This window comes from Novosphingobium sp. FG90 (assembly GCF_057808725.1).
In genome coordinates this window covers 1-49,437 of record NZ_JBMDIO010000037.1, presented here as the reverse complement: position 1 = coordinate 49,437, position 49,437 = coordinate 1, and the positions used below count along the sequence as shown (strand labels likewise).

The 49,437-nt window shown below is 61.3% G+C and carries 47 protein-coding genes and 3 pseudogenes; 27 read left to right on the top strand and 23 right to left on the bottom strand.

The annotated features are described in order from the left end of the window. Positions 1-51: 51 nt before the first annotated feature. Positions 52-300, bottom strand: a pseudogene (locus ACODRZ_RS22555) (transposase); the annotation flags it as partial. Between the two features lie 160 nt (positions 301-460). Between ACODRZ_RS22555 and ACODRZ_RS22550 the strand changes: the two are divergent. Next, positions 461-2,086 carry a sensor domain-containing phosphodiesterase gene (locus ACODRZ_RS22550; RefSeq protein ID WP_084717589.1) on the top strand — a complete coding sequence of 542 codons (1,626 nt, stop codon included), beginning with the start codon at positions 461-463 and terminating at the stop codon, positions 2,084-2,086. 57 nt (positions 2,087-2,143) lie between these two features. Here the strand turns inward: ACODRZ_RS22550 and ACODRZ_RS22545 are convergent, their stop codons facing one another. From ACODRZ_RS22545 to ACODRZ_RS22530, 4 genes and pseudogenes are all read right to left on the bottom strand, one after another. Beyond that, on the bottom strand, positions 2,144-2,818 hold the full coding sequence (locus ACODRZ_RS22545; RefSeq protein ID WP_230188914.1) for a TonB family protein: 675 nt from the start codon (positions 2,816-2,818) through the stop codon (positions 2,144-2,146). A gap of 561 nt (positions 2,819-3,379) precedes the next feature. After that, positions 3,380-3,622 (bottom strand): hypothetical protein, encoded by a 243-nt coding sequence (locus ACODRZ_RS22540; RefSeq protein WP_488986242.1) that lies wholly within the window; start codon positions 3,620-3,622, stop codon positions 3,380-3,382. Positions 3,623-3,651: 29 nt separating this feature from the next. Beyond that, entirely contained in the window at positions 3,652-4,518 is an 867-nt protein-coding gene (locus ACODRZ_RS22535) for a recombinase family protein (protein WP_006961816.1), read from the bottom strand. Positions 4,519-4,660: 142 nt separating this feature from the next. Continuing rightward, positions 4,661-5,194: pseudogene (locus ACODRZ_RS22530) on the bottom strand (Tn3 family transposase); the annotation flags it as partial. A gap of 4 nt (positions 5,195-5,198) precedes the next feature. Between ACODRZ_RS22530 and ACODRZ_RS22525 the strand changes: the two are divergent. Next, positions 5,199-5,513, top strand: a complete 315-nt coding sequence (locus ACODRZ_RS22525; protein WP_488986243.1) for a DsbA family protein — start codon at positions 5,199-5,201, stop codon at positions 5,511-5,513. A gap of 3 nt (positions 5,514-5,516) precedes the next feature. Here ACODRZ_RS22525 and ACODRZ_RS22520 read toward each other — a convergent pair whose 3' ends face one another. The 5 genes from ACODRZ_RS22520 to ACODRZ_RS22500 form a co-directional block, all read right to left on the bottom strand. Beyond that, positions 5,517-6,023, bottom strand: coding sequence for a hypothetical protein (locus ACODRZ_RS22520; RefSeq protein WP_488986241.1), 507 nt, complete (start codon positions 6,021-6,023; stop codon positions 5,517-5,519). A gap of 240 nt (positions 6,024-6,263) precedes the next feature. After that, positions 6,264-7,619 (bottom strand): IS1380-like element ISPme1 family transposase, encoded by a 1,356-nt coding sequence (locus ACODRZ_RS22515; RefSeq protein ID WP_012112698.1) that lies wholly within the window; start codon positions 7,617-7,619, stop codon positions 6,264-6,266. 68 nt (positions 7,620-7,687) lie between these two features. Further along, positions 7,688-10,084 (bottom strand): Tn3 family transposase, encoded by a 2,397-nt coding sequence (locus tag ACODRZ_RS22510; RefSeq protein WP_488986240.1) that lies wholly within the window; start codon positions 10,082-10,084, stop codon positions 7,688-7,690. Between the two features lie 50 nt (positions 10,085-10,134). Continuing rightward, the gene (gene glpK, locus ACODRZ_RS22505; RefSeq protein ID WP_488986239.1) at positions 10,135-11,493 is read right to left on the bottom strand and encodes a glycerol kinase GlpK; all 1,359 of its coding nucleotides are present in this window, start codon (positions 11,491-11,493) and stop codon (positions 10,135-10,137) included. Between the two features lie 31 nt (positions 11,494-11,524). Continuing rightward, on the bottom strand, positions 11,525-12,352 hold the full coding sequence (locus ACODRZ_RS22500) for an MIP/aquaporin family protein (RefSeq protein WP_004207048.1): 828 nt from the start codon (positions 12,350-12,352) through the stop codon (positions 11,525-11,527). 229 nt (positions 12,353-12,581) lie between these two features. On the opposite strand from ACODRZ_RS22500, the gene ACODRZ_RS22495 reads away from it, so the two are divergent. Beyond that, a complete protein-coding gene (locus tag ACODRZ_RS22495; protein ID WP_066764257.1) occupies positions 12,582-14,111 on the top strand; it encodes a glycerol-3-phosphate dehydrogenase in 1,530 nt (509 codons plus the stop codon). Next, positions 14,093-14,947, top strand: coding sequence for a DeoR/GlpR family DNA-binding transcription regulator (locus ACODRZ_RS22490; RefSeq protein ID WP_341896989.1), 855 nt, complete (start codon positions 14,093-14,095; stop codon positions 14,945-14,947). The genes ACODRZ_RS22495 and ACODRZ_RS22490 overlap by 19 nt, the downstream gene beginning before the upstream one ends. A gap of 750 nt (positions 14,948-15,697) precedes the next feature. On the opposite strand, the gene ACODRZ_RS22485 is transcribed toward ACODRZ_RS22490, so the two are convergent. Then, positions 15,698-16,546 (bottom strand): LysR family transcriptional regulator, encoded by an 849-nt coding sequence (locus ACODRZ_RS22485; RefSeq protein WP_245892597.1) that lies wholly within the window; start codon positions 16,544-16,546, stop codon positions 15,698-15,700. Between the two features lie 97 nt (positions 16,547-16,643). Between ACODRZ_RS22485 and ACODRZ_RS22480 the strand changes: the two genes are divergently transcribed. The 3 genes and pseudogenes from ACODRZ_RS22480 to ACODRZ_RS22470 form a co-directional block, all read left to right on the top strand. Continuing rightward, positions 16,644-17,501: an NAD(P)-dependent oxidoreductase gene (locus ACODRZ_RS22480; RefSeq protein ID WP_025290612.1), complete on the top strand. Its 858-nt coding sequence runs from the start codon at positions 16,644-16,646 to the stop codon at positions 17,499-17,501. Continuing rightward, the gene (locus tag ACODRZ_RS22475) at positions 17,498-18,217 is read left to right on the top strand and encodes a haloacid dehalogenase type II (protein WP_103096777.1); all 720 of its coding nucleotides are present in this window, start codon (positions 17,498-17,500) and stop codon (positions 18,215-18,217) included. Before ACODRZ_RS22480 ends, ACODRZ_RS22475 begins: the two co-directional genes overlap by 4 nt. A gap of 167 nt (positions 18,218-18,384) precedes the next feature. Beyond that, positions 18,385-18,768 (top strand): annotated as a pseudogene (locus ACODRZ_RS22470) (AAA family ATPase); the annotation flags it as partial. 23 nt (positions 18,769-18,791) lie between these two features. On the opposite strand, the gene ACODRZ_RS22465 reads toward ACODRZ_RS22470, so the two are convergent. Continuing rightward, positions 18,792-19,775 (bottom strand): LysR family transcriptional regulator, encoded by a 984-nt coding sequence (locus tag ACODRZ_RS22465; protein WP_125989423.1) that lies wholly within the window; start codon positions 19,773-19,775, stop codon positions 18,792-18,794. 37 nt (positions 19,776-19,812) lie between these two features. On the opposite strand from ACODRZ_RS22465, the gene ACODRZ_RS22460 reads away from it, so the two are divergent. Further along, complete coding sequence (locus ACODRZ_RS22460) at positions 19,813-20,826, top strand: NADP-dependent oxidoreductase (RefSeq protein WP_082733398.1); 1,014 nt, start codon at positions 19,813-19,815, stop codon at positions 20,824-20,826. A gap of 86 nt (positions 20,827-20,912) precedes the next feature. On the opposite strand, the gene ACODRZ_RS22455 is transcribed toward ACODRZ_RS22460, so the two are convergent. From ACODRZ_RS22455 to ACODRZ_RS22445, 3 genes are read right to left on the bottom strand one after another with little or no spacing between them, the layout of a single operon-like run. Next, positions 20,913-21,890 (bottom strand): zinc-binding dehydrogenase, encoded by a 978-nt coding sequence (locus ACODRZ_RS22455; protein ID WP_004207037.1) that lies wholly within the window; start codon positions 21,888-21,890, stop codon positions 20,913-20,915. Positions 21,891-21,899: 9 nt separating this feature from the next. Beyond that, entirely contained in the window at positions 21,900-22,310 is a 411-nt protein-coding gene (locus ACODRZ_RS22450; protein WP_025290610.1) for an organic hydroperoxide resistance protein, read from the bottom strand. Between the two features lie 13 nt (positions 22,311-22,323). Beyond that, complete coding sequence (locus tag ACODRZ_RS22445; protein ID WP_004207029.1) at positions 22,324-22,962, bottom strand: TetR/AcrR family transcriptional regulator; 639 nt, start codon at positions 22,960-22,962, stop codon at positions 22,324-22,326. Positions 22,963-23,048: 86 nt separating this feature from the next. On the opposite strand from ACODRZ_RS22445, the gene ACODRZ_RS22440 reads away from it, so the two are divergent. Next, positions 23,049-23,594 carry a hypothetical protein gene (locus ACODRZ_RS22440; RefSeq protein WP_245892595.1) on the top strand — a complete coding sequence of 182 codons (546 nt, stop codon included), beginning with the start codon at positions 23,049-23,051 and terminating at the stop codon, positions 23,592-23,594. 3 nt (positions 23,595-23,597) lie between these two features. After that, positions 23,598-23,909, top strand: coding sequence for a hypothetical protein (locus ACODRZ_RS22435; RefSeq protein WP_099232143.1), 312 nt, complete (start codon positions 23,598-23,600; stop codon positions 23,907-23,909). Positions 23,910-24,035: 126 nt separating this feature from the next. Here the strand turns inward: ACODRZ_RS22435 and ACODRZ_RS22430 are convergent, their stop codons facing one another. The 5 genes from ACODRZ_RS22430 to ACODRZ_RS22410 are packed head-to-tail and all read right to left on the bottom strand — an operon-like array spanning position 24,036 to position 30,329. Next, positions 24,036-26,525, bottom strand: a complete 2,490-nt coding sequence (locus ACODRZ_RS22430; RefSeq protein WP_039996361.1) for a heavy metal translocating P-type ATPase — start codon at positions 26,523-26,525, stop codon at positions 24,036-24,038. 41 nt (positions 26,526-26,566) lie between these two features. After that, positions 26,567-28,333, bottom strand: a complete 1,767-nt coding sequence (locus ACODRZ_RS22425) for an oleate hydratase (RefSeq protein WP_103096776.1) — start codon at positions 28,331-28,333, stop codon at positions 26,567-26,569. Positions 28,334-28,360: 27 nt separating this feature from the next. After that, on the bottom strand, positions 28,361-29,224 hold the full coding sequence (locus ACODRZ_RS22420; protein WP_004207023.1) for a 3-hydroxyacyl-CoA dehydrogenase: 864 nt from the start codon (positions 29,222-29,224) through the stop codon (positions 28,361-28,363). Continuing rightward, positions 29,221-29,718, bottom strand: coding sequence for an acyl-CoA thioesterase (locus ACODRZ_RS22415; protein WP_004207018.1), 498 nt, complete (start codon positions 29,716-29,718; stop codon positions 29,221-29,223). Before ACODRZ_RS22415 ends, ACODRZ_RS22420 begins: the two co-directional genes overlap by 4 nt. Further along, positions 29,715-30,329: a TetR/AcrR family transcriptional regulator gene (locus tag ACODRZ_RS22410; protein ID WP_103096775.1), complete on the bottom strand. Its 615-nt coding sequence runs from the start codon at positions 30,327-30,329 to the stop codon at positions 29,715-29,717. Before ACODRZ_RS22410 ends, ACODRZ_RS22415 begins: the two co-directional genes overlap by 4 nt. Before the next feature lie 121 nt (positions 30,330-30,450). On the opposite strand from ACODRZ_RS22410, the gene ACODRZ_RS22405 reads away from it, so the two are divergent. The 12 genes from ACODRZ_RS22405 (at position 30,451) to ACODRZ_RS22350 (ending at position 39,169) form a co-directional block, all read left to right on the top strand. Then, positions 30,451-31,539 (top strand): catalase family protein, encoded by a 1,089-nt coding sequence (locus tag ACODRZ_RS22405; RefSeq protein ID WP_237449774.1) that lies wholly within the window; start codon positions 30,451-30,453, stop codon positions 31,537-31,539. A 40-nt stretch (positions 31,540-31,579) separates the two neighbouring features. Beyond that, positions 31,580-32,191, top strand: a complete 612-nt coding sequence (locus ACODRZ_RS22400) for a hypothetical protein (protein ID WP_017503242.1) — start codon at positions 31,580-31,582, stop codon at positions 32,189-32,191. Positions 32,192-32,194: 3 nt separating this feature from the next. Continuing rightward, entirely contained in the window at positions 32,195-33,562 is a 1,368-nt protein-coding gene (locus tag ACODRZ_RS22395) for a Dyp-type peroxidase (RefSeq protein ID WP_160986992.1), read from the top strand. A gap of 124 nt (positions 33,563-33,686) precedes the next feature. Continuing rightward, positions 33,687-34,025 (top strand): hypothetical protein, encoded by a 339-nt coding sequence (locus ACODRZ_RS22390; protein ID WP_017503244.1) that lies wholly within the window; start codon positions 33,687-33,689, stop codon positions 34,023-34,025. A 22-nt stretch (positions 34,026-34,047) separates the two neighbouring features. Beyond that, positions 34,048-34,389: an MFS transporter gene (locus ACODRZ_RS22385; RefSeq protein ID WP_037490093.1), complete on the top strand. Its 342-nt coding sequence runs from the start codon at positions 34,048-34,050 to the stop codon at positions 34,387-34,389. A gap of 20 nt (positions 34,390-34,409) precedes the next feature. Then, positions 34,410-34,844 carry an MFS transporter gene (locus ACODRZ_RS22380; protein WP_025290603.1) on the top strand — a complete coding sequence of 145 codons (435 nt, stop codon included), beginning with the start codon at positions 34,410-34,412 and terminating at the stop codon, positions 34,842-34,844. Positions 34,845-34,955: 111 nt separating this feature from the next. Then, positions 34,956-35,333, top strand: coding sequence for an SMI1/KNR4 family protein (locus tag ACODRZ_RS22375; protein ID WP_146037283.1), 378 nt, complete (start codon positions 34,956-34,958; stop codon positions 35,331-35,333). 160 nt (positions 35,334-35,493) lie between these two features. After that, positions 35,494-37,086, top strand: a complete 1,593-nt coding sequence (locus ACODRZ_RS22370; RefSeq protein WP_025290602.1) for a GMC family oxidoreductase — start codon at positions 35,494-35,496, stop codon at positions 37,084-37,086. Between the two features lie 12 nt (positions 37,087-37,098). After that, complete coding sequence (locus tag ACODRZ_RS22365) at positions 37,099-37,500, top strand: DUF2147 domain-containing protein (protein WP_004207001.1); 402 nt, start codon at positions 37,099-37,101, stop codon at positions 37,498-37,500. A gap of 429 nt (positions 37,501-37,929) precedes the next feature. Further along, complete coding sequence (locus tag ACODRZ_RS22360; protein WP_025290601.1) at positions 37,930-38,517, top strand: recombinase family protein; 588 nt, start codon at positions 37,930-37,932, stop codon at positions 38,515-38,517. 36 nt (positions 38,518-38,553) lie between these two features. Beyond that, complete coding sequence (locus ACODRZ_RS22355; RefSeq protein WP_228221671.1) at positions 38,554-38,853, top strand: BrnT family toxin; 300 nt, start codon at positions 38,554-38,556, stop codon at positions 38,851-38,853. Further along, entirely contained in the window at positions 38,834-39,169 is a 336-nt protein-coding gene (locus tag ACODRZ_RS22350) for a BrnA antitoxin family protein (RefSeq protein WP_004206995.1), read from the top strand. Before ACODRZ_RS22355 ends, ACODRZ_RS22350 begins: the two co-directional genes overlap by 20 nt. Before the next feature lie 47 nt (positions 39,170-39,216). Here the strand turns inward: ACODRZ_RS22350 and ACODRZ_RS22345 are convergent, their stop codons facing one another. Then, positions 39,217-40,590, bottom strand: a complete 1,374-nt coding sequence (locus tag ACODRZ_RS22345) for an aldehyde dehydrogenase family protein (protein ID WP_277788685.1) — start codon at positions 40,588-40,590, stop codon at positions 39,217-39,219. Positions 40,591-40,800: 210 nt separating this feature from the next. Here ACODRZ_RS22345 and ACODRZ_RS22340 point away from each other — a divergent pair, with 210 nt between their 5' ends. Then, positions 40,801-43,152 (top strand): helix-turn-helix transcriptional regulator, encoded by a 2,352-nt coding sequence (locus ACODRZ_RS22340; RefSeq protein ID WP_103096773.1) that lies wholly within the window; start codon positions 40,801-40,803, stop codon positions 43,150-43,152. Between the two features lie 76 nt (positions 43,153-43,228). Here the strand turns inward: ACODRZ_RS22340 and ACODRZ_RS22335 are convergent, their stop codons facing one another. After that, positions 43,229-43,852, bottom strand: a complete 624-nt coding sequence (locus ACODRZ_RS22335; protein WP_025290597.1) for a TetR/AcrR family transcriptional regulator — start codon at positions 43,850-43,852, stop codon at positions 43,229-43,231. A gap of 88 nt (positions 43,853-43,940) precedes the next feature. Here ACODRZ_RS22335 and ACODRZ_RS22330 point away from each other — a divergent pair, with 88 nt between their 5' ends. Genes ACODRZ_RS22330 through ACODRZ_RS22315 form a run of 4 tightly spaced genes read left to right on the top strand, consistent with a single transcriptional unit; the run spans position 43,941 to position 48,632 of the window. After that, complete coding sequence (locus tag ACODRZ_RS22330; protein WP_025290596.1) at positions 43,941-45,311, top strand: TolC family protein; 1,371 nt, start codon at positions 43,941-43,943, stop codon at positions 45,309-45,311. Beyond that, positions 45,308-46,345 carry an HlyD family secretion protein gene (locus ACODRZ_RS22325; protein WP_004206989.1) on the top strand — a complete coding sequence of 346 codons (1,038 nt, stop codon included), beginning with the start codon at positions 45,308-45,310 and terminating at the stop codon, positions 46,343-46,345. Before ACODRZ_RS22330 ends, ACODRZ_RS22325 begins: the two co-directional genes overlap by 4 nt. Then, positions 46,342-47,505 carry an ABC transporter permease gene (locus tag ACODRZ_RS22320; RefSeq protein ID WP_004206986.1) on the top strand — a complete coding sequence of 388 codons (1,164 nt, stop codon included), beginning with the start codon at positions 46,342-46,344 and terminating at the stop codon, positions 47,503-47,505. The genes ACODRZ_RS22325 and ACODRZ_RS22320 overlap by 4 nt, the downstream gene beginning before the upstream one ends. Continuing rightward, entirely contained in the window at positions 47,502-48,632 is a 1,131-nt protein-coding gene (locus ACODRZ_RS22315; RefSeq protein WP_004206985.1) for an ABC transporter permease, read from the top strand. The genes ACODRZ_RS22320 and ACODRZ_RS22315 overlap by 4 nt, the downstream gene beginning before the upstream one ends. A 163-nt stretch (positions 48,633-48,795) precedes the next feature. Here ACODRZ_RS22315 and ACODRZ_RS22310 read toward each other — a convergent pair. Beyond that, positions 48,796-49,437, bottom strand: a 642-nt coding sequence (locus ACODRZ_RS22310) for an alpha/beta hydrolase family protein (protein ID WP_488986238.1), incomplete at its 5' end; no start/stop codon positions are given.

Genomic DNA, 49,437 nt, shown 5'->3' with positions numbered 1-49,437 from the left:
CACGATGGCCTGGTTTTACGCCGCCCCATGGCCGACTTTTGCTCCGCCGTTGACATAGAACCAGTGCCGCACGGTCGAAACAGGCGGAAAGCAAGGCGGCAGCATCCGCCAGGGCAAGCCCCCGCGCAGCAAGTATAGGATAGCCTCGACAATGCGCCGCAGCGACCATTTGCGAGGTCGCCCGACATGTGATGCTGGTGGCAGCAATGGTTCCAGAACCGCCCACTCGGCATCAGTCATATCACTTGGCAAAGTCAGCCCGCTTCGCGCATGAAGGGCGCGAGTGGTATCGGTCCACATCGTTGTATCCATGGTAGTTTTTGGCGAAACTCATGAATCAACGACAGGTCAGGCCGTCAAGCTAACCTGCTGATACCACTCAACTTAATTTCCGATCGGGCTCTTATAGTTTATTGATAGTTAAACTTTGGGGCGGAGAGTAAGCCGAGTCGCCCATGACATGGCGATTTATGGAAAACAGAAGGCCATAGCAACGAATCCTGCGAAAGCAAATCGCACTGTAAATTTCTCGGTAGAAGGAAGATCAACAAGAGGATTTAGCAATAATTATATTAAAGCCAGACTCAAATCGGCAATCTCAAACGGGAATATCTGGCCCGCTTTTCAGCCTATTGTATCAATTGACTCCGGACATCTCGCAGGTTTCGAGATTTTGGCTCGATGGACGGCATCCGGGGGAAGGAACATTCCGCCAGATCACTTCATCCCGCTGCTGGAAAAGCATAATCTGATTGATGATCTTACCAAGGCTTTGATACGATCCTCATGTGCGCAGGCCAGAGATTGGCCCGGCACATTCTTCATCGCTTTCAACATTTCCCCATGTCAACTCCTGCATGAGGAAATGCCTGACTGGCTCATGGCGGAAGAAGTTCGGGCAGGTTTTCCACTGAATCGTCTTCAGATTGAAGTCACCGAAGGATCGCTCCATTCTCAGGAGGAAACAGCATACGCTACGCTTCGGAAACTGGATTCCCTGGGCGTTAAAGTGTCGATCGATGATTTCGGGACCGGCTATTCCAGTCTCGCAAGACTGGAAGCCTTTCCGTTCAGAAAGCTCAAGATCGATGCTCGCTTTGTACGTGGCCTGGACCGGGATGCGGGGAAGCGGCGAATTGCAGCTGCCATCATTGGTCTCGGACAAAGCCTTGGAATTACCGTTGTCGCAGAAGGCGTAGAATCGGAGAAGGAAGCCTCGATTCTATCGGATCTTGGTTGTCCGCTGGGCCAAGGCTGGCTTTTTGGTGCGGGAGTGCCGGCCCACGAGGCTCGCGAGATGGTAGATGGACTGGGAACACCTCACACCGATACCCCACCTTTACTCGACGCCTCGCCGTTTCAGCAACTCCATCAGCTCCGATCCCTGTACCAACAGTCCCCCGCGGGGCTATGCTTCCTGGATGTGAACTTGCGCCACGTACGCGTGAACGATCTCTTCGCCAAGATGCTGGGAGCCAGTTCATTTCAAATTACGGGTAAGACAATTGATGAGGTATTATCCGACCCCACTCTCGACCAACTCCGAGAAATATTGAACGCAGCGCTGAAAAATGACCATACTCCCACTCAGGAAGTCGTTATAGCCGAACGAGACTATCAAGTATTTGTACAAAAGGTTGTCGATGTAGGCGGCGACGTCATCGGTCTTTCGTTAGTGACAGTCGATGTCACAGAACAGAAGCACATCATTCGCAAGCTTCACCTTAGCGATGCGCATTTCCGGCACCTTGCAGAAGTGAGTCCGACGATTGCCTGGGCAGCCAGGCCTGATGGAACCGTAGATTATATCAGCCCATTAGCGACGGACATCGAGGGCGAAGCAATGCAAAAGAGAATTGATCGCTGGTATAGCAAAATGCACACGGACGATCTCGCACGGGTTCGTGCGGAATGGCTTGCCTGGTTGCCGTCAGTGCGACCGTTTTCGACCACATTTCGAATGGCGCAAACGGGAGGAAATTATCTCCTCATGAGAAGTCGGGCACATCCTCAGCTCGATGAGAATGGAGCAGTTATCAGATGGAATGGGATGATATCACCCCTGATCGTCGATGAAGGGGCGTAATCGAAGAAACTTTTGGTCTGCCTGGTGTAACACGGTGCCCATCACGTTACCTCGCCTTCACCGGGTCAGGGAGAACTCCACCGGCACGACCAGTTCCAGCGTTTCGCCGGGTTTGTCGTCGGGCGGCTTGGGAAGTGGTGATGCCCGTTTTGCAAGCGCAACCGCTTCGCGATCGAGGTCAGGAAAGCTCGAAGACCGTTCGAGGCGGGATGATAGGACCTTGCCTTCGCGGTCCATCACGAAACGAATCCAGGGCGCTCCCTGTTGCCCCCGCGCCATCGCCGCACGCGGATATTGGCGATGCTTGTTGAGCGCCGCAAGGACGCGGCCTTCCCAGCTATCGGCTCCGTGGCTTGCCACCTGAGGCGCCAATGGCGCGGGCATGGTCTCGGGCGCGGCCGTCTCCGGTTCCGTTGGCGCCGGATGAGTGGGCGTGGGCGTCACTCGCGGTAAGGGCACCGACACCGGCGGGATCGGCACGATCGTGCGTTCAACCAGTTGCACCTTGGGCCGCTCCGTAGACTTTTCCGTCCTCTCGACCGGCCTGAGCGCATCCTTCTCTTCCGGCTGAATCTCTGGGGGTGATGCGGGAGCCCGGACGTCGAATACGTTAAGGGTAGTCGATGCAGGCGGTGCGCTATAGGTCCGCCAGGTAAACAACGCCGCACACAGGATCAGCAGCCCGATCACCGACACGCCCCCAATGCCGAACTGTCGCGTCCCCAGGCTCATGGGTTGATCGGCATACCGGCTCGAAGGCTGCCACGCTGATGCATATACGGGCGGCATAGCCGGCGCAGCGCTTGTCCCGGACAGGGCCGCGCCGCATTGCGCGGGTTGCGGTTGGGGTATCACAAGCGTCATACCTTTGTTCCGAGCGCCGTCAGCAGGATGACAATGCCGGCCACAACGGAAAGCGTCGCAGCCACCCCCACACACCAGCAACACCGCGGAAATGGAAGGTCGCCATGGCAATGAAGGCAAACATTGCGAAGCTCGCCAAAGTTGCGACTATAAGGGCCTCGGCCTGCCCCATTCCGATCCGGACCAACAGCAGCGAGAGGGCCACGGTTGCAAGCGATGTCACGCCGTAGGCCCCCAGCGTTCCCGCGATTGTGCGGAGAACCGCCGGCCAGCGTGCTCTTGCCCGTTCGCTTTGGCACATCATTGCCGGACTTTCCGCAAGAAGCGCTCACGGTTGAGCTGCGCAATCATGGCGACGAAGTACGACGACACGTCCGATATCAGATTAGTAATGCCGCCGTTATAGCATTTCTGGCTCAGATCGTCTTGCTAACGCAACGTACGGCGAACTGCATCTTGCCATCCGGCAACGAGCGTTTTGCGTTCAAAATTCGCCATTTTCGGTTCAAAAATCTGTCCCTGCGTCCAGGTTTCGGCCAGAGCGTTGAGATCCGCCCAGAGCCCTGTTGCAAGGCCCGCATGAAAAGCAGCGCCAAGCGCTGTCGTCTCAAGATGAACGGGCCGCTCAACCTTCGTCTGGCCCAGTCGGCCCGAAGCTGCGATTTTGGCCATGTTGAAGAACAAAGATTGAACATGGCGATCTACCAGGCTCGCTCTTGTCCTCCAATCTCGTAAACATCGGTCTCGATCGAGCACCTGTAGCTCTCTGCGATGTTGAACATCTCTGTCTGGAGAGATGCGATCTCATCATCGAGGCTGACGCCATCGGCACCCTGATCATAGGCGACGGTCAGCGTGTAATCGCAGTTCCCGGTCTTTTGCATCTGGTAATCCCGCTCCAGCATCGCCTCAATGCGCTCGCGAGCGGGCTTTCTGCCACGACCATGCTTGTTGAAGTTCTCGATGGTCAGATGCAGGGCGATGGTGACAGAAGGCGGCTTTTCCGGCAGCCCGATCCTTGAAGGAATGACGTCAAGCGCCCGATAGACGGTCATTCTTGAGATCTTGAGGTCGCGCGCGACGCTGGCCTTGCTCGCGCCGGCGGTGATCCGGCGTCGGATTTCATCGTCATCGATGTTTTTCTTCCGGCCTTTGTAGACGCCTTCGGCGCGCGCCGCCTCGATCCCGGCGCGCTGCCGGTCCTTGATGAACGTCAGTTCCATGTCCGCGACCATGCCCAGAATGGTGATCACCATCCGCCCCATGCTTCCGGCCGTCGTCACCTCCGGCTCAAGCACCCGCAATGAGGCTCCCTTCTGGTCGAGTTCATGAACCAGATTGAGAACATCGCGTGTGGAGCGACCGAGCCGATCGAGACGCAGGACGACGAGTTCGTCATCGGCGCGCAGGAACTGCATGATCGTCTCAAGCTCCGTGCGTCCAGTGCGCGATGCGCCCGAGCCTGTTTCGGAGCGGAGGATTTCACAGCCCGCTGCCTTCAACCGGGCAACCTGGATGTCGAGATCCTGGTCGATGGTGCTGACGCGGGCGTAGCCGACGCGGGTCATGGGCAAATCCGTCACATTAGGGTGGCTTTGCCCTCGTACAGTAACATTGGTGACGGAACCACCCTTTTGTGACATGTCGTATATGTCACTTCCGATCGTCACGTTCGGGTGCACCCAAATGGTGCGAGCGGAAAGGCCCCGGTCAGGCAGCAAGCCGCCCAAAATCGATCCGGCTATTCAGATCGAGGTCGAAGCGGCCATAAGGATTGACGTGGCTGTAAATCAGCGGTGTGAGGCCGCGATAATCATCCGGCGTCATCCGGCCCGTCCATTTCGGTTCCACCAGCACGCTCTGAAGCATTCGGGTGTTCACATAGACAAGCGACGCTTGCAGCAAATGTAGCGCCAGGACCGAGAGCTGCTGCTCATCGATGCGGTTAGTGGCGATCTCGCCGCCCTTGCCGAAGAAAACGAACCCATTGGCACTGTTCCAGTTTTCAACGACATTCAGGCCTTCATGAATTTCGCGGCGGAAGGACTCCTCGCGCAGATACCGGCACAGGAAGATCGTCTTGACCGCGCGGCCCAGCTCACTCAACGCCTTGTAGGTCGGGTGCATCACCTCGGAGCGGCTAAACCGGCGCAGGATCGCCTCCGGGTCGGCGGTTTTTGTCTGCATCGCGGCTGCATATTTGACCATCTCGTCATATTGCTGCTCGATCTCATCCCAGTTGATCGGACTGGAGCTGGCATTCATCGAACAGGTCGGCCGCCTCATCTGGGGCGGCAGTGTCGCCGGGTGGCATGAAGGCAATCACCTTGCCGAAGCGACGGCGCGTGCCGGACTGGATCTTGCCGAACTAGACCGGCAAATTGAGCCATCCGCGGAGGCAGAGCGGCTCGACGCCCTGATTGCCGCAAACCAGGACGCACAGCGCGAAGGCGGCCACTATGGCGTGCCGCTGATGGTTTTCGAGGGCGAACCCTTTTTCGGGCAGGACCGGTTCGACCAGCTCCAATGGCGGATGGAGCAGAAGGGCCTCGCCCGCCGCTGACGCTCAGCCGGTCTTTGGCGCAGAAAGCATGGTCAGCACTTTCACGATCGCACCGAAATAGAGCGCGCCCAGCCCGATCGCCTTGGCCATTTCGAGCGGATCGAGCTTTTCGAGCAGGATGGGTGCGGCAAGCACCGTCAGGAACAGCATGGCGCTCCGGTTGATGGCGATGGGCACCCAGTTCACGATCTGGATATAGAGTGCCACGACAATGACGACGAGCCCGGCGATCAGTCCTGGCGTGCCGAACTGCGCGGGAAGCCAGTGCGATTGCCAGGCGAGGCCGAGCCCGACAAATGCGCCCAGGACGCTTTGCGGCCATTGCTTCATGTCGGCCTGCTCGACCGCGGCCCAGTACCAGAAGAAGAGAAAGCTCGCGAAGAAAGAGGTGATGCCGAGCAGCGTCAGGCCGAGCGCGATCCAACCCGCAAAGCCGACCACGCCGATGAGCGTGATGACCAGCCCAGCCAGAGGGGTCGGCGGGGCAGGGCTTTGGGCTTCATCGGGCATGATCTTCCTTCTCCTTGCTCCGACATTCCCCAAGTGGCCTGCCGCTTGACTTCAAGATCGCCTGATTTTGCTCGCTGGGCAAGCGTTTTTCGCCCCGAGCGGTGTCTGTCGTCGCGCAAACGGCCGAAGTCGGGTGGATCAAGCCTCGAACCCGCAGCATTCTGGCCCGGCAGAGCCGCTTTTCCGCGCGGCAGACGGACCTGTCCTGCCGCTTTCGTTCAGCTTGGGCATGGATCGTGGTCATGCGCATGACGGAGGCGTTCGAAGACGGCGGATGGCGGCAAGGACGGCCCGCACCATCGGGCCGGTGACGGCGACCTCGGCCAACTGGAAGGTAATGGCGCGGGCGTGGCGGACGACGCGGGCGCCGATCTTGATCAGCTTGAGTTGCAGGCTGGTCAACGACCAGTCCGCCATGGCCTCGGGCAGTTCGATGCAGCGCAGGAAGGTTGCCAGGTTGTAGGCCAGCGCGTGCAGTTGCAGCCGCACCTCGTTGTGCCGGAACTTCCGGCATGACAGCCGCGTCCAGCGAAAGGCATATTTGCCTTCCTTGATGTGCTGCTCTGCGGTGCCGCGCTGGTTGTAGAACCTCACCACCCAGTCTGGCTCCATCGGCAGGTTGGTGACGATGAAGCCGACTTTGGGGAACAGCTCGCCCGGATGCCATTCGATCTTGGCGATGACGCGGCGCGGCTTGTCCCAGGACGCCGCCTGATACTCGAAGTCCTCGAAGAACCGTTTGACCTTGGTCAGCGAAGGCCGTCCCACGGGCCGTGTCAGCCGATGCGCGATCTTCTCGCGCAAGACGGCGTTGGCGGGCAGACGGATGGCGTAGAAGAACCTGGCTTCTTCCAGCCGCATATAGATCGCGGGGATCGCGTAGGCAGCGTCGGCCCGGAAGAAGCGTCCACCAAGGTCGCGGCCAGCATATCGGGCAATGACGGGATCAAGGACATCCCGCCAGCCATCGGCGCTGTGGACATTGCCGTTACGCAGGGCGCAGCGCTCCAGCATGCCAAACTGGTTGAACAAGAAGATGGGGTGATAGCAGGTGCAGTCGAAATGCCCGTTCCAGGCAGCACCTTCCTGATCGCCGTGGGTGGGGCTGACCGAGCTGTCCATGTCCAGCACGATGTATTTCAACCCGTTGCGGTCATGAAACCGGTCGATCCATTGGCCGTTCAGATCGGCCAGCGCCGCCCGGTTCGCGGCCAGAGCCAGCGTCTCGGTCTCGAACCGTCCCATCTGCGATGCCGAAGCAGCTTGCGCCTCGACGGCCCTGCCGCCAACGACCTGACGCATCACGGGATCGAGGGCCAAGCGGTCGGCATCGTTCACATCCTCGTATCCGGCCAGTCGTCCGAACACCGATTGCCGGAACAATCCGTCAAGCCGATGGAGCGTGTTCTTCCCGGTGCGGCTGTCTCGCAGCGCCTCCGACGCCAGATTGGACAGGCCGAGCACGTCATCAAGCTCGCGCATCACCAGCAGGCCACCGTCTGAACTGATCTGCGCGCCACGGAACTCCAGACGCACACGGCGGTCGAAATCAACCCGATCTCCCCGCGCCAAGCCCGCACCCTCCAGGTGATCCATGAAACGCGCCCCTCGCAGCCGTCAACGCCATGATTTATATGCGAAATATCACGATTACGACAGCGAAATCAGCGACTTACTTGGAGAATGTGGGTGGAGAGGATCGGCTGCAAGTGGGGAAGCCGCGTTCGCATGCCGACATCGGGAAGAGCCAGCTTCTGGCGAGCGATCGCTTTCAGGCGGGGTGCAAGCTCAAATCCGAGAAGCCGGCAAAATGCAAAGCCAACCGCGCTTTGGCCATGACTATCAACATATTGTCGCTGGATTTCCATGTCGGTGCAATGGCGCAGCACGCCCTCGATCATGGAGGCGACCTCGGAGGAAGAGCAGCGCTTGAGCTGGGAATAGACGCATGTCGCGCGTCGTTCGACATGCCAGTAGATCATGACGCCCCGTCCACCATAACGCGCATGCCATTCCGTCATCAGGTTGCGATCCCAGGCTCCGAACTTTGTGGAATCTGACGCACAGGCCGTGCCGGCGTCCCCCCAGACTGCAGCATTGCGGATTGCCAGGGTCGCATTCGCAACCCTGGCACACGCCTCCTTGAGCGCCGCGGCATGAACGAAGCGGCGATGGACATGCAGCAGCTCTTCATAGCTGACATCGGGGGTGGCGCCGGCGATCCGCTTGAGCCCGGCATTCGTTCCCAGGCCGTAGAGGCATAGCAGGAGACGTTGATCCAGCGCGGTTTTCGGCAGTGCAACACGCGAGGCCGATGTTTCGAACGCTTCGAGAAGTCCCGTATCAAGGGCAGCCTCCTTCAGTACGTCGAGCAGCCCGGTCATCGGCCAGCGTTGGCCGATCTCGGTCTTGATCGAGGCGAGACCCCTGGGTTCGGGCAAGGGTTTGAACGGGGTGAGAGATATACGGTTCTCGCCGCGCCACAGCAGCCGAACCTTGTCGTTCCGGGGAATATTGGCATTGAGGAGCAACAGTTCCTGAGCAAGCTCTTCCCGGATGGCGCTTGAAAATGCACGCGCATCCGCCGTCAGGTTCAATCCTGTGTAATATGCTTCTCGCCGCGCATCGAAGTCCTTGGGAAGATCGTCATCGGGATTGCGGTATCGGTCCGCCCCGACAACCCAGATTTCCTTAGAACGGATGCGATCGCGCAGTTGCGCGAGGACACAAAGCTCATAACTGATCCGGTTTACGCGCCCCTCTTCATCAATGACGGAACTGCGCCATCTCGCCGGAATGACCTCGTCGACCGGCACTGCGTGCGGCGGCACGTAGCGGCATCCATCATCCACTTTGCTTCTGATCCAGTCCAGGGCCGCCAGCACCGGACGCCACACGGCGTTGTTCGACCGGAACTCCAGTGCCGAAAGCAGGCTTGGCAGCATACGGCGATAATGATTGGCCCATGACCTCCGCATCACCTTGTAGATCCGCCGATCCAAGGCGCCCTTTGCCTGGCTTTCCTTGATGATCGCCGCCAGTTTGTCCTTGCCGGCGATTGGGAAAATGACATCGCAGATGCGCCCGGATGGATCGTCGATCGAAGCGCTGGCAATCTCGACCAGGAGTCGCTCCTTGCCATAGACCCGCTCGATGTCTTTCGCGATATCGCCCACCACCTTGCGTTTCGAGCGCGATCCGATCTTATGGACCGTCTCGATCAGCAGGTCGACCATCGCATCCGTAAGCTGAGCTTCCCGCGCCATCAGATAAACGGCATAGAGCCCGAGCTGGCGCGCCGGTACATGCCGGCGCATCTCCGAGGCTTTCTCGCCGGCAACCCGGCGAACGATCTGATCGACCCATGCCTTGCCCGTGACCGATAGGAAATCTCGGGGAAGAGCAAGCCGTTGGATAAAGGCGAGTTTGGCGGTCACGCCAAGAATGTTTTCGAGCGTCGCCTGACCTGCATCCCCCTTCATCGTGTTGAAGCCGGTCGGGCCATCGGGATCGGCGAGCGAGGCTTCCAGCAAGGCGACCGCATCCGGCGCAAGCCGATCGCGGACTCGGGCCAACAGGGCCTCCAGATAGAGGTGTCGTTGCGAACGGACGAGGCGTTCCAGCTCCTTGCGCGACGGCCCATAGATACGGCGGTCGCGGCACCACAGGAAAACATGCTCGAGCATGGCATTGATCGGCTGCCCGCCCGCACAAAGATCGTCGGAAATCCACCTCGACAACGCCCTGCGATCCGTCTGCGTCATACGGCGGAACCCGAGATGCCGCAAAATCTCCGCGCAATGCCGGCGGGCGGTGCGCCCGGAAAAATCATAGTGGTTCACGGATTTGGCATCGAGACCAAGTTGCTCCGCCAGATACAAGACACCGTCGGAGGGTATCGACGCATGATCCGGCACAAAGAAGCCATGCCCGGCGAAAAATCTAAGCTGAACCGCCAATCCCAGTCGTGCCGTCTCCGCTTTGCCGGTCACGAACGCGATGTCCGAAAAACTCAGGCTCCAGGAGCCGATCAGATCCCCACTCGAAACGCCAAGGCTCATAACGCCGCTCCCTTATCGGAGCGGAACGTCGTTCCTCGCATGGGCGATCGTCAACAACAACCAGCCCGTTCCCGACGTGTTCTCCAAGATGACCAAAATCGCAGCTTCGGGCCGACTGGGCCCGTCTCGAGCATGTCGGCAAGGAATTGGCAAAGCCAGTCATTGGCGGCCATACCGCCATCGACGCGCAGTTTGGCAGGGGCTGCGCCGCCATCTGAGACCATCGCTTCTGCAAGATCCATAGTCTGGTAGGCGACCGCCTCAAGCGCGGCGCGAGCGAGATGGGCCTGGGTCGCGTCAAGCGTCAGGCCAAAAATCGCACCACGCGCATCAGGATCCCAGTGAGGCGCGCCAAGTCCCACAAAAGCCGGAACCATATAGACACCATGACTGGAGGGAACCCGCGTAGCCATATCGTTCGTTTCACGAGCATGCGTGATGACGCCGATCCCGTCCCGCAACCATTTCACCGCCGCGCCAGCAACGAAAATCGAACCCTCAAGAGCATAGGTCATCTGCCCGTTCAGGCGATAGGCTGGTGTCGTGAGGAGGCGGTTATTTGATTCCAATGCCTCGGTACCCGTGTTGAGGAGCATGAAGCAACCGGTGCCATAGGTCGACTTCGCCATTCCCACGCCAAAGCAAGCCTGACCGAACAGCGCGGCCTGCTGATCCCCGGCAACACCGGCAATGGGGATTGCTGCGCCCAGAAGCGCAGCGTCAGTCGTGCCGAAATGATGCGCATTATCATGCACCTCGGGAAGCACCTGCATCGGCACACGCAGCAGACGACACATTTCCTCATCCCAACGTTGCTCGCGGATGTTGTAGAGCATCGTCCGACCAGCATTGGTCACGTCCGTGGCATGAACCTTCCCACCCGTCAGGCGCCAGATCAGGAAACTATCGATGGTGCCAAACGCAAGCTCACCCCTTTCAGCGCGCTCTCTGGCGCCGCCGACATTATCAAGAATCCAGGCGAGCTTGGTGCCCGAAAAATAGGGATCGACGAGAAGGCCGGTACGCGAGCGCACTTCCGCCTCAAATCCTTCCTCTCCCTTGAGTTCGGCGCATAGTCTGGCGGTACGGCGATCCTGCCACACGATGGCGCGATGGATCACCTTCCCAGTACCGCGCTCCCAAACGACCACTGTCTCGCGCTGGTTGGTGATGCCGATGCCGGCAATGCCGCCGGTACCCACCCCGCTCTTCTCGATAGCTTCTTTGGCAAGACGGAGGGTGTCGCGCCAAATGTCCTCCGGGTCATGCTCCACCCACCCCAGGTCGGGATAATGTTGTTCGAACTCACATTGCGCGCTTGCAACGGGACGCGCGTGCCTGTCGAACACGATGGCGCGCGTCGATGTCGTGCCTTGATCGATGGCCAGAATGTGCACAGGCTGAGGCATTAGGCGGCTCTCCGGGCTTTTCTTCAAAGGTTTACTTGACAGGCATGTCCGTATCGCCCGGCGCACCTGACTTGCTTCGCGAAGGTAAATATGGCTTGACGGCAATTTGATAGAGACCAGCGCCGAGCGTTCCACCAAGTAACGGCGCGGCAATCGGGACCCACCAGTAATTCTCGGGACTTGGAAAAGCGGCCTGATCGTATCCGGCGAGCCAAGCCAGAAGCCGTGGCCCAAAATCGCGAGCGGGATTGAGTGCCCAGGCTTCCAGATATCCTGCGGACGCGCCAATGGTCGCGACCAGCAGACCGATCATGAGAGCGCTCGAATTCGCCCGTGGCGCAACATCGTTGAACTCGTCCGTGATGGCGAAGATTCCCAGCAACAGGAGGCCGGTCAGGATCACTTCATCCCAGAATGCGTGGATCGGGGTGATATGTTCGCCGGGATGAGTGAAGAATACCCCAGCGGCGCCACCTGTCGCACGCGTCAAGCCATGGGCTGCATTATAAGCGTCAATCACCGGATGATAGAGTTGCAGCACCAGGCTGGCACCGATGAACCCACCTATCACCTGCGCTATCCAATAAGGCAAAATCTTGCGTTTGGGGAAACCACGGAAAAAAGCGAGCGCCAGCGTGACCGCTGGATTGGCGTGTGTTCCGGAAACGGCACCCGTGACATAGATCGCGATTGTCACGCCCAGCCCCCAGGCGATGCAAACGCCCCAATAGGCCTGAGCGTAGGGACTCGGGTCATAAAGGGTGATCATGGCTGCCGCACCATCACCGATCAGGATTATGATCGCAACCGCCAAGGCCTCGGAGATGAGTTCGCCGATCAGGGCGCGGCGATATTCCACCTTCAAGTCTCCCCACGTTGGAACAATTTTCATCTGAAACTGCCCCATCTGCACACGCTTTCATATTAACGTCAACTCTTTCGTTTGCATTTTCGGTTTCGGCATATTATTTTCTATCGAAAGAAACCTGGGAATGATGCCCTTCGGATCGAACCAGGACACTTCCGCCGCCTTCCTATCGAGAGAAGATCGAATGACCGCATGCCCGCCCCCCTCTCCTGCTACCGGTATGCACGTCGAAACCTATGATTTGTTGATCGTGGGGGGAGGCGTGAATGGCGCCGGGATAGCACGCGACGCCGCCGGCCGCGGACTTTCGGTCCTGCTGGTAGAGCAGGACGATCTGGCCAGTTATACCTCCTCATCATCGACAAAACTAATCCACGGCGGGCTGCGTTATCTGGAATATTACGAATTCCGCCTAGTCCGAGAGGCTTTGATCGAACGCGAGCGGTTACTGGCTATGGCGCCGCACATCATGTGGCCGCTGCGGTTCGTCCTCCCGCAATCACTTTCCCCCCGCCCCGCCTGGATGGTCCGACTTGGCCTGTTCCTTTACGATAATCTGGGTGGCCGGAAGAACTTGCCCGGAACCGAAACGATAAACCTCGACCGGAGCCCGGGCGGGATCGGGCTCAAGCCCCAGAAGGGCAAGAAACGGGGCAAGGCTTTCGTCTATTCAGACGGGTGGGTGGAAGACAGCCGGCTCGTCGTACTTAACGCAATGGATGCGGCTGCCCGCGGCGCCCGGATCGAAACACGCACACAGCTAACGCAAGCACAAAACGAAAATGGCGAGTGGATTGCAACGCTCGAAACGAAAGCCGGTACAGTCCGTCAGGTGCGCGCAAGGATGCTGGTCAATGCCGCCGGTCCATGGGTCGATAAGGTTCTTGGCCGTATCGGGCGCAGCAACAACAATCGCGGCGTGCGGCTCGTCAAGGGCAGTCATATGATATTGCCGCGCCTCTACGATGGCGACCATGCGTTCATGCTGCAGAATCCGGACCGTCGCATCGTCTTCGCGATTCCTTATGAAGGCGAATTCACACTGATTGGCACCACCGATGAGCCCTGGACGGACGAACCCGGCAAGGCTGAAATCAGCCAGGGCGAAGTCGACTATCTGTGCGCGACGGTGAATCGCTATTTCGAAAAGGAGATTACACCGTCCGATATCGTGTGGAGCTATGCCGGCATCCGCCCGCTTTATGACGATCATGCTGCCAACGCCTCTGCGGTAACGCGTGACTATGTGCTCGATTTCGAGAAACCCGAGAAAACACGGGCGCCACTACTCAGTATCTTCGGCGGAAAGATCACCACTTATCGCAAATTGGCTGAGCATGCGATGGAGCATATAGCTGAAGTGTTCCCAACTGCCGGGAAGGCCTGGACAGCAGGTGAACCGCTGCCCGGTGGAAATCTGCCGGGGCAGGACTTTGATCGGTTTGTGGCTGACCTGTCATCGCGGTGGCCAGCCATGCCCTCAAAGTTGCTTCGCCGCCTCGCTCGGGCATATGGCACAGAAGCGATCCAGATTCTTGGCGCCGCAAGCGTTCCGGCTGACCTGGGCGAGGACTTCGGGGCCGGGCTCCACGCCGCCGAGATAGAATATCTGTTCGCGGCCGAATGGGCGCGTACAGCAGAGGATATTCTTTACCGACGCTCGAAGCTGGGCTTGCATGTGCCGCCTGGGACCGAGACTGAAATCGATGCCTATCTCAGCACACTTTCCCGGTGCGTCGCTTCGCTTTAGTGATCAGCAAGATCACAAGGAAACAGGAAGCAGGAGCAATGGAGCGAGGAACCGCGGCTGAAGGCGATGTCGTCGTAGCACGTCGAGAGCATATCCTGGAGATAGCCCGCAGCGCTGGCAGCGTTGCCGTTGAAGATCTAGCCGAGCGGCTTGGCGTAACACCGCAAACGATCCGCAAGGACCTGAACGTGCTAGCCGGACAGTCGCTGCTTTCACGCATTCATGGCGGAGCGCTGGTGACCTCCGGCGTTGACAACCTGGCCTATGACGCACGTCGGACTGTCGCATCGAATGCGAAGGCTCGTATTGGGGCAGCAGCTGCCGCGCTGATCCCCAATGGCGCTTCCCTGTTCGTGAATATCGGCACCACAACCGAGGCTGTGGCTGCAAATTTTGTGCATCATCGCAACCTCATGGTGGTCTCGAACAATCTCAACGTCGTTGACACCCTTTCAGATCATCAGGCGATGGAACTTGTCTGCGTAGGCGGCAAGGTGCGCACCGGCGATCGTGCCGTGGTGGGAGCGCTCGCAATGCGCTTCATCGAAAATTTTCGCGTCGACTATGCGCTCATCGGCATCTCGGCGATCGATATTGACGGAAGTCTGCTCGATTTCGCGATCGATGAAGTGGAAGTCTCGCAGACGATCATCCGTAACGCGCGCAAGGTGATCCTTGTAGCTGATTCCAGCAAGGTGGGGCGCTCGGCTCCAGTGCGCGTGTGTGGAATGGATGTGATCGATTTCTTCGTCACTGATCGGATCGACGATCCGAATCTCCGTTCCACATGCGAACGTCATGGCGTCAGTCTGATCGAGACCAGCATTACTTGCTGACCTTCCCAAGCGATAGCGCGGGTACACTTGGTTGCATGGCAATACGTCAAGTGGGCGAACAGCCTCCTGGGGCTGCTTTGGTGATGACCTTCAGAGGGACTGCGCTATCTTTCAGGAGCAACGGATCAGCCCCGATCTAGCCGATGACCAATGCCCTGCCCATAGTCTTTCGTGGCATGCATGCAATCGAGCGCCGCGACGCCCCCGCGCTTCAGGGTCAGGATCTGTAATTGCAGTTGCTAGGCGGTGCCGATCGTTTAAGGTTCTCATGGATCTGGCCGAACTGGAGCTTGGTCGTGCTGTATCGGGTCTCACAGAGGCGAACGTTGCATTGACTCGGTGCGGGCTTTGAAACAACTGACTGCCTTCGCAGATCGTTCGTCCCTGCGTTCCCTCTGCGGACACCGCCCTCGGATCAGCTTTGACGCTGCACCGCTGGCAAACTGGTTCTATCCTACCTCACGCCTGGAACAAAGTGCCATCGCGCAGCATGGCATGCATGATGACCGCGAGCCGACGAGCGAGCGCGACACGGGGCGCTTTGCAACCTTCATGGAGCGCGGAGGCCTCGTTGCTCCCGATCGGGGCAGGACAATTCGCATGGCGCAGCCTTGACACTGCTCGACCTTGTTTGCGTCGGATACGCAGTCGACCAGCGATTTCCCCTCCCCTTCCTGATCCAAAGCTGAGGGGAAACGGTGTGAAATCGCTGATCTTTATGACGTCAGGCGACTTTTCCTCTGTGCCGCGTCACAGGACCGAGCCGAACATAGCGCCGATCAGACGCAGCGACTTTCTCGAAGCTCCGTCAGACAAGCTGGAATACAGAAGGATATCCTGAGCAGGCAATGGTGGCAGGTGCAGCGCCGCCCCCATGTCGATCACGTCCGCTGGTGCGACCTGCCGCCCAAGGGCGGCAACAGCCAGCCCCGCGGCGGCGGCAGCCGCAATCGTCGCAACCCCGCCGCCGACGAAGGCTTCCATCCATGGAATAGATGCATCCTCAAGCGCACGGATTGTCATCGCCCGGACGGCGCAGGGGCTAGGCTGAACGACGATGGGTAAGGACGTCGAACGGTCCCATGTCCATCCCGGTGCTGCCATCCAGCCGAACGCCTGTTGTCCGACGACCTCTCCCCCGCGTCTCGTTTCATCGAGCGGGAGCACGAAGGCCGCACCGATCGAACCACAATCCATTGCTTCCATGATTTCACGGGTCGTACCGACTTTCATTTCCAGAACGAGGCCGGGATCCTGAGAATGCAGGCGGGAAAGCATCGCCGGGATCTGCGGACCGAAGATATGATTGCTGAAGCCAATGGAGAGCCTTCTTTGTCGGCTGCCGAAGGAGCTCAGGGCCAGATCATGGGCAGTGATCAGGTCGCGGGCAGGCTGGAGAAACATTGCACCGGCTGCCGATAGCTGCACGGAACGCGGGGTACGCTCGACCAGTTGGTGGCCGAGTTCCGTTTCCAGTTTCCGGAGCTTTGTGCTGACCGCCGACTGCGCCAGATCCATTGCCGCCGCTGCCTTGGTGAAGCTGCGCAATTCGACGATCATCAGGAAGATTTTCACCGCATCGAGATCGAGCGTGTTCATTTTGTCATCCAGATTCGAGATCGCAGATATCATAAACAATCTCGTTTGATGAATGTACAGTTCAAAGCACAACGATGGCAACCTGAAGGGAGACCAGATGACAACGCGTCTCGCCGTCATCGCGCCGGGAGCGATGGGAAGTGCTGTCGCACGCGAACTTGTCGGCAGAGGCGCGCAGGTTCTGACCGTCATCGACAGCCGCAGTGAGCGGAGCACGTTGCGCGCACGCGATGCAGGCATGATCGCCGCCGACCTGTCCGATCTGCCCGGCTGCGACCTCATCCTGTCGATCGTTCCGCCGGACGCGGCGATCGGTCTGGCGCAAATGCTGGCACCCGTGCTGCGCCAGAGCCCGACGAAACCGGCGTTCATCGATTTCAACGCGATCAATCCGGCTACCATGCAAGACGTGTCGGCGGCACTGTCCGGAACGGGCTGCGATGTGCTGGATGGAGCGATCATCGGCCTTCCTCCGCAACAGGGCCGGGACGGCCCGACATTCTACATCAGCGGCGACCCGGACGGTCGTGCCGATGTCCTCGCCAGCTTTGGCCTGAAGCTGCGCCAGATCGATGGTCCGGTGGGTGCAGCATCGGCATTGAAGATGGTCTACGCCGGGATCAACAAAGGACTTGTTGCTTTGGGGACCGCGATGTTTCTGGCTTCGGAGCGCGCCGGCTGCGCACAGGCCCTGTCGCAGCAAATGAGTGAAAGCCTCCCCAACCTCCGGGGCCAGTTGATGCATGCTATTCCGGACATGTATGGCAAAGCCTACCGATGGGTTCCGGAAATGCGCGAGATCACCGCTTTCCTGGGAGAAAACGATCCGGCCTCCGGCATTTTCGATGCAGCCTCCCAAATCTTCGCGAGCATAGCGAAGGACGCGGACAGGACGCTCATCGCTGCTCTCGACCGGGTATTGTCTCAGACTGACAGCGGAGATTTGGCGCCATGATCCTGAAAGGCGTGCGAGCCCTCGTGTTCGATGTTTTTGGCACCCTTGTCGATTGGCGCGGCGGCGTTGCGCGTGAAGTGGCGCCATTCCTCCGCCGATACGAAGTAGCTTGCGATCCGGCAGAGTTCGCCGATGCCTGGCGCCGCCGTTATTCCCCGTCGATGGAGGAAGTGCGCAGTGGCCGCCGGCCTTTTACCCGGCTGGACGTTCTGCATCGGGAGAATCTGGAATTGACGTTGTTGGATGTCGGGCTCGATCCAGAGACGATCCCGTCCTCGGAAATTGACGCGTTGAACATGGCCTGGCACAAGCTCGACCCCTGGCCCGACGTCGTTTCCGGTCTTCGGCGGCTGAAGTCCGGTTTCATCATAGCTCCGCTTTCAAACGGCAACATCAGCCTGATGATCGACATTGCCAGGCGGTCAAACCTGCCATGGGACGCCATCCTGGGTGCCGAAGTCGCTCGCGCCTATCAGCCGACCCCTGAAGCCTATCTGAGGACCGCGGAGATACTGGGAATGCGTCCTGACGAGGTCTGTCTGGTGGCCGCGCACAACAGCGATCTTCTCGCCGCGAGGAATTGCGGCTTCAGGACTGCTTGCGTGCCCCGCATTACCGAACACGGCCCCAAACAAACGAGCGATCTTTCTGCCGAGCAGGATTGGGACTTCGTTGCCAAGGATCTGGAAGCCTTTGCTGATGTTTTGGACACGTAACGCTGGCATATCAAGAGAAGCATCCCCGTGTGCCGCATAATGTGCTCCCGTTGGGACGGCTGGCGGTAAGCTTCGATCACGCCGGCCAGGGGCTTGGGGAGAACGTGCTGTCGGATGCGCTGAGGCGGATCGCATCGCCGTCCCGGATTATCGGCTTCGGCGCGGTGATGGTCCACGCGAAGGACAACGCTGCACGTCGTTTCTATTTGCGCTGCGCCGAACTCATCGATTATCCGCAGGACAGCCGCACCCTGTTTCTGTCTATCGAAACGGTGGTCGCGACTTTCGGCCAGGAAGCGGTTGGAAGCCCGTCTCGCAGCCACCGACGTGGCACGAAAGGATGGTGCTTGTTGAACAAAGGCCTTGTGGCAATTTCGGGCTGCTCAAGCGGCGGGAAATCGACTCTTCTGGCTGAGTTGAGCGCGCGCGGCCGTACAATCGTCGAGGAACGTGGCCGTCGCATCATAGCCGAAGAACTGGCCTCCGGTGGCAGCGCGTTACCTTGGGCCGATCCGGCGGCTTTCCTGCGCCGCGCCACCGAGATGGCGATGGCAGATCACATCGCGGCCGAAGATCATGAGGGGTGGATATTCTTTGATCGTGGCATGGTGCCCTGCAGATGGGCCAGGAAAGCGCGCACCGCCGGATTGGTGCGACGGCTCTCCGGCCAGACGGCCGTGATATTGTGCCGCTCGACAGCGAATTCCGACAGAACCGGCACCAGCTCGCCGCGCGCCACGTAAGGCGCCGCGACGAAGTCCGCGCTGATGCCGACACCACCACCGGCGGCCAGCGCCGCCATCAGCGCCTCGCTGGCGTCCATGACGATACCCGACGACGGCACGATCTCGACCTCGCGATCCCCGACGCGGAAAGGCCAGCGCAACACCTGGCCGCTGCTTTGGTAGCGCAGGTTCACCGTATCGTGGCCAACCAGTTCGTCCGGATGGGACGGCCTGCCCCGGGATGCCAGATAGGAGGGCGATGCAAAGCAGCAAAAGCGATGCGGCGCGAGCCGGCGCGCCAGGAGCCGCGTGTCCGCGAGATCGCCGATCCGTACCGCGATATCGATCCCGGCCTCGACGAGGTCGACGAACTGGTCGTTCAGGCGAAGCTCGACCATCACCTGGGGGTGGCGCTCCCGGAATGCGGGCAGCTTCGGAGCAAGCACATGGATGCCGATCGGCAGCGAGGCGGCGATCCTCAGCGTGCCAGCCGGCTCCGAGCGCGCCGTGATCGCCATCTGCTCGATCTCCTCCGCGTCGCGAAGAAGCAGGAGCGCCCGTTCATGCAAATCCCGGCCCTCGGGCGTCAGAGCCAACGAACGGGTGGTGCGCGTGATAAGCGGCACCCCAAGCGTCTGCTCGAGACGCTGGACGCTCTTGCTGACCGCCGATGGCGAAATCGACAGCGACCGGGCGGCGGCCGTGAAGCTGCCCAGCGACCCGACACGGGCGAAGGCGATCAACCCCGTGAGGCGCTCAAATGCTATTTGTTCCTTCATGGAAATACTAAAACGATTTCTACCAATATTATCAATCTTAATGCGCGTCGCCACATCTCCTTCAGTTTAGAAGTTTCCGAAGGAGGCAATGATGAGCGAGACAATGAAGGCGGTTCGCCTGCACGCGTTCGGCGGCCCGGACGTGCTCCGCTACGAGGATGCGCCCCGCCCCACCTTGGCGGCTGGTGAGGTACTGGTCCGCGTCCACGCGGTCGGCCTCAATCCGCCGGACTGGTATCTCCGTGACGGCTACCGCTCGCTTCCCCCCGAGTGGCAACCGCATCCCGCCTTTCCGCTGATCCTCGGATCGGACGTGTCCGGCGTCGTCGCCGCGCTCGACGATGGCGTGGAGGGATTTAGCGTCGGCGACGAGGTCTACGCGATGGTCCGTTTCCCGCAAAACGTCATGGAAGGCAGCAAGGCCTATGCCGAATATGTCAGCGTGCCGGCATCGGACCTCGCGCGCAAACCGGGCATCGACCATGTTCACGCGGCGGCTGCGCCCATGTCGCTGCTGACGGCCTGGCAGTTCCTGATCGATCTGGGTCATGACGAACCCAACCCGTTCCAGTCATTTACCCATGCACACGCGCAGCTCGAAGGCCGAACGGTCCTTGTCAACGGCGCCGGCGGCGGTGTCGGGCACCTCGCCGTGCAACTGGCGAAGTGGAAGGGCGCGCGCGTCATCGCGGTCGCGTCGGGCAGGAACGAGGCGCTGATGCGCGAGCTCGGCGCCGATCAGTTCATCGATTACACCAGGACGGCGGCCGACGAGATCGTGCGCGACGTGGACGTCGTGCTCGACGCCGTGGGCGGACCGGATACCGGCCGCTTCTTCCGCACCCTGAAGCGTGGCGGTTCTCTATACCCGGTCTATCCGCTGGGCTTCACCGGACATGCCGAAGCCGAGACGCTGGGCATTACCGTCTCGACGACACAGGTCCGTTCGAGTGGCGCGCAACTGGCCGAGGCGGCCCGCCTGCTTGACGACGGCACCATCCGCATCGTCGTCGACAGCATCTTCCCGCTCGCCGACGCCGCCCGTGCCCACGAACGCGCCGCCCGTGGCAATATCCAGGGCAAGATCGTCCTCTCCGTCGCCTGACCAAACCACGGATAGTCTGGCCCTTGGCAACGCTGATGGCTGGAGAACATCAGGATGTTGGCGATCGCCGGTCTTTCCTTCGTCGCTCAGGGCTTGAGAAGAACCTTGCCTGCTTTGCCCGCTGTCAGCGATGCGCGAACGGCGTCAGCGACCTGATCCAGCCCGAATACCGCCCCTGCCGGCAGTTTCAGCTCGCCACTGGCGACGAGGCGGATAAGTTCTCCAAGCAGCCGGCGCTTGGCTTCGGCGGGCATGGCGGCACTCACCTTGGAGCCCCAGAAGCCCTTCACGACGGCCTGTTTGAAAATAAGATTGCCAGAGGAAATCTGCATCGGCTCTCCGGCCATGGTGCCGAAGGACACCAGCAGCCCATCCTCACCCAGAAGCGACAGGAGTTCAGCGCTGGCCTGTCCGCCGATCGAATCCACAGCCGCGCGTATCGGCGCATCGCCGGTGATCGCACGCACCCGATCCTGCCAACCATCGGTCGCAGTCGAGACGGCATTGGCGATGCCGAGAGCCGCCAGCTCTTCCACGCCGGCATCGCGGCGCACGAGATTGACGATATGCACACCGCGCGCGGCCGCCAGCATTGCCAGCGTTTTGCCGACCGCGCCATTGGCGGTGTTCTGGATCACCCAGTCGCCACTTGCCACTTCGAGGAAGTCCAGAAGAGTGATCGCGCTGAACGGCATGGCGATAAGCTGCGCCGCCGCCTCATCGGAGATCGAATCCGGGACAGGGACCAACCCGGCAGCGGGCGCGAGGAAATATTCAGCCCATGAGCCATGAACCGAGGCGACCGAGACGCGCTGACCGATGGTGATGCCGGTCACGCCTTCACCGAGCGCATCGACCGTACCGACGGCTTCCGAACCGCCAATAGCGGGCAGTTCAGGCTTGTAGCCGTAGCTGCCGCGCACGGTCCAAAGATCGTGATTGTGGATCGGCGAAAGGATCGTCTTGATCCGCACCTGGCCCGGGCCGGGTTCGGGAACCGGGCTTTCTTCCAAAGCGAGAACGTCGGCCGGTTCGCCGAATGTGGTGTGAATGGCGCTACGCATGACGCCTCCTTAAACCGTGATGACGTGCAGGCGCACGTCGATGTTGTTGCGTGTGGCGTTGGAATAGGGGCAGGCCCGATGCGTCGCCTCGACCAGTTCCTGCGCGGCGGCCTCATCGAGACCCGCGATTTCCACATGAATGTCGATGTCCAGCTTGAAGCCGCCCTCAGGCGTCTGCCCGATTCCGACCTCCGCGGACGTTTTGCTACCCATCAGCGCCAGCTTTTTCTGCTGGGCGACATGGTTGAGCGCACTGTCGAAACAAGCTGCATACCCCATCGCGAACAGCTGCTCCGGGTTGGCGCCCGGCTTGCCGGAGTTCGGCATGGCGAGATCGAGGCCGAGGCTGCCGTCGTCGAGCGCCGTGTGGCCTGAACGGCCACCGGTCGCCGTTGCGCGGGTCTTGTAGAAAATTTTCATTCTTCGGTTCCTTTCACGGATGGTTGGATTGCGGCGTGCAGACCAGAATCTGCTCGGTGGCGATCATCGCCCGTTGCATCGGCGCACGAGAACGGGTGAGTTTGGCGAGCAGCGCAGCGCCAAGCCACATCTGGTAGAGAACCTGCGCCAGCGCGGACGGCTCCGCCCCCGGTGGAAGCGATCCGTCCTCGCGCGCCTCGGCGATCATGGAGGCGATGCGTTGCAGCAATCGTGCGACGCCATCGCTCAGAACGGCCCGCATGGCCTCCGACAGGTCCGCGACTTCGGCGGACAGTTTGACGGCGAGGCAATCCTCGGCCCAGCCGTCTCCGGCTTGATCACCTTCCCCGGGATCATCGAGCCACGCTCGCCAATAGCGCATCAACCGCTCGCGACCGCTTATGGCTTCCGCGGATAACAGCGAGTCCAGTTTCTTGCCGTAACCGTCCACGTAATCACGAAGAAGTGCGCAGCCGAACGCCTCCTTGGACGGGAAATAATGATAGAAAGACCCCTTCGGCACGCCGGAAACCTTCAAGATTTCCTGAAGGCCGAGCGCGGAGAAGCCCTTGCTCAACACAAGGCTGTAGCCCGTGTCGAGGATGTTTTGCCGGGTCGCTTCTGCTTTGGGTGTCAAATTCATGATCAGCATATATAACGAATAATAGACCAGTCGTCTATATGGCTATGGCGTCACCACCTACGCGGGCTCATCGGCATAGCCAATGGGAGGCATATATGAGCAACGTCGGGCGGCTCGCCGACAATATCGGCAACTTCAGCGCTGGCCGGCGCGGAGCGCCCTGCGTGGCGCAGCGATGCTTCAAGGCATCGTGGTCTGCGGGATATGCGGACACCGCATGGGTCTTCACTCACTCTGCCCATAAGAAGACCCCCGTCTATCACTGCATCGATAGCGAGCAGAGCGGGCACTGCCAGAATGTGCGCGCAAACCAGGTTGATGCAGAGGTCGAGCGGCTGTTGATCGAAGCTCTGCAACCCGATCGCATCGACCTTGCGCTTGCGGCTCATGAACAGATGAACGGCGAAAACCGGCTGCTGGAACGTCAATGGGCGCTGAATCGGGAGAAGGCGCATTACGAAGCGGAGCGTGCACGCCGACAATATGATGCCGTGGAGTCGGAAAAGCGGCTCGTCGCACGTTCGCTGGAAACGTTGTGGGAAGAGAAAATACGCGAAGCCGACGCGTCTAACAGGATTACGCGCGGTGGCATGTCGAGCAGGTTAACGCCCTGGCCGCCGCCGCGCGAACGCGTATCCTGACCATTGCCGACCCTGTTGCCCGCGTTCTCGAAGCGGGCTGGCATCGACGAACGCAAAGAGATGATGCGGCTCGTGATCGACAGCGTGACGGTCGACAAGAGCCGTGCGCAAGGCCGTATCTGGTTCGCGATCCTGTGGCAGACCGGCGCGCGAACAGAGCATGTGATCATCCGCAATACCGCCAACTATGACGATCTGGCTCACTTCGCACGCATCGAGGAGATGGTGCGAACGCTCAATGCTGTGGGATCACTCGACCGTCAGATCGCGGACGCCCTGACAGCCGAGGGCATCATGAGAAGATCGGCGCTCTGATCTATGCCAACCTCTTCGACAACGAGGGCGAAGACACCTTCTCGCTGATCTGGTCCCGCCCCAACGGCAGGCGCGCCGACTAAGACCCCACGCAAGACCCCGCCACAAGGTCGGGGCCTCGGTCCGTCATGCCTTCACTGTCCGGAGCCGCAGCGAATTGCCGATGACGCTGACGGACGACAGCGCCATCGCGGCAGCAGCGATGATCGGCGACAGCAGCAGCCCAAACGTGGGATAGAGCGCACCGGCCGCAATCGGTACGCCTGCCGCATTGTAGATGAACGCGAAGGCGAGGTTCTGGCGGATGTTGGCCATCGTCGCCTGCGACAGGCGTCGCGCGCGGACAATGCCGGTGAGATCGCCCTTGAGCAGCGTCACGCCCGCACTTTCGATCGCAACGTCGGTCCCCGATCCCATGGCGATACCAACATCGGCGGCGGCAAGCGCCGGCGCGTCATTTACGCCGTCACCCGCCATCGCCACCACCTTGCCCTGCGCCTTCAGGCGCTCGACGACCGCGGCTTTCTGGTCCGGCAGCACATCGGCCTCGACCTCATCGATGCCGAGCTTTCTCGCAACGGCTTCGGCTGTGGTGCGATTGTCACCGGTCAGCATGACGATGCGGATGCCTTCCGCATGCAGGGCCTTCAGTGCCTCAGGCGTGGTCGCCTTGATCGTGTCGGCGATGGCGAAGATGCCGCCGATGGCTTTATCGATGCCGATATAGATGGCGGTTGCGCCGTCGCGGCGTAGCTCATCGGCCTGTGCCGCGAGCGGCGCTGTATCAACCCCATGTTCGGCGAGGAAGGTGGTGCTGCCGAGCACCACATGCCGGCCCTCGACACGACCGATCGCCCCCTTGCCGGTCGGCGAGTCGAAGTCGGCGACATCGGGGATGGTGATCTTTCGCTCGTCGGCAGCCGCCACGATCGCCCGCGCAAGCGGATGCTCGGACGCCTTCTCCACGCCGGCTGCAAGCCGCAGGATGGTCTCCTCGACAAATCGCGGGGCCACGACGATCCGGGTCACCGCCGGCTTTCCTTGCGTAAGCGTCCCGGTTTTGTCGACCACCAGAGTATCGATCTTCTCCATCCGCTCGAGCGCCTCCGCGTTCTTGATCAGAACGCCGGCGGCCGCCCCCTTGCCGATACCCACCATGATCGACATCGGCGTCGCGAGCCCGAGCGCGCAGGGGCAGGCAATGATCAGCACGGAAACGGCCGCGATCAGGCCATGCGCCAGCCGCGGCTCCGGCCCCCATACACCCCAGGCCGCGAAGGCGAGCAGCGCGACGGCGATGACGACCGGCACGAACCAGCCCGACACCTGATCAGCCATGCGCTGGATCGGCGCGCGCGAGCGCTGGGCATCCGCGACCATCTGGACAATGCGGGCGAGCATGGTGTCGCGCCCGACTTTTTCAGCCCGGATGACGAGCGCGCCGGTCTGGTTCAGCGTACCTCCTACGACCGCTTCGCCGACTACACGCGTCACCGGCATGGATTCGCCGGTCACCATCGATTCATCGATCGATGAGCGACCCTGCTCGACCACGCCGTCAACCGGCACGGTTTCACCGGGCCGGACCCTGAGCCGATCACCGATGACGACGGCTTCGACAGGAATATCCTCTTCAGCATCGTTCCGCCCGATCCGCCGGGCGGTTTTCGGCGCGAGATTGAGAAGCGCGCGGATTGCGCCGGAGGTCTGCTCCCGGGCGCGCAGTTCCATGACCTGACCGAGCAGCACCAGCACGGTGATCACGGCCGCGGCCTCATAGTAGACCGCGACCGTGCCATCGGCGCCTCGGAAAGCCTGCGGGTAGAGCTGCGGCGCGAATGTCGCGACGATGCTGTAGCCCCAGGCGACCCCGGTGCCCATCGCGATCAGCGTGAACATGTTGAGGCTGCGGTTGACGATCGACGCCCAGCCACGTTCGAAGAACGGCCATCCGGCCCACAGGACCACCGGCGTCGCCAGCGCGAACTGGATCCAGATCGAGATGCGCATCGGCACCAAATGGTGCAGCGCCGGGATCAGGTGACCGCCCATCTCCAGCAGGAACACGGGCAAGGCGAGCACGAGGCCGATCCAGAAGCGTCGGGTCATATCGGCGAGTTCGGGGCTTGATCCGGCATCCGCCGCCGCGATCAGCGGCTCCAGCGCCATGCCGCAGATCGGGCAACTACCCGGCGCATCCCGGCGGATTTCCGGATGCATCGGGCATGTCCAGATCGTCCCTTCCGTTGCGGTTGCCGTTACTGCCGCAACGTGGTGATGCTCATGGGTATCAGGTCCATGCGTGTGGCTATGGTGGGAATGATCGCCATGGGCGGCAGCACCCTCATGGTGATGTGCAGCATGCGCTGCCAGTGCCGCATAATGCACGGGGTCGGCGTCGAACTTCGCCTTGCAGCCGGCCGAGCAGAAGACGTAGCGCTCGCCTTCATACTCAGCATTGTGAGCGGTCCTGGCGGGATCGACCACCATGCCGCAGACCGGATCATGGTCGACGTGACCGGACGGCGTTTCGCCGTCCGGCTCATGATGGTGATGATGGCCGTGCGCCCCAGTCACCTCGGCGGCGCGTTCGCTCTTCTGATCGTCGTCGGCCATTCATCACCTTTCGCACGCCCCGCGGGCCTATTGGTTTGCCTTCACTCCTCGATCAGATGGAACTCTTCGAGCAGCTTGGCGATCTCGGTGCCTTCGAGCTTCTTCATCAGCAGCTTGCGCAGAAAGGCCGGTCCGGGAAGGTCGATACCCTTGCCGTCCCTCAGCGGACCGATCGCCGCCAACAGCGTACGGATGTCATAGGTCGAGTTGAAGACCTCCGGCACACCGCGCTCGACATTCATCAGCGTATAGACGGCCTCCATCGGGGTTCTCACCGAATATTCCGTGGTGAAGATGCAGTCCCGCTGCTTCGATTCCGCGAACTGGCCGATGAAGGCGAAGTTGACCGCGCCCTCCGGCACCACGTCCGGCCGGTCACCCGCCTGGCGCGGCATGAAGAAGGCGGTGATATAGGGCATCATCGTGGGCACGGTGCTGGCGCCGGAGGCTGCGAGTTCGGGAATGTCCTCGACCGGCACGCCGAGGTGATAGAGCCATTCCTGGGTGATCTCCTCGCCGGTGCATTCCTGCATCGGCTTCTTCACATAGTCGCCTGGCTTGTCGACGAAGAGCGCATAGAACCAGGCGATCATCTGGTCCTTGGGCTGCTTCTTGAAATGCGGCTGGCGATGAACCGTCCAGCTCAGCAGCCACGCCGAGTCCTTCACCGTGACGATACCCGCTGAGACGATCTTGCCGGTGAAGGGGTTCCGCTTCGTGATCTTCTCGACATAGGCCGGAATACGGGCATCGAGGGCAGTGATCGACGCGGAGGCCCATTTCGTTTCCGGGATATGGCCCCCGAATACATCGGGGCGACCGAAGGCCGGATCCTTGGCAGCTATCCGCCGCCACAGGTCCCAGGCCGGCGCCGGTCCCTCGTTCAGTTTCGCTGGCGTCTTGTGGTCGCCATTGTCCGAGTTCTCGGTCAGCGACCCGATCGTGATGAAGACGAGATCGTCTGGCCCGAGATCGACGCCGCCTTCGACGCCGCGCTCTTTCCAGTGAATGCGGGTCGCTTGCTTGCGGCCGGGCTGGATGTCGAAATCGACATCGGTGACCTCGACGCCGTAGCGGAACGTGACGCCGTGATCGGTCAGCCACTTCACCAGCGGCAGGACCATCGATTCATACTGGTTGTAGCGGTTGAACTTGAGCGAGGAGAAGTCGGCGAGACTGCCGATATGATGGATGAAGCGGTGCAGGTAGAGCTTCATCTCCAGCGCGGAATGCCATTCCTCGAAGGCGAACATGGTGCGCCAGTAGAGCCAGAAATTGCTTTTGAGGAAGTCTTCGCCGAAGACCTCGTTGATACGCTTGTTCTCCATCTCCTCGCGCGTCGCGAGGAAGACCGAGAGCAGGTCCTTCTGGGCCTTGTCGTTGAGCGTCAACAGCGCTTTGTCGGGCACGTCCTGGCCCTGGTTCTGCGTCGTACGCTGGAGCGAAAAGTTCGGATCGTCCTTGTTGAGCCGGTAGAATTCGTCGAGCACGCTGGCATCCTCGATCTCCAGCGAGGGGATCGAGCGATAGAGGTCCCACAGGCACTCGAAATGCTCCTCCATCTCGCGGCCGCCGCGAATGACGAAGCCCTTTTCGGGCACGTCCAGACCATCGAGCGCGCCGCCGGGGATTTCCAGCTCTTCCAATATGGTGATGCGGTCGCCCGAAACGCCGCCGTCGCGGATCAGGAAGGCGGCGCCGGCGAGCCCCGCGAGGCCCGAGCCGACGAACCACGCCGTCTTTTTGTCGGCGCCTTCCGGCTTGCGTGGACGGACAAAGGCTTCATAGTTTCCACTGCTATAATGCATGGCAAACTCCTGTTTTTCTTGTTGGGATCAGTCGGCGGGCTTGTAGCTGTAGAAGCCTTCGCCCGACGCGATGCCGAGCTTGCCCTTGTCGATGTAGTTTTCCTTCAGCCACGCGGCGAGCGACTGTGCGTGCTCATCACCGTGCGACAGGATGTTGTAGGGGGTGTTCAATCCGATGATGTCGTAGATCTGGAACGGCCCCATCGGCGCGCCGGTGGCGATCCGCCAGACCTTGTCGACATCTTCCGGCTCGGCATAGCCGCCGGCAGCCAGATCGGTGGCCGCGTTCAGGAACGGCACCAGCAGGGAGTTGAGGACGTAGCCCGCTTTTTCCTTGCGCACCGGGATCGGCACCATGCCGATCGCGGAGGAGAAGGCGATCAGGGTATCGAACACGGCCGGATCGGTGTCGTCCGTACCCATCACCTCGGCAGTGTTGAACTTCCAGATGCTGTTGGCGAAGTGCAGCGCCAGGAAACGGTCCGGGCGGCCGGTGAAGGCTTTGAGGTCGCTCGGCAGCAAAGTCGAGCTATTGGTGGCGAAGATCGTTCTGTCAGGCGCGAGCCCCGCCAGTTTCTCGTAGAGCGCCTGCTTGATCTCGAGCACTTCCGGAACCGCTTCGATGACCAGATCGGCATTCGCAACCGCAGCCCCAAGATCGGCGGTGAGCGTGATGCGTCTCGAAGCTTCGGCTGCCTTGCCGTCAGCCGCACCCGTCACCTCTTTCACGTAGGTTTCTACAAGCGTTTCGAACCGATGCCTCGCCTGGTCGAGTGCTTCGTCGCTGATCTCATAAGCGGTAACGTCAAAGCCACTATAGGCGGCCTGGAAGGCGATCTGGCTGCCGAGGACACCGGTGCCTAGCACCGTCACTTTCAGGATGTCGCTCATTCATTCTCTTCCTTGCGTCGGGTTTCATAGAGAAACGGCGCAGCGACTTCGGCGGGCACGCGAACCAGCTTGCCGGTAGCTTTCTCGATGAGCACCCATTGCGACAGGGCCGCGACGAGCGTCTGACCGTTACTGTCTTTGAACTCGACGCACCGGGCGTATCTCGCTCCGCGCGGCTTCCCTTCGACCCAGGTTATGGCAAAGGTCTCTTCGCCCGCCCGGATATTGCCGCGGTAATCGACCTCGTGCCTGAGCACCATAGCAACATAGGTGTCGGCATCCCTCGGACGCGCGGCTGTCAGCCAGTGCGCCACCGACACATCCTGAATCCAGGTCACCCAGACCGCATTGTTGACATGGCCGAGTTCATCGATGTCTTCTTCGGTTGCCTGGAAACGGATATGGAAGCGCCGACGTTCGTCCACTTTTCCAGCCAAGGGCACGCCTGAAGCATCGCAGCCGATCCTGCGGCGTCCTTCGCCAGGAAGGCTCATGACCGGGTGGATGGCGCATCGAGGCCTGCCATCGCGCGAAAGAAGCCGACAAGCATTTGCTCTCGGGGAATAGCGCCTTCGACATCGCCCTCGACCGCCAGTCCCATCCACAGTGCATAGAGGCCGATCCCGGTCTGCAGCGGCGGCAAGGCAGGCCGAAGCGCAAAGCGCCGCGTCAGATCCGCCACAAGTTCTCCGAACAAATGGTGGCAGGCGGCCTTTCCTTCGCGATGCCGTTCAGCGAACGCGGGGTCCCGCCGCGCATGAAGCTGCAATTCGATCGAAAGCAGCGACCAATGCTGTTCGTCAGCCAGCTTAGCCAGCCGCGCCGCAAGCACTTGCAGAGTCGCCTCGATATCATCGCCGGAGCAGTGGGCGACCAGATCGCGCAGAAGCACGACCTCGTCCTGGATATGAGCCTGCAGAATCTCGACCAGCAGATCGTCCTTGCTTGCAAAATTCGAATAGAAGGCCCCCTGCGAATGACCCGCTGCACTACAGATGTTGCGGATCGACATGGCCGCCACCCCTTCTTCCACAATGGACGAATGTGCTGCGGCGAGCAGCTTATCCCGCGTCTGGCGCTGCGTTTCCTTTCGCGTGAGGCGCATGAGCGATCGACCTCCAATTCAGCACGGCATGGAAACCTTTCACCCATGTCGGCGTTCACCGTAAAACCAGATATCACCTGATATCTCGAATGCAACGAAAATCCGGTTCGAAGGATCGCCCTTGGCTGAGACCTATATCCCCTACTCCACCAGCGTCGAAGTGCTCGGCGAAGACGAGGAGCGGCTCACCGCCGAAATCCTCGAAATCATGGCGAGCACCAACCGCAAGGCGTTCGAGCGCCATCGGCATGCGGTGCGCGACGCCCATGCCAAGAGCCACGGGTTCCTGAAGGGCGAACTCGTCGTCCCGGAACTGCCGGAGCATCTGCGCCAGGGGCTTTTCGCTCGCCCGGCCACCTATTCCGTGGTGATCCGCCTCTCTTCGGCGCCGGGCGACATCCACTCCGATACCATTCCCGCCCCACGCGGCATGGCGATCAAGGTGATCGGTGTCGATGGCGAGCGGCTTCTCCCCGAAGACCAGGGCCACAACCAGGATTTCCTGCTCGTCAACATCCCGACCTTGAGCTTCGGCACGATCGGTAAATATCGCCAGCTCATCGGCCTTCTGGAGCAGAATGCCCAGAACCCGGCCTTTCTCCAGCGAGCGATGGCTGGGGTCGCGCGCGGCGTGGAGGCGGCAGTCGAAGCGGTCGGCGTCGAGCCCGGCGCCACGCTGCGCGGGCTCGCTCGCGACAATAACCATCTGCTGGGCGAAACCTATCATTCGATGGCGGCGATCCGCTTCGGCGACCATATCGCCAAGATCAGTGCCGCGCCGTTCTCCGACAACGTCCGTGCACTGACCGGCAAGGATGTCGGCGCGGTTGAGGATTCCACCATGCGCGATCTGGTGGTTGAACATTTCCGCGAGCAAGGCGCAGAGTATCAGCTCCGTGCTCAGCTCTGTGCCGATCTCGACAGGATGCCGGTCGAGGACGCCGCCGTGCTCTGGCCGGAAGACCTTTCGCCGCACCAGCCGATCGCGACCCTGCGCATCCCGCCACAGGAGGCCTATTCGCCGGCGCGGCGCGTCTACGGCGATGATGTGCTGTCGTTCAATCCCTGGCACGGTATCCGCGATCATCAGCCACTCGGCTCGATCATGCGCGTGCGCATCGCCGCCTATGAACGATCCACCCGCTACCGCCATGAGATGAACGCCCAGCCTCGTGTCGAGCCGACAAACATCGACGCCATCCCGGACTGACGCACCGATCGTCACACGCAATCACGAAAGGAGGCCAGCCATGGCCGAAACCGAAGACACCCCGCAGATCGACGAAACCCGCCTTCAAGCCATCCGGCGGCGGATCGAGGAAGTGGCCGGCGACGCGCCGCAGCTCGCCAAGCTCGCCCTTGAGCAGATGGTGACGAAGCACAATCCCGACCTCAAGGGCACGGCGGGCTCGGCTGGCCGTGTCGGCGCCCAGTCCGGCAATGTCTCCGAGCTCACAGCCATCGCAAACTTGAAGCCAGGCGGCGCGGACCGGCTGAAACGCATCTTCGGGCTGGTGAACGGCAATTTCGATGGCGCACAGAAGGTCGGCACGCTCCACAATATGCGGTTCGTGTTCTTCGACAACGACACACGAATCCTGTTCGCCACCGCCTATGACGGCGACTGGGACACCTATATCAACGACTTCGCCACCAAGATCCCCGACCTGATGGACCTGCTTTTCGCTTCGGTCGAAGGTTGGCCTGGCATCGCAAGCCCCAAGGTCAAGGATTTCATCGCCGAGCATCAGATCACCGCTGCCGGCTGGTTCGTCGCCAACCCGCAGGTGACCGTCGTCGACGTGCGCCGCCTTCAGCGGATGGAACATGCCGTCAACGAATTCCTGGACAAGGTGGGCTGAGCCATGGCGATCCTTCAGAAACTGAAAGAGCGCTTCCGGCGCGACAGCGTTACGCTCGATCTGCACGACATTCAGGCGCTGATCCTGCGAAGCCGGCCCGAGCCTTATGTCGGTATCCACGCCATGCTCCATTTCGACGAGGCGGAGGGCGCGCGCGATCTTCTCGGCCGGCTCGCGCCCCATATCGCATCTGCCGACAACTGGAGCGAGGATCTTGATTTCTGGATCGGGGCCGCACTCAGCTTCGAGGGGCTGAAGGCGCTCGGCGTTCCCGAAGCGCAGCTCAAGACATTCCCGCTCCCCTTCCAGCAGGGCATGGCCGCACGCGCGGAGCAGCTTCGCGACTTCGGGCCCAACGCGCCGGAAAACTGGGAAGAGGTGTTCAAGCCCGGCAACTGCCATCTCGCGCTGACTATCTACGCCGTGGATGATGCTGCGCTCGATAAGGCGCTGGCGACGGCGCGCACCGAACTCGACCGGAGCAGCGGCGTGACCCTGCTCGGCGAGCATCGTTTCGGCGCGCCGGATGGCGCGAAAAACCCGTTCGGTTTCCGGGATTCGATCTCCCAGCCCGCCGTCGAGGGTAGCGGCGTCGATCCGCTGCCGGGCGAGGAGCGCCCGATCAAGGCGGGCGAGTTCATTCTTGGATATGAAAGCGAGAACGGCCAACCGCTTGGCATGCCCGAGCCCGCCGGGCTGGGCAAGAACGGCACCTTCGTCGTTATGCGCAAGTACAACAGCCGGGTCGGCTGTTTTAACGCCTTCCTCAAGGCGCATGGCGAGACGCCGGAGGAACGCGAGCTATTAGCCGCCAAGATGTTCGGTCGCTGGCGGTCAGGCGCTCCACTGACGTTGTCGCCGGATCATGACGACCCGGACCTCGGCGCCGATCCGCAGCGCAACAACGACTTCAATTTCAAGGACGACCCCAAAGGCCGCGTTGTGCCGCTTGGCTGCCATATGCGCCGGCTCAATCCCCGCGACTCCGAGTTGACGCTGCTCACCGACGTCAACATTCACCGCATCATCCGCCGTTCCTCGACCTTCGGGCCGGTTTATTCCGAGGATGTGGCGCCGAAAGACGATGCCAAAGGCGATCGCGGCCTCTTCTTCATCTTCATAAGCGCGCGCGCTTACGACACGATCGAGTTCATGCAGCAGGAATGGATCAACCGCGGCAATTTCGTCGACCTCGGCGAGGAGCGCGATCCAATCGTTGGTCTGCATGAGGAGGACGGCCGGTTCACGATCCCGCAGGCGCCTGCGCGCAAGCGCATCGACGGTGTGCAGACCTTCAATGTCATGAAGGGAGGCGAATATCTGTTCATGCCAAGCCTATCGGCGCTTAAGTGGTTGGCAGAACAACGCTAAAGCTATTCACCTGATTGTCGGTTGAGATTTGAAGTGTGCAGAGTGACCCGGAAAGTGCGGGGCTGTGCGGAAGGTTAAGTGAGTGGGAGTTGAGTTTCGGCAAGGCTGGGGATGGTTGGTCCTTGTGGCGCTTACGATTTCGACGACCGGCGATGAAATCACGTTGCTGACGTTGATGTTCCGCACTGCCGAGAACGCATCCGGCTATGCGGTGCCGACGCTGCTGACCGCGGAGCTGCTACCCGGTCTGATCGCCGCACCCTGGGCGGGCCGCTTGATCGACCGCCGGGAGGCGGCCCGCATTCTGGTCATGGTGTCAGTTCTGCAAGCGGGCGTGATAGCATTTATCGCCTATTATCCCATGTTCACGCTCGCCGGGGCCGCGCTGTTGAGCGTGCTGTTCACGATCAGCAGCGCCGCAACATTCGCGTTGATTCCAGTGCTGGCGAGCGGCTTGGAATGACCTCGCACTCGCCAATTCCCTTATGGAAATGGTTCGCAGCCTTGGAATGCTCGCTGGTCCAGTCGCTGGGGGCGTACTGGTGGGATGGATCGGATCGCGCAATGCGCTTTTAGCCGATGCCGCCAGTTATGCCCTTTTGGCCCTCGTCGTGATGGCGAGCAGGCTTCGCCGCAAGCCACAACGGGACGATCAGGAGGAAGAGACCCTGTTCGCGGACTACCTGCCGCTGCTCCGCAATCGACGGTTGATGGTGGTTACGGGTGCGCTCAGCCTCGAAGTGTTTGCGACCGCCATAGCCGACGTTGCTTTCGTGTTTCTCGTGATGGTGACGCTGGGAGCGGGCCGACCGCGTTTGGAATGCTGACGGCACTATGGGCGGTTGGGATGTTGATCGGCGCTGGGCTGGCCGAAAGGGTTATTGGCCATAGGGTCGGACTGGCGGCGTTCGGCACGGCCGCTGTCATGGGCGCGACCATGCTGTGGATCGGCCTTGCGCCGATCGGGCTGGCAATCGTTGCCGTCGCCTTCATCCTAGGCGGCGGCGCAAACAGCATCCACAACGTCGCTGTCCGAACCTTGTTCCAGTCGGAATGCCCGCCCGCCGATCATGGCAAGGTCGCCGCGATCTATGGTGCGGTGACACGCACCGCCGTAATCGGCGGCTATGTTGCTGGCGGCTTCTTTTTTGTGCCGAATGATGCGCCAACCGCCTATCTCGTGGGCGGCCTGCTGGGCGTTGTCGCGGGCTTAGTCGGATGGCGGATATTCAATCGTAGATGGAGCGCAGCACCAATCAAAGCATCGACGCGCCAAGATTGACCTGATTGTCGTGCCCCTCCGCTAACGGCTATACCAATCAGGTGGCGTGATTGAGGCGCGGTGCGGAACGGACACGATAGCGACGCCCTAATGATGTAAGGCAGAAAATATATGACCTTTCAGTTTGATCCATCATTCGATGCAGAATCACTCCACATGCCGGGAGATTCTTTGATCGAATTAGACCAGATAGAGAGTTCATTAGGAATATTGCTGCCGTCTGAGCTTCGTGATTTATTTATTGAATTCGGATCAGCGATAGTTTTCAATAAGGATGTTGAATTTCCTGCGGAAAAATGCGCCTATTCCGATGATTCAGGAAGAATTGGCGTTTCAGTTATATATGGCCCTGTTGACGGAAGCTCAGGAATAATTCGCATAAACGAACAATTATCCATGCAGATTCCAAAAACATCTGTGGTTTTTGCGGAAATCGGTCTGGGCAATATGCTGTTAATTGACAGAATTGATGGAAAGATATCCGTATGACTGCACGATGAAGCTCTGCCTTCTAGGGCGATAACCCCCGTATACGACAGCTTTCATGACTTTATCGATGCACTGGTAGCCTTCGATCCTCCTCCCCTGCCCAGTTTAAAGGAATTGGGATTGGACTTGAAAGCGATGGGGATAGAAGAGGAGTAGCTAGATGTTACGGTTCGGCGCTGACGGAAACCACATCATTGGCGGCGGCTCGGCCGGCTGCGTCATGGCCAACCGCCTTTCTGCTGATTCGGATAAAGCTGTCTGCCTCATCGAGGCGGGGCCGCGCGATCGCAATCCCTTCATTCACATGCCGCTTGGCGTCGGCGTCATTGCCCGCACGGGATGGGTGAACTGGAACTGTGAGACCGAAGTCGAGCCTCACCTTAACAACCGGCGGCTCTATTGGCCGCGCGGCAAGACGCTGGGTGGCAGCAGCTCGATCAATGCAATGGTCTACATTCGCGGCGATCGGGCGGACTATGAGGGCTGGGGGGCGGCCGCCGGAGCTGACTGGGACTGGCCGCGCATGCGCGAGCTTTTTATCGCGCTCGAAAACAATCAGGCTATCCACGACGAGCATCATGGCAATGCCGGGCCACTTTGCGTCTCCAATCTTGGGCGAGTGAACCCACTTACGGAAGACTTCGTCGAAGCTGGGGTGGAACTGCACTACCCGCGAAATCCCGACTTCAATGGCGTGAGCCAGGAAGGCTTTGGTGTCTATCAGGTGACCCAGAAAGACGGGCAACGGTTCAGCACGGCGCGAGCGTTTCTCGATCCGGCTCGCTCGCGCAAGAATCTCGCCATCGAAACGAACGGCCTCGTCGAACGGATACTGTTCAAGGACCGTCGCGCCATCGGGGTCCGCGTCGGCGGCCGGGACCTGCTGCTGCGCCCCGGTGGAGAGGTGATCCTTTCGGCTGGCGCGGTCAATTCGCCGCAGATTCTGATGCTGTCGGGCGTCGGCTCGGCGAGCGAACTCAGGCAGCATGGCATAGAGATCGTTCTGGATGCGCCCGAAGTCGGAGCCAATCTCGCCGATCACCTCGACTATACGGCTGTGGCAACCACGGCCGATCGCGAAGGATTTGGGGTGGCGCCCAGTTTCCTGCCTCGTGCGATACGCGGCGCATGGAGCTATTTCCTTCATCATGAAGGCGAATTGACGTCAAATGCCTCGGAGGGCGGCGCTTTCCTCAAATCCGACGCCGGCCGGGAGCGGCCCAATCTTCAATTCCATTTCCTGCCGGCGATCCTGCGTGACCATGGCCGCAAGACAGCCTTCGGCTACGGAATGACCGTGCATGTCTGCGACCTTCTACCGAAGAGCCGCGGCAGGATCGGGCTCAAGATCGCCGATCCCACGGCTCATCCGCGCATAGAGGGCAATTATCTCAGTCATCCCGATGATGTGGGCGTCTTGCTGAATGGCGCGAAGCTAGCCCGCAAGCTCCTTCATGCGCCGGCGCTCGCCCGTCACTTGCGCGAGGAGGTGCGACCGGGACCCGCGGTCCAGACCGACGAGGCTCTGATCGACGACATCCGCGCGCGCGCTGAAACAATCTATCATCCGGTAGGAACATGCCGCATGGGCAGTGACTCGGCATCCGTGGTCGATCCGGCAGCCCGTGTACGTGGCATTGACGGTTTGCGCGTGGTCGATGCATCGATCATGCCGTCGATCGTGTCGGGCAACACTAACGCGCCTACCATGGCGATCGCGGAAAATGTCGCGCAAATGATGATCCGGCCTTGAGGAAGAATGGCGATGAGGTTCAGTTTCGTATTGGCAGCCATGCTGCTACTTGCAGCATCTGCGTCCGTCGAGGCACAGCGCGCTTCTTTCGGAGTGTGGAAGAATCCGCAGGACAGCGTACATGTGCGAGCCCAGCCGTGCGGAAGCAGAATGTGCGGGGTCGTGGTCTGGGCAAGTGACAAAGCCAAGGCGGATGCGCGGCGCGGCGGGACAAACGATCTGGTAGGTCTGATCCTGTTTCGCGATTTTGTTCCTGAAAAGAAGGGCGTGTGGCGCGGCAGTGTTTTTGTACCCGACATCGGCCAAACCTTCTCTGGAACAATCACCACGCTCGACGATCGGCGGATGGAGGGAAAGGGGTGCCTGACAGGGCGGATCATGTGCAAATCGCAGATATGGACGAAAGTGAACTGAAATCCGTCCAATCATCGTCTGACCGAGAGCGGCAAGCCAAGGATTTTAATAAGACACATCAAAAGCTTCTACGATAAATTGAAGAGGCGCGGAGCAGGAAGCGGGCATGGCGACAGCGATGTGTGCAGCCGCCACGGGATCAATTCGGCGACGGGCATGCGACTTGGTCAGCGTAAGCAGGCGGATAATCCGTTATTGATCGTCGCGGCCAGAAGACGGTCCGCTGCGGCAGCGGCTGCACGAACAGATTAACCTAATGGAAATCACACGATAAGCGCCCCGCCTGATGCGCCCGACGACACATTCCGCCGCTAGCAGGCATCCCCCCGGAAATTCCAGCAATCTACGCACGCCCAAAATCCGTAGCGTCCGATAAACTCTGCCGGAAAGGAGGACTGTCCCACAACAAGCTATCAGGGGTTTTCCGACATGCTTATAGGCTACATGCGCGTCTCTTCCACAGATGACCGGCAATCGGTCGATCTTCAGCGCGATGCGCTGATCGCAGCCGGCGTCGATAGCCGGCATCTCTATTCCGACAAGGCATCCGGCGCTCGCGAGGACCGGGCGAGCCTGCGGGCCTGCCTCGAATATCTCGCAGCCGGCGATACGCTGGTCGTGTGGAAACTGGATCGGCTCGGCCGCTCCCTGCCGCATTTGCTGTCGATCCTGACCGATCTCAGGGAGCGTGACGTGTCATTCCGGTCATTGACCGAGCAGATGGACACGGGAACGCCGCATGGCGAGCTGCTGTTTTCGCTGTTCGGCGCGCTGGCCCAGTATGAACGGGCATTGACGCGCGAGCGCATCATGGCAGGCCTTGCGGCCGCCAGACGGCGCGGGCGCTACGGTGGCCGCCCGCGAACGATCGATGCGGAAAAGCTCGATCAGATCACCGCCGCCCTTGCCGGTGGCGCTAGCAAGTCGTCGATCAGCCGCACGTTCAACGTGCCCCGATCGACCCTCGCAGATACGCTCGCGCGGGCCGGATGGCTCAAACCGCCGCGCCTTGCGTAACGACAAAAACATAATTATATTTCCGTAATGCCATCCATGCGCTTCTCCTGGCACCCGGCCAAAGCCGAGAGCAATCTGAAGAAGCACGGCGTCAGCTTTGCGATCGCTACTCGTGCGTTCACAGATCCTTTCGCGCTGAGCGATCAGGATCGGATCGAAGGTGGCGAGCGACGATGGCAAACCTTGGGCCTCGTGGAAGGGCATCTGCTCCTCCTCGTGGCCCACACTGTCGTCGAGCAAGACGATGACGGCGAGTATGTGGAGATCATTCATATCATTTCGGCTCGAAAGGCCGATCGAACGGAAAGGCGACGTTATGAAGAAGAAAGACGCTGATACCGTCCGTTTCCAACTCGATCCGGACAATCTGCCGCCGTTGACCGAAGCGCAACAGGCCGAACTGGATGCCCTGCAGGCGATGCCGGATAGCGGGATCGACTATAGCGACTCTCCGGCGCTGACAGAGGATTTCTGGCGGAACGGGCAGCGTGGGCGCTTCTATAAGCCCATCAAGCAGCAGGTGACGGCACGCCTTGATGCTGATGTGCTCGCCTGGCTCAAATCGCAGGGTAAGGGCTACCAAGCCCGCATGAACGCCATACTTCGCCGTGAGATGCTGGCGACCGCCAGAAGGCAGGAAAAGCCACGTTAATTTAGATAGTTAGGCTATCGGTTATCGTGATATAATCGTACATGGATTTACCCCAGAAAGCGTTTGGCAAGTCGGATCAGACGCGCTGCCCGGCCCGAATAGGGAGGAAAGACGAGAGGCAGAGCGGAGAAGCGGTTCTGGAGAACGGCGCGCTCATGACTGAAAGTCCGGAACCCGTGATGGCCATGTGCCGCCCCGATCCCGGAATTGTTCACACCGCCGAACGGCAGATGATCGTGGACGTATTGGACGATGGTAAGGTTGACGCCTGCACTGCCGGAAGTCGTGGCCGCCAGGATATGATCCACTCTCGCCCGGTCACGATCGAACACATAAAGCGCCAGCGGCTTGGGTCTTGCGTTGATCCGACCGATCACGGTTTCAATGTCATCATAGGTCAGGACCGGCAGGACGGGACCGAATATCTCCTCATGGTCGATCGCCGCCTCGGGAGCGATCGCCTCCAGCACTGTGGGCGCCAGCGCCCTTCCCTGCCTTTCGCCGCCGACAATGATCCGCCCGCCCGTGGCCAGGGCATCCGCAATCAGGCCCCCCAGTCTGTCCGCATGGCGATCATTGACGATCCTTGCGAGATAGGGGCTCGTCATGCCCGAACCATAAGCGGCGGCGATCCGGCGGCGCAGCGCTTCCACGAACCGGTCGCGGATCGAAGCGTGGACGAACACATGATCGGGCGCGATGCAGGTTTGACCGGCATTGGAGAATTTGCCGAAGGCGATCCAACTGGCGGCCGTCTCTATGTCGGCATCCGGTCCCACGATCGTGGGCGACTTGCCACCCAGTTCCAGCGTAACGGAGGTCAGGTGGCGGGAGGCTGCCTGCATTACGACTTTCCCGACCTCGGGGCTGCCGGTGAAGAAGATATGATCGAAGGGCAGCGCGAGCAGGGCCTGAGACATCTCCTTCCCGCCGAGGGCGACGGTAACCAAGTCTGGCGGAAATGTGTCGGCGATCAGCCGCGCGATGACGCCCGAGGTAGCAGGTGTCATCTCCGAAGGCTTCAGGATAGCGCTGTTGCCGGCAGCAAGGCAGGACACAAGCGGCCCCAGGCAGAGATTGAATGGGTAATTCCAGGGCGCGATGATAAGGCACACGCCGCGTGGCTGCGGCACGATCCGTCCGGCCGTGCCGAAACCGATCAATGTCGGTCCGACATGGACTGGCCGCATCCATCGGCGCAGATTACGACGGCTGTGGCGGATTTCCTGCATGACCGGAAGAATTTCCGTCAGAAACACTTCGGCCTCCGGCTTGCCGAAGTCGGTCGCCATGGCCTGGACGATCTCCCCTTCGAACTTTCGTATGGCAGCCGCGAGGCGCGCCAGCGCAGCGCGTCTTTCAGCAAGGCCAAAGCGCATCCGGCGCTCGTCCGACATTGCCTTTTGCGCGGTGAAGAGCATTTCCACCGGGCGGCCATCACAGGGTTCCTGCGAAATCGAATGGCTCTCTTCAATCATTTCATTCTCGTCGAAAACATGACCTTCGCGCGAGTCTTACGAGCGCAAAAGCAATAAGGAACTACACGAACATGTAGTATCGACCCGACATGCCTGGGAACCGAATGGACTCCAACGCTGCTTTCGCGACTGGCGGAAACGGCACTTCGCCGTGTGGAATTGACCGCGCGCGTCAGCCTGCTGCGCGCACCTTGCGGCTACGGCAAATCGGCGACGCTCGCGGCCGGTTGGAAGGAGGCGGCGGACACTGGTCGCCCGGCGCTTTGGGCAAGTCTTGCAAGCGACGACACAAAGAAGGGCACCCTGCGTCGCCTCGCCTTTCAGGCCGGAACCGCCGCGGACATCGAGTCCATTCTCCAATGGATATGGCATCAGGACAGGCCCGGGATTATTTGCCTCGATGATGTTCAGGAAGCGCCGCATCTCGAAACGCTGACAAGAGACATGATGGATGCTCTTCCCGATGATTGGCGAGCGGTCCTTGCAACCTCCGCCCCCTGGGGATTTGGCGTCCTCAACGCTGACTGGCAGGAAGTCGGCCCCGATGCCCTGGCCTGCCGCGCCCAGGATCTGAAGGAATTGATCCGGGTCCCTTCAGCCCTCGACCGGATCATATCGGACACACAGGGTTGGCCCGCATTGTGCCGCATCGCGGGCCGTGTATCCTACCGGATGCAGCCACTGCATTTATGGCCCGAGATCATCTGTTATCTCGATCAGATGGTGTTGGCGCCCTTATCGCCCGCTCTGCGCACATGGCTGAAAAAGGCGGCATTAATCGCTCCCCTCGATGCCGAAAGCCACGATTTTGCCCTGCGCGTCCACGACGGCGCGCAATGGATCGCACGTGCGCAACGCGAATGCCTCCTATTGAGGCCGGACAGTGACGGAATGTTTGCGCTCAATCCGGCGCTGCGACACCATCTTGCCTTGAGCGGACAGTCGCAGCTTCGTTCCTCTCCAAGCCATCTTCTAAAACGTGCGGCTTTTCATCACTGGCGCGCCGGCCGGCCAGCGCAAACGATAGCGCTTTCGCTGCGGGCCGGCGATCCGGCCTGGGCGCGGGGGCTGGGCGGTGAGATCGTCATGGATGTCGCCCTGCGACAAGGCCGTATCGATGAGTTGGCCCATTGGCTCGAGGGCGTGCCCGACACAGCGTTGCTGACCAATCCCATGGCTGGCCTGGGAAAGATATGGGCCCTTTCCTTCCAGCAGCAGCATGCAGGGGCGACGCACCTTTTGAAGTTGCTGTCACGCACGGATGCGCATGAGGAATTGCTGACGCTGCTCGGTGCGACGACAGCGGCGCTGAGGGACGATGTCGTCCGGGCGGAAATGCTCTGCCGGCAATGGCTCGAGCTGCACGCCCGGGAAAATCCGATGATGAAGGCCTCCGCCCTGGCCTGCCTCGCGAGCATCGTGGCGAGCCAGTCGAACGCGGCCGAGTTCGCGGCACTACGTCCCCTACTGGATCAAGCCTGTGCCCTGGCCGATCAGGGCTTTTCCCGCGACTGGGCAAAGATTGCCGAAGTGCTGCTCCTGCTGACGCAGGGGCAGATCATTCCCGCACGAAATAGGATCGACGCGCATCTGACGGATATGGTCTCCCCGGTCGCCGAGCAGACGCTGAAAACATTGCGCCTCGCTGTGCTGGCCGAAAGCGGCGTGCCTCTGGCAGAACTGGAATGGCCGTTGCTTTTCTGCGACCAGATCGTCGACGTCCGCATTCATACGGCACGGGCCATATTACGGGCCGCTCGTCTGGCCGGAGATGCGGACCTCTGCGAAAAAATCCTGACCGAACTGAACGTGAAAGCCGTACGCGACCACATGCCGCGACTGCAACTCATGGCCGATATCCTGACTGCGGAACATGAAATCGCGTCGGGTCGATCGGTCACCATCCCCAATATTCCCAGGAACGACGCCATCACTTCGGCTCACCTCGCCATTGCGGACGTCGAGTGCATGCTTCTGTCTGCGACGCGGGCGCTTGCCGACGGGAAGGATCACCTCGCGCGCCAATTGACGGACCGTATCCTGGCCCGCATCCGCAGGGCAGGATGGCAACATATCATACTCAAAACCCTCATGCTGCGTTCGGTGCTGCATCTACGTAAAGAGGCGCTGCAACTTTCCATACGGTCAGCGGAAGAGGCCTCGGAAATTCGCGACAGCACAGGACTGAAGGAAACAGCGCGGGAGTTCCGGAATATCCTGGAGCATATTCACGCGGGATGGGCCGTAAAGGCGAGGTTTGATCGGTCCGCAGCACAACATCACTTGCCGAGTTCACAACATACCGAAGGATCCGACCTGTCTCGCCGCCAACTCCATATCCTCGGCCTGGCGCGGGATGGTCTTACGAGCGCGGAGATCGCCAACATATTGGGTATCGGCGAAGATGGCGTAAAATGGCATTTTCGCGCGATCTTCAAGTGTCTCGCTGTCAACAGGCGCACCCAGGCCGTCGCCACGGCGATACAGCGCGGTCTCCTTCACTAAACGATCTCCCACGTCACAAATAGAGGCAGGCATGCTGTTGCGCGGCCTCCCGCAAGGCAAGATCAGCAATCCATTCTTAGTCGACTCTCGTTGCCGCCCTCGCCAGCATGAGATCCACGAGAAAGTCCAGAAGCTCTCCGCTTGCGACCTCGTGCGGTTCGAGCAGGCCCTGGAACATGCTTCCCTCGTGGACAGCCAGGATCAGTCGCGCGATGCGCGGGAGGCCCCGGGCAACGATGCGGGAGTCCTCGCGAAGGATGTCGGCGAGCGCGCCCTCGATGATGGCGAGGATCCGTCCTTGCCGTTCGGCATAGTGGCTCGCCATGGCAGGATGGCGCAAGGCATAGAGGCCGAACTCGGCCTGGAGCAGATACCAGTCCCGATCGAACGGATAGCTGGCGATAAAGGCCTTGAGGAAATTGTCGGCCGTCGAGCCGGGCATGGACAGGGCGCAAGCGGTCGCCTCCTCCAGCCTCGACTGCAAGCGCTCGATCACCCGGTCATAGAGGGCGAAGAACAATTCGTCCTTGGATCGGAAGCTGGAATTATAGGCCCCCCGGCTCAGACCGACGCGCTCGCAAATATCTTCCTGGGTGGAGCCATGGAAGCCACGTTCGGCGAAGGCCTCGAGAGCGCCATCCAGGATGCGCTCCCGGGTCTGCGCCCGGGTCGGGCGCGTTCGTGCCGGGCGGCGGCTCACGGGATCACGGGCGGGAGCATTTCGATACAAATATGTATTGAGTCGGTTGGATGTCAACGTTACCGTGCGGGAGCAGGAGACGTTCTTCATGACCTTGCGATGTTCGATGCTGGTTGCCGCGCTGGCGACTGCGGTCTGTCAGGGCGCGCAGGCGCAAACGATCGACAGGCTTGATCTCGATTATCGAAGCGCCCAGGCGAGGCTGCTCGAGCGGTCGGACGCGATCCAGGGCGCCGACGCCGATGTGCGCAGCAAGGAGGCCCAGAAAGGCTCCACGAGCACGTTGCGGCGTCCGACCGTCGAGTTCGAAGGACAGATGATCCGCTATCAGAAAACCCTCTATCTGCCGCTCGGCCCGCTGGCGGACGTGGCCCAGGATTATTCCATCTCTGACCCCCTGCGCTTCGAGATCGAGCGCACCAGCACCCGGCCGATCGTGACGGCGACGCTGCCGCTCTATTCCGGCGGCCAGATTCCCGCCGCCCAGGCGGGCGCCGCGGCGCAACTGGGACAGTCGCGCGCCGAACGCCAGATCGTCATCGACAACGGTCTGTTGCAGATGACCCAGCTCTATTTCGGCCAGCAGTTGCTCGAGCGCGTGCGCGATGTTCGCCGTGATGCGCTTGCGGGATTAGAGCGGCATGTCGCGGACGCCCTCAAGCTCGAACAGGAAGGGTTCATAAGCCGGGCCCAACGCCTCCAGGCGCAGGTAGCGCGCGACGACGCCGCGCGCGAACTGGAAAAGGCGCAGGCCGATCTCGCGAGTGCGCAGGTAGCGCTTGCCGGCGCGCTGCGGGCGCCGTCCGGCGTCGATCCCGTCTCCCCGATCTTCGTGATCCGTCAGCCGCTCCGTTCGCTCGACACCTATGTGGACGCGGCCCTGCGCGCCCATCCCCAACTGGATCGGCTCGGCGCGCTGGAAGACCAGGCTGAAGCGGGGGTGGCCCTTCAGCGCGCCAAGCTCCGGCCTACGATCTATGGCTTCGCCCAGTATAATTTCGATCGGCGCGACACGCTGTTGACCGATCCCGACTGGTCGGTGGGCGTCGGGCTGCGCTACACGCTCTTCTCCGGTGTGGGCCGCTCGCAAGCGGTGCAGGCCGCGCGGGAAACGGTGACGCAAGCCAATGCGGGCCTGCGCGAAGCCCGCACCCAGATCGAAATCGGCGTCACGCGGTCCTGGAACGATGCGGAAGCCGCGCGACGGCGGTTTGAGCTGACCGACACGGCCATCACTGCGGCGCAGGAGAATCTGCGGGTCCAGACCCTCGGCTATCAGGAGCAGCAGACAACCTCGCTCGACGTGATCGATGCGCAGCTCGGTCTTGCCCGCTCCCGGATCCAGCGCGCCCAGGCCGGATATGATTTCGTTGTCGCGCTCGCCCAGCTTCTCCACGTCAGCGGTCAGATCGCCACATTGCCGGACTATATCGACCAGGGTGAAAGGGTCACGCCATGACCGCCACATCGGAAACCCTGGTCACCCCGGACGAGACGGCTCCGCCGGTTCCGACCGGGCGGAAGCGCAAGTTGCTGCCGCTCATTGCTTTCCTCGTCGTGGTCATTCTCGGCCTCGGTCTCTGGCTGGCCTATCGCCCGGTTCCCGATCAGCTCCAGGGCATGGTCGAGGCCCGCGAACTGCGGATCACGAGCAAGGTCTCGGCTCGGATCACGGCCTTTCATGTCGAGGAAGGCCAGCCGGTGAAGACGGGACAGCTGCTCTATACGCTCGACAGTCCCGAGGTCGAAGCCCGCTCCGAACAGGCCGGCGGCGCGCTCGCCGCCGCGCAGGCGAATGCGGACAAGGCCGATGAAGGCGCACGGCCGGAGGATATCCGGGCTGCCGAGGCCCAGTGGCGACGCGCGCAGGCGGCGGCGGACCTCGCCCAGACCACCTATCAGCGCACCGAGCGCCTCTTTGAACAGGGTGTGCTGGCGGGGCAGAAACGCGACGAGAGCCGCGCAAACGCCCTGGCCTCCAATGAAGCGGCCCGAGCGGCGCGCGCGCAATATGATCTGGCGCTGGCCGGGGCGCGGCGACAGGATCGGCAGGCCGCGAGCGGACAGGTGCGCCAGGCGCGCGGCGCCCTGGCCGAAGTCGAGGCGGCCGAGAAGGAAACCCGGGTGTTCGCGCCGTCGGACGGTGAGATCGGACGCAGGCTGGCGCAGTCGGGCGAACTCGTGCCGCAGGGATTTCCCGTCTTCGTCCTGACCGACATCGATCATCCCTGGGTGACGCTCACCCTGAGAGAAGATCAGTTCAGTGCGATCCGCCGGGGACGGGTCCTGACCGGCCGCATACCTGCGCTCGGCGATCGTTGCGCCCAGTTTCGGGTCTTCTACATCGCGCCCGCCGGCGATTTCGCGACATGGCGCGCGACCCGCCAGTCGAGCGGCTTTGACGTGAAGAGCTTTGACGTGCGCCTGTCGCCCGTGTCGCGGGTCGATGGGCTGCGCCCCGGCATGACGGTCCTGTTCGACTGGCCGCAATGATCCGGGCCTTCGTCGATAGCGCCCGGCGCGAAACCGCCTTCCTGCGCGGCAGCGTCTGGGATCTGGCGCTGGTCACCTGGCTGCCTCTGCTGCTGCTGGCGATCGTCGCGGTCCAGTTGTCGGCAGGCGTCATGCGGAACCTGCCGATCGTCGTGGTCGACGAGGACGGCGGCGGCGTCGCGCGCGACCTCACCCGCAAGCTGGAGGCGTCACCCGGGCTCAAGGTCGCGGCGCGGCCACCGGACATGGCACAGGCCGAGCATCTGGTCCGCTCCAACGCCGCCTATGCCGTGGTCCTGATCCCGCGTGATCTCGAGCGCACCGTGCTGCGCGGCGAGACCGGCAAGATCCTCCTCTTCTACAATGCGAGCTATTCCACGCCCTCGGGTTCGGTGTTGCGTGAAGTCGGCACCGTGGTCCAGGCCCACGCAAAGGCCTTGGCCGGGGAGCAAAGCGCCGCGATCGCCGGTCCCGCGCGTGTGCGGCCGCAGCCGGTGAGCGTGCAGAGCCGGATCCTCTACAACCCGCAGGCCAGTTACGAGCTGCAACTCGTCGCCCTGATCCACCCCGCACTCCTGCACCTGCTGTTCATGATCGCGGTCGTGAGCGCGCTCGGTCGCGAGCTGCGGGACGGGACCATCGGAGCATGGCTTGCAGGGCCTCGAGGCGAGGCGGTCGCCGCCGTCGCCGGCAAGATCGCGCCCTATATCCTCATCTTCCTGCTCTGGGGGGCGCTTGCGACCGGCTATCTCGCGGTCTACCGGGGCTGGCCCGTGCAAGGGAGCGTGGCGATGCTGATGGGCGGCTATCTCGCCCTCTATCTCGCCTATGCGGGCATGGCCTTGTTCATCGTCGGGGCCACCCTTTCCATGGGGCAGGCGCTGTCGATGACCGCCCTCTATGCGGGCGCTTCCTTCGCCTTCGCCGGGGCGATCTTCCCGATCGAGTCGGCCTCCGCCTTCGCCCGGCTATGGAGCGCGCTGCTGCCTTTTACCCGCTTCGCGCGGCTGGTCGCGGAGCAATGGATGATCGGCGCACCCGTGCTCGCATCTCTTGGATCGATCCTGGCGCTGTTTGCCTTTCTCGTCGTCGGCTCGGGCGCCGGGCTGCCGCGCTATGTCTCGGCGCGGATGAGCCCGGAGGTCTGGGGACGACGATGATCGGCCGCGCCTTCCTCGCTACCTTCCGCGCCGTTCTCTCCGACCGCTCCGCCTTCATGCTGATCGTCGTGTCGACGATCCTCTATTCCTTCTTCTACCCTTCAGCCTATTCCGGGGAGGTCGCGGTCCGCATTCCGGTGGCCGTCGTCGATCTCGACGACAGCGGCGCAAGCCGCAGTCTCGTGCGCCGGATCGCAGCGCTCCAGCAGGCCGATCTTGCCGCGCGCCCGGCCTCTCCAGGAGCCGCCCGGCTCTGGCTCGAGACGACCGGCGCAGGGGCCGTGGTCATCATCCCCGAGGGGTTCGAGCGACATATTCTGAACGGCGCCCAGGGCACGGTCGCGCTCTACGGCAACGGCGCCTATCTGCTGCGCAGCAGCACGGCGCTGTCAGGCATCGGCCTGGCGGTCACCACGATCGCCGGCGAGGCGGCGAGCGATCAGGCCATGGCGCAGGGCGCACCCGCCCGCCCTGCCCTGTCGCTCGTTCAGCGCCCGCTGTTCAACACGCGCGAAGGCTATGGCAGCACGGTGTTCCCCGGGGTCGGCTTCCTCATCATTCACCAGACCCTGCTGATGGGCCTGACGATGCTCGCCGCCACCCTGCGCGAGACACTGGGACGCTTTCGTCTGCCCTCGCGCACCCTTATCGGAATTGCCCTGGCCTTCTTCGTGATCGGCTGGGCCGACGTGGCCTATTATGCGGGTTTTGTGTTCTGGTTTCAGGACTATCCCCGCGCCGCCGGCTCTCCTGGCGCCTTGATCGTGGGCGGCAGTTTGTTCGTGGGCGCGACTGTGGCGGCGGCGCTTGCGCTGGCCAGCCTCTTCCGGACACGGGAACGACCCCTGCAACTGTGGATGGGCACGTCGCTCGCCATCTTCTTCCTCGCGGGTCTCTCCTGGCCGGCGGAGGCGACGCCGGCCTGGCTGGCGCTCCTCGCGCGCCTCCTGCCAACCACCGCGGGCATTCATCTCATGGTCGGGCTCAATCAGATGGGCGCGAGCCTTGCCGAGCAGACGCGGGAGGTGCTCAACCTCGCCATCCTCATTCTGGTCTACGGAGGCCTGGCCTGGTGGCGCTTCACGAAGATTTCCGCGCCGGACCTTCAGCCTCTCAAGCCTGACTGACGCCTCAATGGAACGAGATCGTCAGGGGCACCCCAAGTGCAACCCTCTCGCCCCGGCCGACGCGACCTTGGCGCAACCCAGGGGGAGGTGTTCGAAGCGGACCTCTGCAGGGCTTCATCAGATAGAGATCACCGAGATGGGGATAAACCGGAGGCTGCCTCGACTATTGCTCTGCTTTCGCCGCCGCGAGGATCGCGGCCTCTACCGGCGCCCAGGTGGGGTCCGCAGGCGAAAGCATGTTGAAGTGGCCCGCATTCTCCAGGGTGATCACCGTCGCCTTATCGCCGGCCGACTGTGCGGCTGCTGCATAGGCTTGCGCGGCTGAAGGCTCCAGCACGACGGAAGCGACCATGAATTGAGGCACGGCCAGAGGCAGCCATTCGATCGGATTTGCCTGACGGTAGCGGCCCGCCTGTGCGTCAGGAGCGCCCCCGAACAGGTTGACGAAGATCGGGCGGCCGCAAATATCCTTGTCGAACCCGTACAGGGTTCGCAGGTCGCCTGGGCCGTCGATGGCGACCGCGGCGGAAACCTTCAGTGGATCAGCGCCGCGGACCTCGCTGTCGGCAGGCAATCTGGGACGGGCCGCCAGCCACAGGGCAGCGTGGGCGCCGGCCGAATGTCCCACCGTCACCACATGCTTCAGGTCCAGAGGCTGGGTTCGTGCCAGCACCCTCAAGTGATCGAGCGCCGCTCCCCAATCCTGGAAGGTCCCAGGCCACCCGCCGCGGGTGTCACCAACCTGTCGATAGTCGGCCGTGAACAATGCGATGTTCGTTTCGGCGACGGGTAGATTGCGTCCGAT

Coding starts and splice junctions, on each gene's coding strand:
- ACODRZ_RS22550 (WP_084717589.1), top strand. CDS start 461: ATGGCGATTTATGGAAAACAGAAGGCCATAGCAACGAATCCTGCGAAA.
- ACODRZ_RS22545 (WP_230188914.1), bottom strand. CDS start 2,818: ATGAGCCTGGGGACGCGACAGTTCGGCATTGGGGGCGTGTCGGTGATC.
- ACODRZ_RS22540 (WP_488986242.1), bottom strand. CDS start 3,622: ATGGCCAAAATCGCAGCTTCGGGCCGACTGGGCCAGACGAAGGTTGAG.
- ACODRZ_RS22535 (WP_006961816.1), bottom strand. CDS start 4,518: ATGACCCGCGTCGGCTACGCCCGCGTCAGCACCATCGACCAGGATCTC.
- ACODRZ_RS22520 (WP_488986241.1), bottom strand. CDS start 6,023: ATGCCCGATGAAGCCCAAAGCCCTGCCCCGCCGACCCCTCTGGCTGGG.
- ACODRZ_RS22515 (WP_012112698.1), bottom strand. CDS start 7,619: ATGGATCACCTGGAGGGTGCGGGCTTGGCGCGGGGAGATCGGGTTGAT.
- ACODRZ_RS22510 (WP_488986240.1), bottom strand. CDS start 10,084: ATGAGCCTTGGCGTTTCGAGTGGGGATCTGATCGGCTCCTGGAGCCTG.
- glpK (WP_488986239.1), bottom strand. CDS start 11,493: ATGCCTCAGCCTGTGCACATTCTGGCCATCGATCAAGGCACGACATCG.
- ACODRZ_RS22495 (WP_066764257.1), top strand. CDS start 12,582: ATGCACGTCGAAACCTATGATTTGTTGATCGTGGGGGGAGGCGTGAAT.
- ACODRZ_RS22485 (WP_245892597.1), bottom strand. CDS start 16,546: ATGAACACGCTCGATCTCGATGCGGTGAAAATCTTCCTGATGATCGTC.
- ACODRZ_RS22480 (WP_025290612.1), top strand. CDS start 16,644: ATGACAACGCGTCTCGCCGTCATCGCGCCGGGAGCGATGGGAAGTGCT.
- ACODRZ_RS22475 (WP_103096777.1), top strand. CDS start 17,498: ATGATCCTGAAAGGCGTGCGAGCCCTCGTGTTCGATGTTTTTGGCACC.
- ACODRZ_RS22460 (WP_082733398.1), top strand. CDS start 19,813: ATGAGCGAGACAATGAAGGCGGTTCGCCTGCACGCGTTCGGCGGCCCG.
- ACODRZ_RS22455 (WP_004207037.1), bottom strand. CDS start 21,890: ATGCGTAGCGCCATTCACACCACATTCGGCGAACCGGCCGACGTTCTC.
- ACODRZ_RS22450 (WP_025290610.1), bottom strand. CDS start 22,310: ATGAAAATTTTCTACAAGACCCGCGCAACGGCGACCGGTGGCCGTTCA.
- ACODRZ_RS22445 (WP_004207029.1), bottom strand. CDS start 22,962: ATGCTGATCATGAATTTGACACCCAAAGCAGAAGCGACCCGGCAAAAC.
- ACODRZ_RS22440 (WP_245892595.1), top strand. CDS start 23,049: ATGAGCAACGTCGGGCGGCTCGCCGACAATATCGGCAACTTCAGCGCT.
- ACODRZ_RS22430 (WP_039996361.1), bottom strand. CDS start 26,525: ATGGCCGACGACGATCAGAAGAGCGAACGCGCCGCCGAGGTGACTGGG.
- ACODRZ_RS22425 (WP_103096776.1), bottom strand. CDS start 28,333: ATGCATTATAGCAGTGGAAACTATGAAGCCTTTGTCCGTCCACGCAAG.
- ACODRZ_RS22420 (WP_004207023.1), bottom strand. CDS start 29,224: ATGAGCGACATCCTGAAAGTGACGGTGCTAGGCACCGGTGTCCTCGGC.
- ACODRZ_RS22415 (WP_004207018.1), bottom strand. CDS start 29,718: ATGAGCCTTCCTGGCGAAGGACGCCGCAGGATCGGCTGCGATGCTTCA.
- ACODRZ_RS22410 (WP_103096775.1), bottom strand. CDS start 30,329: ATGCGCCTCACGCGAAAGGAAACGCAGCGCCAGACGCGGGATAAGCTG.
- ACODRZ_RS22400 (WP_017503242.1), top strand. CDS start 31,580: ATGGCCGAAACCGAAGACACCCCGCAGATCGACGAAACCCGCCTTCAA.
- ACODRZ_RS22395 (WP_160986992.1), top strand. CDS start 32,195: ATGGCGATCCTTCAGAAACTGAAAGAGCGCTTCCGGCGCGACAGCGTT.
- ACODRZ_RS22385 (WP_037490093.1), top strand. CDS start 34,048: ATGGAAATGGTTCGCAGCCTTGGAATGCTCGCTGGTCCAGTCGCTGGG.
- ACODRZ_RS22380 (WP_025290603.1), top strand. CDS start 34,410: ATGTTGATCGGCGCTGGGCTGGCCGAAAGGGTTATTGGCCATAGGGTC.
- ACODRZ_RS22375 (WP_146037283.1), top strand. CDS start 34,956: ATGACCTTTCAGTTTGATCCATCATTCGATGCAGAATCACTCCACATG.
- ACODRZ_RS22370 (WP_025290602.1), top strand. CDS start 35,494: ATGTTACGGTTCGGCGCTGACGGAAACCACATCATTGGCGGCGGCTCG.
- ACODRZ_RS22365 (WP_004207001.1), top strand. CDS start 37,099: ATGAGGTTCAGTTTCGTATTGGCAGCCATGCTGCTACTTGCAGCATCT.
- ACODRZ_RS22360 (WP_025290601.1), top strand. CDS start 37,930: ATGCTTATAGGCTACATGCGCGTCTCTTCCACAGATGACCGGCAATCG.
- ACODRZ_RS22355 (WP_228221671.1), top strand. CDS start 38,554: ATGCGCTTCTCCTGGCACCCGGCCAAAGCCGAGAGCAATCTGAAGAAG.
- ACODRZ_RS22350 (WP_004206995.1), top strand. CDS start 38,834: ATGAAGAAGAAAGACGCTGATACCGTCCGTTTCCAACTCGATCCGGAC.
- ACODRZ_RS22345 (WP_277788685.1), bottom strand. CDS start 40,590: ATGCTCTTCACCGCGCAAAAGGCAATGTCGGACGAGCGCCGGATGCGC.
- ACODRZ_RS22330 (WP_025290596.1), top strand. CDS start 43,941: ATGACCTTGCGATGTTCGATGCTGGTTGCCGCGCTGGCGACTGCGGTC.
- ACODRZ_RS22325 (WP_004206989.1), top strand. CDS start 45,308: ATGACCGCCACATCGGAAACCCTGGTCACCCCGGACGAGACGGCTCCG.
- ACODRZ_RS22320 (WP_004206986.1), top strand. CDS start 46,342: ATGATCCGGGCCTTCGTCGATAGCGCCCGGCGCGAAACCGCCTTCCTG.
- ACODRZ_RS22315 (WP_004206985.1), top strand. CDS start 47,502: ATGATCGGCCGCGCCTTCCTCGCTACCTTCCGCGCCGTTCTCTCCGAC.